Below are 55,783 nucleotides of genomic sequence, written 5' to 3'. Positions count from 1 at the left end.
TGTCTTCGGGGCTGCCGAGCCGTCCGAGCGGAATCTGGGTCTTGAGCGCCGTTTGCTGCTCCTCGGGCAGCACCTTCGTCATGTCGGTGTCGATGAAGCCCGGCGCCACGCAGTTGACCGTGATGCCGCGGCTGCCGATCTCGCGCGCGAGCGCACGCGTCATGCCCGCCACGCCGGCCTTGGCCGCCGCATAGTTCACCTGTCCGGGATTGCCCGCCGAGCCGACCACCGAGGTGATATTGATGATGCGACCGCCACGCGCCTTCATCATCGGTCGCAATACCGCGCGCGACAACCGGAAGACGGCTTTCAGGTTCGTGTCGATCACGGCGTCCCACTCGTCGTCCTTCATCCGCATGGCCAGTTGATCCTGCGTGATGCCTGCATTGTTGACGAGCACGTTCAGCGCACCGAATTCCTTGACCGTGGCATCGATGAGCGCATCGACCGCCGCCGCGTCGCGCACATCCAATACCGCACCGCGCCCGGCGACGCCCGCAGCCGCAAATGCTTCGTCGATGCCCTTCGCACCGGCTTCGCTCGTGGCGGTGCCGATTACCGTGGCGCCTTGCCGCGCGAGCTCCAGCGCAATGGCGCGCCCGATGCCGCGCGAGGCGCCCGTGACGAGGGCGGTCTGTTTGTCGAGTGCTTTTTCCATGTTCTATCCGAGTAATCCGCCCGCATCGGCGCTCGGCTCATGCCGCGCCCGGACGTTGGATCTGTATCGCAAAAATGGGTGAACGGTACGCGCCGCTCGCGCGCGGGGCAGCGCCGCCCCGTCCCTGCCGCCGCTTAACCGGCGACGAGCTTGAGCGTCTCTTCGAGCGAGGCCGGATCGACGATTGCGCCGCCGACGAGGTTGCCATCGATGCGCTTCGTCAGGCCGGCCAGCACTTTGCCGGGGCCGCATTCGATGACGTGCGTCGCGCCCCCCTTGGCGATCGCCTGCACGCATTCGACCCAGCGGACGGGTCCGGCCGCCTGGCGCACGAGCGCATCCTTGATCGCGGCGGGCTCCATGGCCGTGGCGACATCGACATTGTTCATGACGGGGATTTGCGGGACGCTCACTTCCACGCTGGCGAGGTACTCGCGCAGCCGATCGGAAGCGGGCTTGAGCAACGACGAGTGAAACGGCGCGGACACCGGCAATGGCAATGCGCGTTTTGCGCCCTTCGCTTTGGCCAGCTCACAGGCTTTTTCGATGGCGGCCTTGTGACCGGCGATCACGACCTGTGCCGGTGCATTGAAGTTCACGGCCTCCACGACACCTGCGCTTTGCGCGGCCGCTTCGGCACAGACCGCGCGAACCGTGTCGTCATCGAGACCGAGAATGGCGGCCATGCCGCCGACCCCGACGGGCACCGCCGTTTGCATTGCCTGCGCGCGAAAGCGCACGAGCGGAACGGCATCGCGAAAGGCGAGCGCGCCGGCCGCGACGAGCGCCGTGTACTCGCCGAGACTATGGCCCGCCACGATTGCCGGAACCGCCCCCCCCGCGTCGCGCCAGGCACGATAGATCGCATAGGCGGCGCTCAGCATGACGGGCTGGGTATTCGTCGTCAGATTCAATTCATCCGCCGGGCCGTCCGCGATCAGCTTGCCGAGGTCCTGCCCGAGCGCGTCGGACGCTTCCTGGAGCGTCTCACGCACGACCGCGCGATCGGCGAACGCGTTCAACATGCCGACAGCTTGAGAACCTTGTCCCGGAAAAACAAACGCAAATTTCATATCGTCCCCAGTTGCCGAGGTCATAAGGGATGCGCGCGAGGCATGGCAGAGCGCGCCAGAGGCTTGGTTCGAGCGCCGCAGCCGAATACCGCGGCCCCCCCCGCGTCAGTAGCGGATAACGGACGCGCCCCAGGTGAAGCCGCCGCCCACGCCTTCGATCAGAACCGTCTGACCGCGCTTGATGCGCCCGTCGCGCACGGCGAGGTCGAGCGCGAGTGGAATCGACGCGGCGGAGGTATTGCCGTGCTCGCCGACGGTCACGACCATGCGTTCCAGCGGCAGACGCAGCTTGCGGCACGTGCTGGTCATGATACGGATATTGGCCTGGTGCGGAATTAGCCAATCGACCTGGTCGGGCGACAGATGCGCCTTCTCGAGCGCCTCCACGGCAACTTTTTCGAGCACATGCACGGCGAGCTTGAATACGGCTTGACCATCCATATGGAGAAAGGCGTTACCCGCCACGGCGCCGCCGTTGACATGCCCAGGGACACAGAGGATGTCCGCGTGGCTGCCGTCGGCATGCAACGCGCTGGCGAGCACACCGGGCTCTTCCGATGCGGACAGAATCACGGCACCGGCGCCATCGCCGAACAGCACGCAGGTGGTGCGGTCGTCGAAGTCCAGAATGCGCGAAAACGTCTCGGCACCGACCACGAGCGCCGTGCGATGCTGACCGCTGCGGATGAGTGCGTCGACGGTGGCAAGCGCATACGCGAAACCGGAGCAGACGGCCTGGACGTCGAACGCGGCGCCGTTGTTCTTGATTTGCAGCTTGTTTTGCAACAAGCACGCCGTGCTCGGAAAAACGAAATCGGGCGTGGACGTGGCCACGACGATGAGATCGATCGACTGCGGATCGATATCGGCTGCTTCGATGGCGCGCAGCGATGCCGCGAGGGCGAGATCGCTAGTCGTTTGATCGGGCGCGGCGAAGTGGCGCGCGTGGATGCCCGTGCGCGCGACGATCCATTCGTCGCTGGTCTCCACACCATGCTCGGCGAGACGCTCCGCCAGGTCCTGATTCGTGACGCGGTTGGCCGGCAGATAACTGCCGGTGCCGAGCACGCGGGAATAGATTGTCGATTGGGCCATTATGCTTTCGAAGATACCGCAGCGTAGGGCTCGGCCGAGCGGCCTGGAGCGTTCGCGGAGCCGGCGCCGCCCGCATCGCGCGCGGCCTGCTCGAGCGGGTAGGCGTTTTCTTCCATCGCGCGCGCGAGGCGTTCGAGGACGCCATTTTTGACGGCATCATACCCCCGTTTGATAGCCCACTCAAACGCGTAGGCATCCGCCGAGCCGTGGCTCTTGATCACGAGACCGCGCAGACCGAGCAACGCCGCACCGTTGTACTGCCGATGATCGACACGCTTTTTGAAACGCAGCAGCACCGGCAGCGCGAGCAACGCCATCAATTTCGTGAGCAGCGAGCGGCCAAATTCTTCGCGAATGATTTCGGAGAGCATCTGGGCGAGCCCCTCCGACGTCTTCAGCGCGACATTGCCGACAAAACCGTCGCAGACGATCACGTCGGTCGTGCCCTTGTAGATATCGTTGCCTTCGACGTTGCCGTAGAAGTTGAGCGTGCTCGCCCGCAGCAGTTCGCCCGCGCGCTTGATCGTTTCGTTGCCCTTGATGACCTCTTCGCCGATATTGAGCAGCCCGATCGTCGGCCGCTCCTTGCCTTCGAGCGCCGAGACGAGCGCGTGTCCCATTTCGGCGAACTGCAGCAGGTGCTGCGGCTCGCAATCGACGTTCGCGCCGAGGTCCAGCATCATCGTGTAGCCATGCGGGTTGGGCAGCGCCGACGCGATCGCCGGCCGCTCGATGCCCGCGAGCGTCTTCAGCACGTAACGCGACACAGCCATCAGCGCGCCCGTGTTGCCGGCCGACACGCAGGCCTGCGCCGCCTCCTCTTTCACGAGGTTGAGCGCGACGCGCATCGACGAATCTTTCTTTTTGCGCAGCGCGACTTCGACGGGATCGTCCATGGCGACGACTTCCGATGCCGCGACGACGGACAGGGCGTCGAGATCCTGTGCCTTGAGCTTCTTCAGTTGAGCGCGGATCGGGGCTTCGAGGCCGACGAGCACGAGGTGGGCGTCGGCATGCGAGCGAACGAAGCTGACGGCAGCGGGAACGGTCACGGACGGGCCGTGATCGCCACCCATGCAATCGATCGTGAGCTTTATGGTCATTGACTGCGGCGAATTTCAGGCGCGGTGCATGAAACTGGAGTCGGCACGCAAAGCGCGCGCATTCCAGTCGACGCAAAAAAGCGGCAGTTGAATGCCGCCTTTTCGTTGAACCGGGAAAATGTCAGACAAGCGGTCCGACAAGCCGCCGGCCACGCGATGCGCGACCGAGCCGGACAAGCATCGCACCAATCGCGATTAGTCGTTTTTCGTCTTGACGACTTTCTTGCCGCGGTAGTAGCCATTCGGGCTGACGTGGTGACGCAGATGCACCTCGCCCGTGCTCGGTTCGACAGCGAGCGGCGCTGCATTCAGGAAATCGTGCGAGCGGTGCATGCCGCGCTTCGACGGCGACTTCTTGTTTTGCTGAACTGCCATGGTAACTCCTAAAAATTTTCGGGATTCTAACACAGCGCAACAGGCGCAATGCCACTGGCCATCAGGCCGGGCCCTCGCGTGCTGCCGCGCGTTCCACTCATGCGCCGCACGGTACGGTCAGTGCGTATTGCCGCCCGTACCGCCGTCGCGCTTCAATGCTTCGAGCGCCGCAAACGGATTCGGCTTGCCGTCTTCACCGTCTTTGCCACCCTCGCCTTCATCCGACGATTGCTCGCCCGCCTCGCCCGCCAATTCCCCGCCGGCTCCGGAGCTCAAGCTCTCGTGTACCTGCGGACATACGTCGTGCTTGGGAACGAGCGGCAACGACAGCAACAGTTCCTCTTCGATCAAATCGACGAGATCGAACTGGCGCGAGCCAACGATCACGTCGAGTTCATCGTCATCGAGCGGATAAGCCTCGGCCTCTTCCTCGGTCTCGACGAGCCGATAAGTGGCATCGACATCGAACGACTGCTCGTACGGCGCGAGGCAACGCTGACATTCGAGCCAGGCCGAACCGTGCACCGCCAGCCGCAAATACGGCTGCGGGGCCTCACTGCCGTCGTCCTGCAGTTCCGGTTGCGTCGAACCCTCGGCTTGCCAGGTGAACGACGCCTCCCGCTCGCGGGCATCGGCCGGCACCTCGTTCGACAACCGCGGCAATTGCGATATCCGCAAACCGCCAGCGGCCTGCCGCCCGCTTCGCGCGAATTCGAATACGTCGAGCGCGCGCGGATCCACGACGCCGCCTGCACCGCCTGATTTACCAGCCTGCTGAGTCATGAACACGCTCCTCGGCCGAAGGCGCGAACTGGCCGTGAAAAGCCAGCTAGAATAATGCTTTTGCCGTTTCCCGTCAAATACTTAACAGGTCACCCCGGATGTCGATTCGATCCGCCCAGCTGCCGCGCCTCATTCTCGCTTCGAGCTCGCCCTATCGCCGCGCGCTGCTCGAGCGGCTGCGCATCCCGTTCGAGGTGGCCGCGCCGTCACTCGACGAAACGCCTCATCCCGGAGAAGCACCGGCCGCCACGGCGCTGCGGCTCGCCGAGGCCAAGGCCCGCGCCGTCGCCGCGCGCGCAGCCGATGCCCCTGACTCGCCGGGGGCGGCCGGCATGCTCGTCATCGGCTCCGATCAGGTCGCCACGTTCGACGGACGCCAGATCGGCAAGCCCGGCGGCCACGAGGCTGCGCTTGCTCAATTGAAAGAGATGCGTGGGCGCACCGTCGAATTCCATAGTGCGCTCACGCTGTTCGACGCCGCGCGCGACATCGTCCAGATCGAGGACGTCGTCACGCGCGTACGCTTTCGCGACTTGCCGCAAGAGGAGCTCGAGGCCTACTTGCTTGCCGAGACGCCATACGATGTCGCCGGCAGCGCGAAAGCCGAAGGGCTCGGCATCGCACTCGTCGACGCCATCGACTCCGACGACCCGACTGCGCTCGTCGGCCTGCCGCTGATCGCACTCACCCGCATGCTGCGAACCGCCGGCTATCCGCTTTTCGGCACCGCGCGAGGTGTGCAATGAGCGGCACCCTCTATTTGATTCCGAACGCATTGGGCGACGGCGACGCCACCGCGCTCGCGACCGTCCTTCCGGCCAGTGTCATTGCGCGCACCGCGCAACTGCGCTACTTCATCGGCGAAAACGCGAAAACGACGCGCGCGTTTCTGAAGCGCGTCGGTACCGAGCGCCCGATACAGGAGATCGAGATTCGCGAGCTGAACGTCAACACGCCGGCCGCCGGCATCGAGCAATTGCTCGCCCCCGTGCTCGCGGGCGCCGACGCGGGCCTCGTCTCGGAGGCAGGGTGTCCCGCGGTCGCGGACCCGGGTGCGCTGCTGGTGCGCCGCGCGCACGAGCGCGGCATCAAGGTCGTACCGCTCGTCGGACCGAGTTCGATCCTGCTTGCGCTGATGGCATCGGGCCTCGACGGTCAGCGTTTCGCCTTTCACGGATACCTGCCGGTCGATGCCGGCGAACGAACGCGCAAGCTGCGCGAGCTCGAAGCGCACTCGCGCAAGGCCAGGGAAACGCAGATATTCATCGAGACGCCGTACCGCAATCGCGCACTGCTCGACGCGATACTGGCCGGCTGCGCGCCGTCCACGCTCGTCGCCGTTGCCGTCGACCTGACGCTCGAGACCGAAACGATCGTGAGCCGGCCCGTATCGGCCTGGAAAAAGGCCGGTGCCCCCGAACTGCACAAGCGGCCCGCCATCTTTCTGCTGCTCGCGACCTGAACCGGCCGCGAGCAAGGCGGCGCTATCAGCGCAGCGATACACCGGCACCCGCCAGCGCGTGCACGGCCGCGGCACCGAAGGCGGTGCCGAACTTGCGCGCGATCCGATCGGAAATGCTCTCCTTCACCGTGTAGTCGACGACGCGCGGCGCCTTGAAGACGTCGCGCGCGACGTAACCCGTATCGCCAAAGCCGTCCGCCAGGCCGAGCTCGACGCTCTTTTCGCCGGTCCAAAAGAGCCCCGAGAACAGATCGGGCGTCTCGTGCAGCCGCTTGCCACGGCCTTCGCGCACGGCATCGATGAACTGCCGGTGGATCGCGTCGAGCATCACTTGCGCGTGTTCGTTCATGGCGGGCGTTTCGGGCGAGAACGGATCGAAAAAGCCCTTGTTGGCGCCCGACGTATGCAGGCGCCGCTGGATGCCCAGCTTGTCCATCAACCCTGTAAAGCCGAAACCGTCCATCAACACGCCGATCGAGCCGACGATACTTGCACGGTCGACGTAGATCTTGTCCGCGGCCGCGGCGATGTAATAACCGCCCGATGCGCACATGTCCCCCACGACGACATACAGCGGGATCGACGGGTATTTCGACCGCAAACGGCGAATCTCGCGGTTGATCATGCCTGCTTGCACGGGCGAGCCGCCGGGACTGTTGATCTGGAGCACGACACCTGCCGTGTCCGTGTCTTCGAAGGCCCGGCGCAACGACGTGGCGACATCTTCGGCGTTGGCGTTCTTGTCCGAGGCGATTTCGCCGTCGATCCTGACGAGCGCAGTGTGGCGGCCAGCCACCGCGACCTTTTCGCCCGGCACGTCGAACAAGGCGAATGCGATGAGCGCCAGCACGAACAGAAACGCGAAGCGGAAAAAGATCCGCCAGCGCCGCGCGGCCCGCTGCTCGCGAACGGCGGCGAGCGCCACGCGCTCGAGGACGGCGCGCTCCCAGTTGGGCTCGCGCGAAGGCGGCGTCTGCGGCGCGGGTGCGGCGCCGGAGGGGCGATCGGCGTTCTCGCCGGATTCAGGAGTCAAATTGTCGGTCATGCTCGATGATGAATCGCCGCGGAGGAAAGGAAGTGAATGACGGTGGGAACCCATGCCCGGCCCCGCTTTGTACCCTACTCGGGAGCCGGACGAAGCGATTCGTCCGGAAGCCAGAATACCGCCCGGCCATCGGGCGTTTCGCGCTCTTCGACCGTCACGGGCCGCAAGCGGCCGCCGCGGCACGGCCCGCCGACGCAGCGCCCGCTATCCGGCGCATAGATGGCGCCATGGGTGGCGCACATCAAGTATAAGCCTGACGATTCGAAGAACTGGCCCTCGACCCAGTCGAGCTCCATCGGTACATGCGCGCACTGATTCAGGTATCCGTAGACGACCTCGCCGAAGCGCACGAAAAAAACCACCGCGTCCTGGCCATCGTAGCGCGCCGCAACCCGCACGCCCGCCCCGCCATCGACGAGCGCGCCCGAAGCGCACACGCGCACCGCCTCAGGGCCCTCGGCCCGACCGCCCTGCGGCCGAGCGTCGCTCATGCGTGCTCCCTGAGCCAAGCGGCCAGCGTCGCCACGCTGTCGGCCACGAACCGCGGCGCGAGCGCCTCGAGCGCATCGGCCCGATGCGCGCCGTAAGCCACGCCGATGCCTGCCGTTCCGGCGTTTTGCGCCATCTGCAGATCGTGCGTCGTATCGCCGATCATGACCGTGCGCGCGAGATCCTGCCCCAATTCGCGCGTCAACTCATGCAGCATGCCCGGGTGCGGCTTCGAGAACGTCTCGTCCGCGCAACGCGTGCCGTCGAACATCCGCAAGAGGCCCGCGCCGTCGAGCGCGCGATTCAGCCCGACCCGGCTCTTGCCGGTGGCCACCGCGAGCAGATAGCCCGCATCGCGCAACTCTTCCAGCAACTCGCGCACCCCATCGAAAAGGGCGATCTGCGCGTCTTTGAGCAGGAAGTGATAGCGGTAGCGCTCGGCCAGACGCGGATACCCGCTCGGGTCGAGCGTCGGCGCCGCAATTTGCAGCGCGTCGCGCAACCCGAGTCCGATCACGTAGCTCGCCGCCTCGTCGGCCGGCACGGGCAGCCCGAGATCGCGGCAGGCCGCCTGGATGCTGCGCGTGATATGCGCGGTGGAATCCATCAGCGTGCCGTCCCAATCGAAAACGATCAGGTCAAAGAGTTCTCGGGCCATCGGCTCGCGCCTCGTCGGTCGATTCGTTCAGTTGATCCAGAAAACGCCGGCATTGCGCGGGCAATGGCGCCTCGAACGTCAGCGGCTCGCCTGTGACCGGATGCAGGAGACTCAAGCGGTGTGCGTGCAAAAACATGCGTTTGAGCCCCGGACGGGCGTCCGCGCGCGCCAGCGCCTTGTTCAGCGCAAAATCGCCGTACTTCGCATCGCCGACGATCGGCAAGCCGAGATGCGCGAGATGCACGCGAATCTGGTGGGTGCGCCCCGTTTTCAGCTCCGCTTCGACGAGCGCATATCCGGGCCACCGCTCGACGAGATTGAACACGGTATGTGACGCAAGCCCATCCGGATCGACACGCACGCGACGCTCGCCGTCCGCCGTCAGGTATTTGGTGAGCGCGACCTTGACCGCGCGCCGCTGCCCCCAATCTGGCGCCCATTCGCCGTGCGCGCAGGCGTAATAGCGCTTGTCCATGCGGTTCTCGCGAATCTGTTCGTGCAAGCCGACGAGCGCGACACGCTTTTTCGCGAGCATCAGCACGCCCGAGGTTTCGCGATCGAGCCGGTGCACGAGTTCGAGAAACTTGCCGAGCGGCCGCGCCTCGCGCATTTGCTCGATGACGCCGAACGCGACGCCGCTGCCCCCGTGCACCGCCACCCCGGCCGGTTTGTCGATGACGAGAAGGTATTCGTCTTCGAACAGCACCGGAAACTCGGCGGCCGGCGCCGCCGGTACGAATGCGGCCGCCTCGCTCAGCGCGACGCGAATCGGGGGCACGCGGACGAGATCGCCCGTGACGAGACGATATTTCGCGTCGACACGCCCCTTGTTGACCCGCACTTCCCCGCTGCGCAGGATCCGGTAAATGTGACTTTTCGGCACCCCTTTGCAGACTTTCAGCAAAAAATTGTCGATCCGCTGGCCGGCAACGCCGTCATCCACCTGTATGATCGAGACTTGGTCGCTCGCGACCAATTTCTGGGATATTTTGCCTAACTCATTCATTCTGAATATAATTTGCCCCAGCAGCCTGCGGCTGCCGGCGTGTTGGCCGGCGAATCCGGCGAGCTGCGCGGGGGCGAAGCGAGAAGCTGCTATTTTACTTGCTTGGCGGTACCCCAGGGCGCGTTGCTTGCCCTTTCAAAAGTAGCAACGAGTTGCACGCACGGAATTGGCGAGTGGCAAGGACGGCGCCCGCAGGCGCGTTCGGTCGCAGCCGGTTCCGACGGTAACGGAAGGTTGGTAAAAAAGAATTCATCAGGCGAGCCTCGGTATCGGACGATGTCGTAGGTCACGAGGCTCCCGATTGCGAAAACTACGGCGAGCGCCCGCGAGCGTTCCGCGACGAGCGGAGCTTTTGGCGACGTCAATACTGGCGAGACATCCCGCGCGGCTGTCGAGCGTCATACGGGCTTCGTGCCGCGTCGCTGACGACGCGGCACCGCTCCGGCCGGCAGGCGTGCGCCGCACGTCACGAGCCGCGGCACGCGAGGCACTGCGACGCAAAGCGCGCCCTGTGCATCGCCGTTATTTGAAGCCGTGTTCGCATGCGCCCGGCGGTTCGCGGCCCATTGGACCCGCAGCGAACCCCATCCAGGCAATTCTCCCCGCCATCGTTCCTGCTCCAGCGTGCTTGTGACAACAAAACGAAGACGCGGCGCGCCTTCGCGAATGCGGTCGCGGCTCCATGCCTCGCCCGCCCTCGCCGGCCAAGCCGCTCTGGAGCCGTTCAATGAAACGCATGCTGTTCAATGCGACGCAGCAGGAAGAACTGCGCGTCGCCATCGTCGATGGGCAAAAGCTCATCGATATCGATATCGAGACCGCCGGGCGCGAACAGCGCAAAGGCAACATCTACAAAGGCATCGTCACCCGGATCGAGCCGTCGCTCGAAGCCTGCTTCGTCAACTACGGCGAAGACCGCCACGGCTTCCTGCCGTTCAAGGAGGTCGCCCGTCAGTACTTCCGCGACGGCGTGGAAATGCGCTCTGCACGCATCCAGGATGCGCTGCGCGAAGGTCAGGAGTTGATCGTCCAGGTCGAAAAGGAAGAGCGCGGCAACAAGGGCGCGGCCCTGACCACGTTCATTTCGCTGGCCGGCCGCTATCTGGTCCTCATGCCGAACAACCCTCGCGGCGGCGGCGTGTCGCGCCGAATCGAGGGCGACGATCGCCAGGAACTGCGCGAAACGATGGCGCAGCTGCAACTGCCCGACGGCATGAGCATCATCGCGCGCACGGCCGGCATCGGCCGTAGCGCCGAAGAGCTGCAATGGGATCTGAACTATCTGATGCAGCTGTGGCGCGCGATCGAAGCCGCCTCGCAAAGCGGCCAGACCGGCCAGCCCATGCTGATCTACCTCGAATCGAGCCTCGTCATCCGCGCGATTCGCGACTATTTCCAGCCCGATATCGGCGAAATACTGATCGATACGACCGAAATCCACGATCAGGCCCGCGCCTTCATGGATATCGTCATGCCGGACAACGTCGGCAAGGTGAAGCGCTACCACGACGACGTTCCGCTCTTCTCGCGTTTTCAGATAGAGCACCAGATCGAAACGGCGTACTCGCGCACGGTGCCGCTGCCCTCGGGCGGCGCGATCGTGATCGACCACACCGAGGCGCTCGTCGCCATCGACGTCAACTCGGCGCGTGCCACCAAGGGCGCGGACATCGAGGAGACGGCCACGCGCACGAACCTCGAAGCGGCCGACGAAGTGGCCCGCCAGTTGCGTCTGCGCGATCTGGGCGGCCTCATCGTCATCGATTTCATCGACATGGAATCGGCCAAGAGCCAACGCGAAGTCGAACAGCGGCTCAAGGATGCCCTCAAGCACGACCGCGCCCGTGTGCAAATGGGCAAGATTTCGCGCTTCGGCCTCATGGAGCTGTCGCGCCAGCGCCTGCGCCCGGCGCTGTCCGAGGGTAGCCACGTCACCTGTCCGCGTTGCAACGGCACCGGCCACATCCGCGATACCGAATCGTCGGCCCTTCAGGTGCTGCGCATCATCCAGGAAGAGGCGATGAAGGAAAACACCGCGGCGATTCATTGCCAGGTGCCCGTGGAGGTCACGGCGTTTCTGCTCAACGAGAAGCGTCAGGAAATCAACAAGATCGAGTCGCGCTTCAAGGTCAACGTCGTCCTCATTCCGAACAAGCATCTCGATACGCCGCATTACAAGCTCGAGCGCCTGCGCCATGACGACGCCCGCCTCGACGATCCGCGCGCTTCATGGAAAATGGCCGAAGAAGCCGCGCGCGAGCTCGAATCGGAGACCGGTTACAGCAAGCGCAGCGAAGACCTCAAGCCCAAACAGGAAGCGGCTGTCAAAGGCATTACGCCCGAGAAGCCGGCGCCGAGCGCGCCCACCCGTCCGGTACCTGTCGCGCAGCCCGTCATCGCACCCGCGCGCACAGGCGGCGGCGGATTCTTCGGCTGGCTCAAGGGACTGTTCGGCGCTGCGCCGGCTGCTCCGGCGCCCGCCACCCCGGAACCCGTGCAACAGCCGAAGCCCGCGCGCGAGCGCAGCGAGCGTAGCGGCGGCGAGCGTGGCCGGAACAACCGTCGTGGCGGCGCTGGAGGCCGAGACGGCGCAGCACGCGCCGAAGGGACAGGCGCACGCCAGCAAGCCCCGGGGCAACGCCGCGACGAGCAGTCGCCGCCGCGCGAACCGCGCGAGCCGCGCGAAGGTCGCGGCCAGCGCGAGCAACGCGAAGGCCGGGAAGGTCGGGAGGCCCGCGATGGCCGCGAGCGCGCGCAGGAGCGTACCGAACAAGGTGCCGAAACGACCGCACGCGCCGAACGGCAAGAACGCGGCGAGCGCCGGGAGAGGCCCGAACGCGGTGAACGGCCGGAACGCGGCGAGCGCCGCAAACCGCTGACCGAAATCGCACCCGAGACGGTCCTGCGCCCCGAGGCGCCTGTCGTCGAAGCCGGAGCTTCAGCCGCGGCTACGGCGGGAGGACCCGTCGCTGCCGCCGAGCAGGATGCCGGTGCCGCCCGTGAAGGAGAAGAGCGTCGTCGCCGTCGCCGCGGCCGCCGCGGCGGGCGTCGCGAGCGCGAAGAAGATGGCGTGAACGTCACGCATGCGGCCGATGTCGCCGAAGCCGAGGGCGCCGTGGCCGAAGTCGCACCGCAAGCGCCGGCTACCGCTCATGCCGAGCCGGCCGCCGCAACGCACGCGGGCGATGCCGTCGTCACCCCCGTGCCGATGCAAGCAGCACCCGTCGCAACGCCGCTGCCGGAGACCGAAGCCCCCGCGGCGCCTGTCGAGGCGCGCGAGCCGACGCCGGCCATTCCCGCCGAGGCGCCGATTGCCGCCGCCGAGCCAGCGCCGGAGGTCGTACCGCACGCCGAGCCGCTGCCGGCCGCAGCCGAAGCTGCGCTCGAGCGCATTCCCGTCGAAGCCACCCCTGCTGCCCTCGGCGCGGTCGAGCAACCCGCAGCTGCCGCAGCCGAACCGGTGTCGGCGGTGTCAGGCGGCGCGCTGTCCGATCCGAACGTCGCCGCGAAGCTCGCGCCGACGCACGCCGAACCGGCAATCGAAACGCCCGCGGCAGCCGCTCAGCCGACTGCCGTGGCCGAAGAACCGGCACAGCGACAGGCAGCGGCCGAAACGACATCCGCAGCCGCGCCCGCCAAGCGGGCAAACGGTCTATCGGTGGGCGACCTGCAGCCGATGCTCGAATCGGCCGGCCTCGTCTGGGTCAGCACCGACGCCGAAAAACTGCGCAGCGCGCAGGAGGCGGCCGCGCGGATTGCTCCGCCCGCTCGAGCGCCGCGCGAGCGCAAGCCCCTGCCGCCCGTCGACACCACGCCGATGCAGCAGATCGAAACGCGCAAGTCCGAGTAATCCGAATCCGGTTGTTGTCCGGCCGCGCCAGCCCGCCTCCTCGAGGCGGGCTTTTTTGTGCCGACGGCGACCCGAAGCCCGGATCTCTCGGCTCGCCGATACCCGCAACACCGACCGGGCAAAACCGGCCGAATGTTGCGGGTTCGGCTAGAATGGCCTTCTGACCTTTTCCAGATTCGACCATGTCCCGCCGTATCATTCCCGTCGCCGATATCAGCGCGGTCCCCGATATCGCCGGCGCCGCGTTCGCGCCCCGCGGGACACTGACCGATGCACGCAGCCGTCCCATGCGCGATTTGCGCATATCGATCACCGACCGGTGCAATTTCCGCTGCGTCTACTGCATGCCGCGCGCCGTGTTCGACAAGGATTACCCGTTCCTGCCCCATAGCGCGTTGCTGACGTTCGAGGAAATCGAGCGTCTGGCGCGTATTTTTGTCGCCCACGGCGTCGAAAAGGTCCGGCTGACCGGCGGCGAGCCGCTTTTGCGCAAGAACATCGAATGGCTCATCGAACGGCTCGCGCGTATGAGTACGGCCAGCGGCCGGCCGCTCGACGTGACACTGACGACGAACGGCTCGCTGCTCGCGCGCAAAGCCCGTTCGCTCAGGGACGCCGGGCTCACGCGCGTCACGGTCAGTCTCGACGCGCTCGACGATGCGCTCTTCAAACGCATGAACGACGCCGACTTCGCGCCGTCGGCCGTCCTCGACGGCATTGCCGCCGCCGAGGCGAGCGGCCTCGCGCCGCTGAAGGTCAACATGGTCGTCAAACGCGGCACCAATGACGGTGAAATCCTCCCGATGGCCCGGCATTTCAAGGGCTCCGGTGTGGTGCTGCGCTTCATCGAATACATGGACGTCGGTACGTCCAACGGCTGGAACATGACCGAAGTGCTGCCTTCGGCCGAAGTCGTAGCGCGAATCGGCGAAGTCTTTCCGCTCGTTCCTCTCGAGCCGAATAGCGCGGCCGAAACGGCTCAACGCTGGGGTTACGCGGACGGCACGGGCGAAATCGGCGTCATTTCGAGCGTCACGCGGGCCTTTTGCGGTAGCTGCACACGGGCGCGGCTCTCGACCGAAGGCAAGCTGTACCTCTGTCTTTTCGCCTCATCGGGGCACGACCTGCGTGCGCTCGTGCGCAACGGATCGTCCGACGCCGATATTGCGACAGCCATCGCGCGTATCTGGCAAGCGCGCGAGGATCGCTACTCGCAGTTGCGAGGCAGCGGCGTGCCGGCCGGCCGCGACAACGATGCACCGCGCGTCGAAATGTCCTATATCGGCGGTTGATACCGCCATGGCTCGCATGGAGCGCTCACCCTCCTCCCTCGTCACCGGCCTGATCCTCGCGGGCGGGCGCGGTACACGCATGGGCGGCCTCGACAAGGGGCTGCAGCCGCTGCGCGGCGAACCGCTGGCGCTGCATGTCGCTAGACGCCTCGCACCGCAGGTCGGCGCGATGCTCATCAGTGCAAACCGTAACCTCGATGCCTATGCGTCGCTTGGCACGGCGTTTCAAGCGAACATCGTCAGCGACGCCAGCGGCGACTTCCCTGGCCCGCTCGCCGGCATACTGGCCGGACTGCGCGCGGCGCGCACGCCACTCGTTCTCGCGGTGCCCTGCGACGCGCCGAACCTGCCGTCCGATCTCGCCGAGTGTCTCGGCAAGGCGCTCGATGCCGCGTCAGCGGACATCGCCACCGTCATCACACGGGACGGCACCGGCCGAACCACGCTGCACCCCGTCTTCGCGTTGCTGCGCACATCGCTTGCCGACGACCTCTCAGCCCGGCTCGCGGCCGGGGAGCGCAAGGTTCGCGCGTGGTACGCGCGCCACAGGCACGTCGAAGTCGCATTTGCCGACGAGCACGCGTTTTACAATGCCAACTCCTTGCAGGAGCTCGCCGACCTCGAGCGTGCCTGATATCGAAGGTGTGGACCGGGCCAGGCATGCAGGCCGCCGGTACGCGCACCGCGCCGCCGGCCGGGCTAGCCCAAAAAGAAGGACGTTCGCGGCCAATCGCAGATAATCGCCGCGTCCAATCATCGATGACCACCTCCGAAGACATTTCCCGCTGCGTCCCCGCACATGACGCCCAGGCACTGCCGGTCGCGCAGGCGCAAGCCATCGTGCGTCGCTGGGCGCAGCCGGTCGCCACGGCGGAGCGCGTTGGATTGCGCGCCTCGCTCGACCGCGTGCTGGCCGAAGATGTGATTTCCCCGATCGACGTGCCGTCGCACGACAACGCCGCCATGGACGGCTATGCGTTCGACGGCGCCGTCCTCGCCGATCCAGCCTCCGGTCCACCGGAGCTCGAACTCGAAGTCGCCGGGCAGGCGCTGGCCGGACATGCGTTCACTGGCCACGTGGCGCGCGGTCAATGCGTGCGCATCATGACAGGCGCGCCGATTCCAGCCGGATGCGATACGGTCATCGCTCAGGAGCAAACCGTGCGCACCGGCGAGCGCATTGCCTTCGACGCACAGAAGATCTCCCGAGGCGCCAACTGCCGCCGCGCCGGCGAAGACCTGGCGCGCGGACGCGCCGCGCTCAGTGCGGGGCGTATCGTCCGCGCCGCCGATGTAGGTCTGCTTGCTTCGCTCGGCGTGGCGGAAGTCGCGGTGCATCGCCGGCTGCGCGTCGCTTTCTTTTCGACGGGCGACGAACTTCGCTCGGTAGGCGAGCCGCTCGATGCGGGATGCGTCTACGACAGCAACCGCTACACGCTCGGCGCGATGCTCGCGCGCCTGAATGTCGAGGCACTCGATCTCGGCATCGTACGCGACGAGCCGGCGGCGCTCGAAGCCGCATTGCGAAGTGCCGCGTCCTGTGCGGACGTGGTTCTGAGCTCGGGCGGCGTCTCCGTTGGCGATGCCGATTTCACGCGCCGCCTGTTCGAAACGCTGGGCGACGTGGGGTTCTGGCAACTCGCGATGCGCCCCGGACGTCCGCTCGCATTCGGCCGGCTCTGGCCCACACACCGGGACGACGATCTGCGCCCCGCGCTTTTTTTTGGCCTGCCGGGCAACCCCGTTGCCGTCATGGTGACGTTCTATCAATTCGTGCGCGAAGCGCTGCTGGCGATGTCGGGAGCGAAAGTCGACGCACCTTTGCAGTTGCGGGCGACCAGTTCGACATCGATCAAAAAACGCCCGGGCCGCACCGAATATCAGCGCGGCGTTGCGACACGCGCAGCCGACGGCACGTGGCTCGTCGCACCGACCGGCTCACAAGGCTCAGGCGTTTTGAGCTCGATGAGCCGAGCCAATTGCCTCATCGTGCTTGCGCACGAGCAAAGCGACGTCGCGGCCGGCATGCCAGTCGAGATCGTGCCCTTCGACGGCCTGATCTAATCGTCCAATCGAAAATATCGTCTCCAACGGGGCCTGCTCCACATGAAAAAACAAATCCTTTCGATCGCACCCGGTCAGACCGCCAAAGCGCTCATCCTCGTCTATCTCACCTTCAGCGTACCGATCGTGCTGCTCGGCATGCTCGTCGCGTTCATCAAGTACGGTTCCGTCGAACTGAGCACGATTTTCAGCGCGCTGCTGCTCAACGCGATCCTCGGCTTCGTACTGCTGTGGATCGCCTGCCACGCTTATAACTGGGTGGCCTCGCGTTTCGGCGGCATCGAGATCGTTCTGGCGGACGTGCCGGAAGAAGCCTGACGGCCATTGTCACGACCGCCCTCACGCGTCCGATTCCGACCCGCCCAAGTCCGCCTCGCCGAGCAAGCCCTGCGCTTCGTCTCCGGGCAAGGCTTCGACCGTGCGCAGCTTGGTACTCATGACCCGCGTACGGCGCTCGGCCGCCTCGATCGAGCGCGTCACCGTCTCCAACTGCGATTTCGTCTTTGCGAGCACGTCGCCGAACTTGCCGAATTCGGTCTTCACTGCGCCGAGCACCTGCCAGACTTCGCTCGAACGTCTTTCGATCGCAAGCGTACGGAAACCCATCTGCAGGCTGTTGAGCAATGCACTCAGCGTCGTGGGACCCGCAACCGAGACCCGGTAATCCCGCTGCAACAAGTCGGTGAGCCCGGGGCGGCGCAACACCTCGGCGTATAGCCCTTCCGTGGGCAGAAACAGTAGCGCGAAATCGGTCGTATGCGGCGGCGCCAGATATTTTTCGGCAATCGTGCGCGCCTCGTTGCGCACACGCGTCTCGAGTGCGCGCGATGCCTCCTCCACGGCCACAGGATCGGCGCGCTCCTGCGCGTCGATGAGCCGCTCGTAGTCTTCCCGCGGAAACTTCGCGTCGACGGGCAGCCAGACAGGTGCCGCGGCGCCCTCGCCGTTACCGCGCTCCGATCGTCCCGGCAGCTTGATCGCGAATTCGACCCGCTCGCCGCTTCCGGGCACCGTCGCAACGTTCTTGGCGTATTGATCCGCCGTCAGCATCTGCTCGAGCAGCGCTTCGAGCTGGACCTCTCCCCAGGTGCCGCGTGTCTTGACGTTCGTCAGCACCTTCTTGAGATCGCCCACACCGGCCGCGAGCGTCTGCATCTCGCCCAACCCCCGGTGCACCTGCTCGAGCCGATCCGATACGAGCTTGAACGATTCGCCGAGGCGCTGCTCGAGCGTCGCATGCAGCTTTTCATCGACGGTACGGCGCATCTCCTCGAGCTTCGCCGCGTTATTCGCTTCGATGTCCTTCAGGCGCGCTTCGAGCGTTGCGCGTACTTCGGCAAAACGGCGGTCGTTGGCTTCCATGAGCTGCGCCAGTTGCTGCGCGAGCGTGTCGCCAAAACGTTTGAGCGTGGCGCTTTGCTCTTCGCGAGACTGGAGCGCCTGACGTTGCAAGCTCTCGCGCATCGATTCCAGTTGCTTCGCATTCGTATCGATGAGCAACGCGAGACGCTCCGAGAACCCGTTGATCTGCTGGTTCTGAACGGCGGCGACGCTCGTCAACTGTGTCGCAAGCGTCTGCTGGAACTGCGCGAAACCGCCGCCGAGTTCCACGCGGGACAGCCGCGCCGTTTCCGCGATTTCCGAGCGCAGCTCGCGTTCGAGCCGCTCATATGCCTGCGCCTGGTGCTGCCCGGCGGCGTCGACGCGCTCCCCAAGTTCGGCGAGCGGGTCGAGGCCGGTGGCCCGCGTGAGACCACGCAGGGCCAGCGCCAGCGAAAAAGCGAGGATAAGAACCGCGATCGCGAGCGCGACGGTAAGCAGTGTCGTCATGAGCGCGCCTTCCCGAGCACTTGCGGATTGATCGGATTGGGCGGCTGCGTCGCATTCGGCCCGACGCCGAGCCCCGCTATCAGATTGTCCGCCGCGAGATTGGCCATCGCCCGGCGCGTCGTCTCGCTCGCGCTGGCAATGTGCGGCGTCAGCACCACGTTCGGCACCGCAAGCAGGCCGGGATGCACGCCCGGTTCGCCTTCGAAGACATCGAGGCCTGCGGCCGCGATGCGCCGTTCGCGCAACGCGACGGCGAGCGCCGCATCGTCGACGATCCCGCCGCGGGCGATATTCGTCAGGGTGGCCGTACGTTTCATCAGCGCGAGCTCGGCCGCGCCGATGGTATGGCGATTCTCAGGTGTGTACGGCAAGACCAGGACGACGTGATCGGCTTCACGCAGCAAATCCGCCTTCGGCCGGTACTGGGCGGCAAGCTCGGCTTCGACGTCGGGCGCGACGCGCGAGCGATTGTGATAGATGACGTGCATGTCGAAGCCGCGCGCGCGTCGAGCGAGCGCCTGACCGATGCGTCCCATGCCGATGATCCCGAGCGTCGAACCATGTATATCGACGCCGAGAAAGCCGTCATGGCGCCAGCCCTGCCATTGCCCGTCGCGCAGCCAGTGCTCGCTCTCCGTGATTCTGCGCGCCGCCGCCATCATCAGTGCCCAGCCGAAATCGGCCGTCGATTCGTTGAGTACATCGGGCGTGTTGGTGGCGAGCACGTTTGCCGCGTTGAATGCGGCGATATCGAAATTGTTGTAGCCCACCGCCATATTGGCCACCACGCGCAGGCGAGGCGCGGCGGCGAGGACGGCCGCATCGATCATGTCGCCGGCCGTCAGCGCGCCGTCCTTGTCGGCGAGCCGGCGCACGAGTTCGTCAGGCGCAAGCGCGGGGCCGTCGTTCCAATCGACCTCGAAATGCGCTTTGAGCCGCTCGACGACTTCCGGAAAGATCGGGCGCGCGACAAGAATTTTTTGCATCGGGTGTCTCCGTCACTGAGGCCGCGCGTTCGTCACGGCCCCCAAAAAAACATCCACGTCGTCAACAGGAAAACCGGTACGAGGACGATCCCCGACCAGGCAAGATACGCGAAGAAGCTGGGCATGCGTACGCCGCGCGCCTCGGCCATCGACTTCACCATGAAATTCGGTGCGTTGCCAATGTAGCTCATCGCGCCCATGAACACCGCGCCGGCTGAAATGGCCGCGAGTGTCGTCGCGCCTGACGTCGTCAGCACCTGCGCGTCGCCACCCGCAAGATTGAAGAACACGAGATAGGTCGGCGCATTGTCGAGAAACGACGACAAGAGCCCCGTGGCCCAGAAGTACATGGCGTCGATCGGCTGGCCGCGCGCATCGGTGACGAGATCGATGACAGCCGCAAACGGCCCGTGCGGCCCCGCGCGCAACATCATGATGACGGGCGCGATGGTGACGAAGATGCCGGCGAACAGCTTGGCGACTTCCTCGATCGGCGCCCAGTTGAAGGCGTTGCCGACCCGTGCCGAGCGCGGCGTGAGCGCAAGCGACGCCAGCGTCAGCGCAACGAGCAGGACATCGCGCGCCGCGTTTTGCAGCTCGAGATGGGCACCCAGTACTTCGAGCGCCAGGCCGGGCCGCCAAAGCCCGCTCGCCAGCACGGCGGCGATGACGAGCGCAAGCAGCGCGAAGTTCGCTTTGCCCTCGATGACGAGACCCCGCGTATCGGGCGAGGGATCGAGAAACGGCGAGCGCTCCTCACCTTCGCGCCGATAGAAGTAGCTGTCGAGCACATAAAAGAGCGCGAGCAGCAGGCCGCAGACGACGAGCATCGGCGCCACCAGATGCTGCGTCGTCCAAAAGAAACCGACGCCGTTCAAAAAGCCGAGAAAAAGCGGCGGGTCTCCGAGGGGCGTAAGGGAGCCGCCCGCATTGGCGACGAGAAAGATGAAGAACACGACGACATGGACGACATGCTTTCGATTGTCGTTCGCACGCAAGACCGGCCGAATGAGGAGCATCGCCGCGCCCGTCGTGCCCATGATGCTGGCAAGCAAAGTTCCGAGCGCGAGCATGACGGTATTCGTCGTGGGCGAACCGTGCAGGTTGCCGCGCACGCAAATCCCGCCGGCGATCGTATAAAGCGCCGTCAGCAGCACGATGAACGGCAGATATTCCTCGAAGAGCGCATGCGCCAAGGTTGCCAGTGCCGCCCCGCCGCCATGCGCATAGCCGAAGGGCACGACGAACAGCGCGGCCCAGGCCGCCGCGATCTTGCCGAAATGGCGATGCCATAACGCCGGTGCCACGAGCGGAGCGATCGCGATCGACAGCAAGATGCCGGCAAACGGCAATGCCCAGACGGGTGAAAGCGCCGCGCCGTCGAGCGTTGCCGCATCAGCGGGCGCTGGCAATACAACGCTTGCGAGCGCCACGACCAGCATGATCGCAAAACGACCGTCGAACGGCATGCGCGGCATCGCCGCATGTCGTGGTTTCATTGACTTCCTCTTGTGATGCGGTGTGCGGTGTGCGGTGCGCAGGACGCCCGTGGCCTGCCGACGCGTCAACGCGTCGCGAGGCCTGCCGCATACCCGGTACCGGAGCGCTCAGGCACCCCGGACGACGATCGCGTGAACGCGATAGGGACCGTGCGCGCCCAGCACGATGGTTTGCTCGATATCGCCCGTGCGCGAAGGTCCCGAAATGAAATTGACCGCGCGCGGCAACTGCCCGCGCTCCGCACGCATGAGCGCGAATGCCTCCTCATGCCCGGCAACGATGCGCGAAGCGGACACGACGGCGATATGAGTCTCGGGCAGAAGGCCCGCCGAGACCTCCATGCCGGGCCCTGAAAGCAGCGCGAGCGAGCCCGTTTCAGCCGTCGCGCAAAAGCAGCCGGTGATACCGATCAGATCGGCGTCTTGCGGTTTGCGAAACTCGATCGACAGCCCCGCCTGCGCCCACGGCAGCGGCTCCAGATCCCGCCATGCAACGGCGCGCGCCGGCAAACCGCCCGCCGTCAGATAACGCGCGGCAGCCTCGGGGACCTCGGCGAGCGTCGCCACTTCGTCGACGGTGGTGCCCATGAGACGCGCTTCCGCGATGAACCGCGCGACAAGCCCGGCGGCATCCTCGGGCATCGGAGGACGCGGCCCGGCGGGATGCCGCGCGAGATAATCGGCCGCGGCCTCGAGCTCCTCCGCCTCCGGCTGCGCCGCACGACCGCTCGCGGCACGTATGCGCGAGAGGATGTTGCGGCGGGCAGCCGTTGTATCCATGACGATTCTCCTTGGCGACATCGAATGGCCGATTATACCGATGGACTTTTTCGAGATATACCGTCCCGACGGACGAACCGGACGAAGCGCCGCAAATGAGACGATTCTCGACGATGCCGGCGAACCGCCGCGCTACTCGCCACCGACGTCGATCGGTGTCGTGATGCCGAAGACCTGTCGCAAATAAGCGATGTAGGCCTTGTCGTCGCACATGTTCTTGCCCGGCGAATCGGAGAGCTTCGCGACGGGCTGGCCATTGCAGCGGACCATCTTGATGACGATCTGCAGTGGACTGTAGCCGAGATCGTTGGTGAGATTGGTGCCGACGCCGAACGCGAGCCTGCAGCGTCCGCGAAACCGTTCATAGAGTTGCAGCACCTTGGGAATATCGAGCGCGTCCGAGAAGACGAGCACCTTGGTCTGCGGATCGCAGCGATTCTCCTCGTAGTGGCGCAGGAGCTGCTCGCCCCATTCGAAAGGATCGCCCGAATCGTGGCGCGCGCCGTCGAACAGCTTGCAGAAATACATGTCGAAGTCGCGCAGGAACGCCTGCATGCCGTAGACGTCCGACAGCGCGATGCCGAGATCGCCCCGGTACTCTTTTGCCCAGACCTCGAAACCGTAGGTCTGCGAGTCGCGCAGGCGCGGCCCGAGCGCCTGGCAGGCCTGCAAGTACTCGTGGGCCATCGTGCCGAGCGGCGTGAGACCGTGCTTTTTCGCGTAATAGACGTTGCTCGTGCCGGCAAACTGCTCGCCGATCCCGCTCATCAGCGTGAGCAGCACTTCTTCGTGCCAGCGCCGCGAGAAGCGCCGCCGCGTGCCGTAATCGGCGATCTTGCAATCGGCGAACTCGGGGCGCGCGCCGAGCAGCGCGATTTTCTCGCGCAGGCGCTCGCGACCGATCGCGTAATCGGGCTGACGCTGCGTATTGCGGAAGTAGACCTCGTTCACGATGGCCAGCACCGGAATCTCGAAGAGAATCGTGTGCAACCAGGGGCCGCTGATGCCGATGTCGATCTCGCCGTTGCGTTTGGGGGAAGGCGAAACCGAGATGTACTTCTCGTTCAGGTGAAAGAGCGCGAGAAAGTCGACGAAATCGCTTTTGATGAAGCGCATCCGGCGCAGATAGTCGAGCTCGTCCTCGCTGAACGAAACCCGGCAGAGCTGGCGGATCTCCTCGCGGATCTCTTCGACGTACGGCGTGAGATCGACGTTCGGCGTACGGCAGCGGAACCGGTATTCCACGTTCGCCGCGGGGAAATGATGCAGCACCACCTGCATCATCGTGAACTTGTAAAGATCGGTGTCGAGCAGCGAGGTAATGATCATGGAACGCACGTGCCAGAGAACCAGTCGATGGGAAACCGTATTCTTGCACTACTTTGCCCGCGAATAGCAATGCCTCGGACATCGTGCGCAACTCGAAACACTGACGCATCCGCCGCTGTCTGGCCCGCGGCGGACGCGACCGGGCGCCGATCGACGGCCGCCGTGGCGCCCGGCTCTTGCTTGCCCGGGTCATGCGCACGAAGCCGCAGCAGCTCGTCGAGCCAGAGCGCCCGCGCGAAGCTGTCGGACACGAAGCCGAAGCCGCGCGCGCCATAAACTAATCACGAATCAATCTAAAGCGGAGTCGGGGGGTTTGGCCGATCGGGCCTTTACCTTACGCTACAATATCTCGTTTGCTCGCCTGGCATCCGCTTCCCCCGATATTCCGTATGCAGGAGTTTGAATGACTCACGTTGTGACCGAAAGCTGCATCAAGTGCAAATACACCGACTGCGTGGACGTCTGTCCGGTCGACTGCTTTCGCGAAGGTCCCAACTTCCTCGCGATCGATCCCGATGAATGCATCGACTGCGCCGTGTGCGTGGCCGAATGCCCGGTGAATGCGATCTACGCCGAGGAAGACGTCCCCGGCGATCAGCAGCAGTTCATCGAACTGAATTCCGAGCTTGCCAAAGGCTGGCCGAGCATTACGAAGACCAAAGGCGCACTGCCCGAAGCCGATCAGTGGAAAGACGTCACGGAAAAGCTGAGCCAGCTCGAACGATAACGCGTCGGAACGCTCGCCCGATGCGCCGGTTCGTGCGCGCGCCGGCGTGTTCGTCTCCGGCGCCGCAGGCCCCGCTCCTCGCGCGGCTTGCACGGCTTTGCCCCAGATGGCAGTCCCTGCTTGGAGCACCCCGGGGTATTGACAGTACCCGCATCACCCCATAGAATCTCGCTTCTCTGCTGTTGTTCCCCGATAGCTCAGTCGGTAGAGCGCCGGACTGTTAATCCGTAGGTCCCTGGTTCGAGCCCAGGTCGGGGAGCCAAAGAATGCACGCGAAGAGCCCGTTCTCAAGACGGGCTCTTTTGCATCGAGCTCGTTCGATTCAGCACCCAGTCTTTTCCCCGATAGCTCAGTCGGTAGAGCGCCGGACTGTTAATCCGTAGGTCCCTGGTTCGAGCCCAGGTCGGGGAGCCAAACACGCGCAGACAAGCGAAAGGCCCGCCCATCCGGCGGGCCTTTCGCTTTGGCGGTCCCATGCGCCTTCGCCACCTGTGGTACCGTTTTGAGATGATGCTCGCCCCCTCCCAGCGAGCTTTTTAGCGGCTCGCGCGCGCTTTTTCATCGATGCCCATGACTTTGTCCCGCTTTCGCGACTCAGCCCGCTACTGGCGCACGCCGCTCGTGCCCGGAGCCGAGATGCTGACTGCCGAGTACCGCGAGCACACGTTCGCGCCGCACTGGCACGAGGCGTACACCGTGGCGGTCATCGAGGCGGGCGCCGAAGGCTACGACTATCGCGGGGCCCATCATGTCGCCGATGCCGGCACGGTACCCGTCATCAATCCGGGCGAGGTTCACACCGGCTCGCGCGCGGTCGAGGCTGGCTGGCGCTACCGTGTGCTGTATGTGCCGATCGACTATGTCGAACGCCTCGCCGAACAGGTTGCGAACAAGCGGCAGGCGATGCCGTGGTTTCCGCTCGAGCCGATACGCGATACCGATCTGGCCGTGCGCATTGCGCGCGCGCATCGTCTGCTGGAGAACGGTGCGGATCCGCTTGCCGCCGAGATCGCCCTTCTCGACGCGTTCACGACGCTCGTCACGCGCCATGCGCAAGCGCGGCCCGATGCCGCACTCGCCGGCATCGATCATCCGCGCGTCGCCGCGATGCAGGCGCGGCTTGCTGCCGATCTAACGGAATCGCTGAGCCTCACCGAACTCGCGAGCGAAGTCGGGCTTTCCGCGTTCCACGCGGCGCGCCTGTTCGCGCGCGCGACAGGCCTGCCACCGCACGCATGGCGCAACCAGCTCCGGCTGCAACGCGCGCTCGCCCCGTTGCGGGCCGGCGTGCCCGTCACCGAAGTCGCCGCCGCAAGCGGGTTCACGGACCAAAGCCACTTCACCCGGCACTTCCGGCGCATGTTCGGCGTGCCGCCGGGCCGCTGGCAGACGAGCTGAACGCTCCCTCGCCGCGGTCCGGGGCCGCCTGCGTAAGCGCCCGGGGCAAGAACCCAGAGCAAGAACATACAAGCTCCTTTTCCTACGCACGGCTAAGCTCGTGGGAAAAGGAGGATTCGGCAGTGAACCCACGCACTTCGCTCAACGAATTTGCCGACGGCGCGCGCGACATGGTCCCGATGATGGTCGGGGCGGCGCCGTTCGGCGTCATCTTCGGCACGCTCGTGAGCTCCGGCCCGCTGCATCCGTGGCAGGGCCAGCTGATGTCGCTGACGGTATTCGCCGGCTCGGCCCAGTTCATCGCGCTCGGCCTGATCGCCGGTCATGCCGGGCTCGCCGTGGTATGGGCGACCACGTTCATCGTCAATCTGCGCCACCTGCTCTACAGCGCGACGCTCGCACCGTATGTCGCCAAGCTGCCGGCGCGCTGGCGATGGGCGCTTGCGGCAGTCCTGACCGACGAGGTCTTCGCCGTCGCCTACGCGCACTACCGTCACGCCCCGCCCGGGGCGATCGGCCCGCATTACTTCCTCGGCGCCGGGGTCGCCATGTACGTGAACTGGCAGATCTGGACCCTCGTCGGACTGCTGTTCGGGGCCGCGTTTCCGCGTCTTCAATCGATGGGCCTCGATTTCGCCATGGTCGCCACCTTCATTGCGATCGTCGTGCCGCAGCTCGTCGCCCTGCGCTTCATCGCGGCCGCACTGATGGCCGGCGTACTCGCCCTCGCCTGCGCCGCATGGCCCTACAAGCTCGGGTTGCTCGCGGCCGTGGCGGGGGGTGTCGCCGTCGGCGTCGTGCTTTCGCGTCCATGGGCCCGCCGGCCGGCGCATGCGGAGGCCACCCGATGAACGCGGTCGTCCTCATCCTCGGCATGGCCGTCATTACGTGCCTGATCCGGGCCACGCTCTTCGTACTCGGCGAGCGCGTTACGTTCCCGCCGCTCGTGCGCACCGCGCTCGGCTTCGTGCCCGTTACCGTCCTGACGGCCATCATCGTACCGATGGCCGTGGCGCCGCATGGCGGGCAGCCGGAGCTCACCTGGCGCAACCCGCAGCTCGTCGGCGCACTGGCCGCCTGCGTCGTATCGGCCACCACGCGCAGACCGCTCGTCACGATCGCGGCCGGGCTCATCGTGTTCTTCGCCTGGCAATGGCTCGTCGCGCACTGATCCGGTGCACGAAAACCGCCTCAAGTTCCGGCTCGCGCGGCCGATAAACAGACGAAACGCGTGCGCCGGACAGCAGCCGGACTGCACGCATCGTACTGGGGTACATCGACGCCGCGTGGAATTGGCGGATTGCGCACGCGCCCGCACCCGGCCGCGAGGCGAAGCGCACGGCATGCCGATGTCCCGCCCGCGCGTCGGCGCCGGCGCACACGCACGGACGAGCTATCAGGACATGCCATGGGTCAGATCACCCTTTCTCTTCGAGATGAGACCATCGCCTCGCTGCACAAGGACTTCGAAGCCTTCGTGCGCGTGTCGCTGAAGCTCGACCCGCAATTCGCGACGCCGTCGTTCGAGGATTTCCTGCGCGCGAAGCTGCTCGACAACATGGTGCCGCTCACCGAGCACGCCGTGCAGCGCATGCTTCAGGGCGGTCAATACGCATGGGCCAAGCGCACGCTCGACAAGGAATTCCCCGACGTCGTCGGCATCCTCGTGCGACAAGCCGAGGAGTTCGGCTTCGCATTCGCTTACCGCTCGCAATGGACGCCGGAGGAGCTGGCCAAAGCCTGCCGCGACTGGGCCGCGGCCATCGTCAAGGAAGCCGGCGGCGACGCGGGGCTCGTCGATCCGCTCTCGGCGCAAATCAAATCGTCGGCCAAGGACATCCTGGCGCTCGAAGAAAAAATGCAGACGCCCGCCTGGCGTCTGGCGGAATCGCTGCGCCAGCGCGTCTACGAGGCCAAGATCGCCTGCGAGACGAGCGTCGGCAGCACCGCGCGCGAGAAACTCGGAGAGCTACGCGGTCTGCTCAAGCTGGGGCTCGCGCACGGTTCGTTCCAAAAGCAGGAAGCTCAGCAGATCATGGAATTCCTGCGCCTGCTCAAGCCCGAAATCTTTGTCGAAGAGCCGTACGACATTTTTTCGCGCATGGCAGTCTGGCTGCGCAATTTCTTTATGCCACCCGCGCAGCAGCCGCGCGCCCAGGAGCGCCGCCAGCGCTAGCGGAGCGGGCCCGCGCGCCCGGCATTGCATGAATACCGTCCGGGCCGGCCGACGCGAATCGGACTTGTCCTATTCCCGCACCCCGCTACTTGGCTTATGATGCGTGCCCTGTCTTCCCTCGGTGCGCGCATTTGCCATGGCCAACCTCAATTTCACGCTCACCGGCGAATACGTCGAATTGCACAACCTGCTCAAGCTGACGGGGCTGGCCGATAGCGGCGGCTCGGCGAAGATGCTCGTCGCGTCGGGCGCCGTCAAGGTCGATGGCCGCCCCGAGCTGCGCAAGACGTGCAAGATTCGCGCAGGCCAGGTCGTCATGTTGGGCGATACACGGATCGCCGTGCTCGAAGCGCCGTGAACCGTTCGCGCCGCTTGTAAGCGGCGCGGGTACCGCCCCGCCGTTCGCCGCCATGCGTTGCACCTGCCGCGGACAGGGGCATCCATCGACACACACGCCGCAACGCAATAAGCTTTCCGTTCTTTCGACCCAATCCGTCGCCCGTCTATCGCAGCCGCTTTGGCTGGCGCTTTGCGCCTTCGATTTCTCATGTCGCACTCAGGTCTTTCGCACGCCGCCGGCGCGCCACCCACATTCTCCCGCCACGCAGCCGAAACAGCCCGGCTGGCGGCGCCGCTCGCAATCTCTCAGCTCTCGCAAATGGCGATGGGCGTGACCGACACCATCCTGCTGGGCTCGCTCGGGGCAGACGCACTCGCGGCCGGCGGCCTCGGCGCCGGCATCTTCTTTGTCGTCGTGACGCTGTTGCAAGGGGTGCTCACTTCGGTCAGCGTCACCGTTGCCAACGCGCGCGGCGCCCAGGCCGACGATCGCGTGCCGCATATTTATTGGACCGGCCTCGTACTGTCCGCCCTGCTCGCGGTGCCGGCGTTCGTTCTACTGTCGTTCAGCCAGCCTATCCTGCTGGCATTCGGCGAACCGGCCGCGCTCGCGCGCGACGTCGGTGCCTACACCGGCGTGCTGCGCTGGGCATCGCTCGGCAGTCTCATCGGCATCGGCATGATGCGCGCCTTCTTGCCGGCCATCGGCGCGGCCAAACGGCTGCTCTGGATATCGATTGCCAGTGTCGGTGTCAACGCGGTGCTCAACTACGGTCTCATTCACGGCGCCTACGGATTGCCGCGGCTCGGCTTGCTGGGCTCCGCGGCGGCTACGTCGATCACCGTCTGGGCCACCGCGCTGGCGCTCGTCATCTTGCTGCACGGCCGCCGGCGCTACCGCCACTTCGTCAGCGCCGCGCGCCCCAACATGCCGCTCATGGGCGAGCTCTTCGGCATCGGCTGGCCGGTGGCGATCACCTACGGTGTCGAGTCGATGCTCTTTCTGGGCACCGGTCTCATGATCGGCCTGCTCGGCGAGACGCAGCTCGCCGCGCATCAGATCGCGCTCAACGTGGCCTCTGTTTCGTTCATGGTGCCCCTCGCGATCGGCCAGGCCGCCAATGTTCGCGTCGGCTACTGGCTCGGCGCCGGGCAACCTGTCGCCGCGCGGCACGCGGGCTTCGTCGCGCTCGGTCTCGGCATCGCGTTCATGTCGCTCTCCGGACTCGTCTTGATCGTCGCGCCGCGCGCCATCGTCGGGCTCTACCTGCGACTCGACGATCCGGCCAACGCCCCGACGGCGGCCATCGCGGCGTCGCTGCTCGGCGTGGCGGCGGTCTTCCAGATCGTCGACGGCATGCAGACGATCGGTTCCGGGTGCTTGCGCGGCTTGAAAGACACGCGCATCCCCATGCTTGCCGCCGCGTTCGGCTATTGGGGCGTCGGCTTTCCAACCGGTTATGTGCTTGCATTCCATGCCGGCCTCGGCGCGCGCGGATTGTGGTGGGGACTCGCCGCCGGGCTCGCGAGCGTCGCGCTTCTCATGACACTGCGCTTTCACCGCATGACGCGCGCGGCGCCGCCCCGACAGCCAACGACGCAAGGCTGAATCCGCCAAACTCCAGGCTCCTACCCGCGTGGGCCTTCTTCTTGCATGAATTGCGGGCAGTGCGCATAGAATGAGTTTTCGTGCCAGAGCAGACGGTTTTACTGCGGCGCAATAACCATTCTTGGCGACGGAGGGTCTGTAACGTGTTCGAATCGAGGCGAAAACGGTCCGCGCCGCATCCCGCGGGGTTGCCCGTTCAGCCACGCCTCGACATCGCTCGCTGCGCCGCGGCGCGAGAGGCGGCACGGCGTGCCCTCACCTTCACGCTTGGTTTCGCCCTCGCGCTGCTGGCTGCATGTTCGACGCTGCCGCCCGCCACTTCGCTCCATCGCACCGAAAGCCACGCGCTCGCCGACCCGCAAAACACACCGCTGGGCAAAGCGCTCGCCCCGCTCGATGCGGCGCATCCCGGCCAAACGGGCTTTCGTCTGCTGACCGATGGCACCGATGCGCTCCAAATGCGCGTCGCACTCGCACGCGCCGCAACGAAAACGCTCGATCTGCAGTACTACATCGCCTCCGAGGATACGACCGGGCGGCTCCTGCTCGCCGCCGCGCTCTACGCGGCAGACCGCGGCGTACGCGTGCGCATGCTCGTCGACGATCTCAATTTCCATGACAGCCAGCGCCTCATGGCAGCCCTCTCGACGCATCCGTCGATCGAGGTACGCGTGTTCAATCCGTTCGGCAGCACCCGCAGCAGCGTCTTCGCTCGTACCGAAGACGTCTTCACGCGCATCGACCGCTTCACGCGACGTATGCATAACAAGGCGATGATCGCCGATGGTTCCGTGGCCATCGTCGGCGGGCGCAATCTCGGCGACGAGTATTTCAGCGCGAGTCCGACGCTGCAGTTTCGCGATCTCGACGTACTCGCCGCCGGCCCCATCGTGCAGCAGGTTTCGCGCAGTTTCGACATTTTCTGGTCGAGCGCACTCGCCTACCCCGTCGGCACGCTCGAGAAACACCGTTACGCACCCCAGGAGCTGCACGATGTTCGCGAGGCATTGCGCGCGCATTGGCGAGCGCAAGCGCAAGCGGTCGGCGCAAAACCGCTCAACGGCGAATCGCTGGACGTGCAGATCTCGAAGAAAGAACTCGGCCTCGTATGGGCTCCGGCACAGTTTGCCTTCGATTCGCCGCGTAAAGTCACCGATGACGATGGCAGCTACCGCAGTCCGCCCATGCACCGGCTCGCGGATCTGCTGAAAAATGCACAGCACGAAGTGCTGATTCTTTCCCCGTACTTCGTGCCGCACGATGCGGGCGTGAACATGCTCGGTTCGCTCACGCAGCGCGGCGTGCGGGTAGCGGTGGTGACCAATTCGATGGCCTCCACCGACGCGGTCGCGGTACAGGCGGGCTATAGTCCCTATCGCATTCCGTTGCTCGAGAACGGGGTCGAGCTCTACGAATTCCAACCGCTGCAGCAAAACGGCTCGCGCATTTTCCTGGGCTCGACTTCGCGCTCGAGCCTGCACGCGAAAGCCTATGTGATCGATCGGCGCACGCTCGTCATCGGCTCGCTGAACTTCGATCCGCGCTCCGCGCATCTGAACACCGAACTCGCGCTTTTCATCGATAGTCCGAAGCTGGCCCAAGCGACCGCTTCGCTGATCCTTCGGGCCATGTCGCCAGACGCGAGTTTCCGGGTGACGCTGGCCACGCCCGAAGAAAACGCGCATCTGCGCGCGCTCGGCGCTCCGGTGTCGGGCCTCGTCTGGACCGGGAACGAAACGTCGGGCAACACGACTTACCTGCGCAGTTGGTCGCTCGATCCCGAGGCCGGCCTCGTACGAAATGTCCTGACAGGGCTATTCTTGTTGCTGCCGATCGATTCGCAGCTCTGAGCAGCAGCCTGCCAGCCCGGATGCAACTCTTCCTTCAATTTTCGATTGTCCAACCGACGGAGCGCTTGATGACCGAGGACGTACGTATGGAACGCGACACATTCGGCGAAATCGCCGTACCGAGCGCCAGGCTTTGGGGCGCCCAGACGCAACGCTCGTTGCTCAATTTCCGGATCTCCACCGAAAAACAGCCGCCCGAGCTCATCGATGCGCTGGCCTTGATCAAACGCGCGGCAGCCGAAGTCAACCTCGAGCTCGGCGTGCTGCCCGAAGACAAGGCGCGCGCGATCATTCAAGCAGCCGACGAGATCATCGAAGGCCGGCACGCCGGAGAATTTCCGCTCGCCGTCTGGCAAACGGGCTCGGGCACGCAAACGAACATGAACCTGAACGAAGTCATCGCCAATCGCGCCAGCGAGATCCTTGGCGGCGAGCGCGGCGAGAACCGCAAGGTTCATCCGAACGACGATGTCAATCGGGGGCAGTCGTCCAACGATGTCTTCCCTACCGCCATGCACATCGCCGCGGCGCTCGGTATCGTCAAGCATCTGCTGCCGCGGCTCGCCGCGCTGCGCGCAACGCTGGACGCGAAAGCGAAGGCATTCGCGGATATCGTGAAGATCGGCCGGACGCATCTGCAAGATGCCACTCCGCTTACGCTGGGCCAGGAGTTCTCAGGGTATGTGGCGCAGCTCGAGCACGGCATCGCGCATCTGGAGGCCACCTTGCCGCACCTGTACGAGCTCGCGCAAGGCGGCACGGCCGTCGGCACCGGCCTGAATGCGCATCCGCAATTCGCCACGCGCGTCGCGGCCGCGATCGGACGGCTGACCGGGCTCCCGTTCGTCAGTGCCGCGAACAAGTTCGAAGTGATGGCCGCCGCCGATGCGCTCGTGTTCGCGCACGGCGCGTTGAAGACCATCGCGGCGAGCCTCATGAAGATCGCCAACGACATTCGCTGGCTCGCGAGCGGCCCCCGTTGCGGGCTCGGGGAACTGACGATTCCCGAGAACGAGCCGGGCAGCTCGATCATGCCGGGCAAAGTCAATCCGACGCAGTCGGAAGCCGTCACGATGCTGTGCTGTCAGGTATTCGGCAACGACGTCGCGATCAATTTCGGCGGCGCGAGCGGCAATTTCGAACTCAACGTGTTCCGGCCGATGATCGCGCACAACGTCATGCAATCGATCCGGCTGCTGGCGGACGGCGCGCAAAGCTTCAACGACCATTGTGCGGTCGGCATCGAAGCGAATCGCGCGCGCATCGATGCGCTTCTGAACGAATCGCTGATGCTCGTGACCGCTCTCAATCCGCACATCGGCTACGACAAGGCGGCACAAATCGCGAAAAAAGCGCACAAGGAAGGCACGACCCTCAAGGCCGCGGCATTGGCGCTCGGCTACGTGAGCGAAGCGCAATTCGATGCATGGGTGCGGCCCGCCGACATGGTCGGGCGTAGCGGCGACTGAGGCTTCGCCGCGCACGGCAACGCGTGGCGCGAGCGCTGAGGGTGTCGGCGCCGCGCCGCTCAAATCCTGCCTTGCGCCATTTCTTCGGGCTTCAGTTCGACGATCGCGTCGAGCGCCGCCTTCACGTCCATCGCATACTTCGCCACGCGTTTTTGCTCTTCCGTTGACGGTAGAAACGGCGGAACAGGAATCGGCGTGCCGTTTTCATCGACGGCCACGAACACGACGAGGCAATCGGTCGTGAGCCGTAGTTGACCGCTTTTCGGGTCGCCCGCATGCACCGTCACATGGATGTGCATGCTGGTGCGGCCCGTGGCGACGACGCGGGCGCGCAGCTCGACGAGATTGCCGACGAGAATCGGGCGCCGAAAGCGGATATTGCCCACGCTCACGGTGACGCAATAACGGCCTGACCAGACCGCCGCGCAGGCATAGGCCGTCTCGTCGATCCATTTCATCAGCGCGCCGCCATGGACCTTGCCGCCAAAGTTGACCGAGGTCGGCTCGGCGAGGAAGCGAAAGGTCGTCTCGGACCGATCGAGCGGGGCGGTGACGTTTGACATCGGGGCTCCGGTGCTGCGGCGAAAGCGCATATTGAAAGGAGCCGATTATACGGGGGCAAAATTCGCGTCGAGGGCACCCGATTGCGGTTACTTGCGAACGGTGACGCCGGTATCGATCGTGCCGTACATCGTGACGCTGCCGCTGCCGCTGCTGCCGCCACCTCCCTGCGCGCATGCCGCGCACAGGCATGCGGCCAACACCGCCGCTATCCATGCTTTCATCGCAAACCACCTCGCTCGCTTCACCGCATGAACTGCGATTCTAGCCGCTTGGGCAACAGCCCTCAGGGTTCGCGGTGCGTTCGAGTAAGCCACACTCCGGATTCCACATTTCAGCCCGGCCCGAAACATCGAATACCGTCGGCGAGTAAAGTGAAACCTTCAGCGCAATACGCCGGAGCAATCCATGACCTCCACGTTCACCGACGATCCCCGCGAAAGCGGCCATTTCCCGGGCTTGAGCCGCATCGCGACGCTGCTCGCCGATCCCGGCCGCGCTGCGATGCTATGGGCGCTCATGGACGGCAGCGCACGTCCAGCCGGCGAATTGACGCTCATCGCAGGGCTTTCGCCGTCGGCCGCGAGCGGGCACCTTGCGCGGCTTGCCGAAGGCGGGCTGCTGGCGCTCGAAGTCCGCGGCCGACACCGCTACTACCGAATCGCGACACCCGAAGTGGCCGCCGCGCTGGAAGCGCTGGCCAATGTTGCCCAGGTCAGCGCGCCGCAACGCACTAGCGTGCGTGCCGCACGGACAGTGCCCCTCGATCTGCGCTACGCCCGCACCTGCTACGACCATATGGCTGGCGAACTGGCGGTGCGCGTGTTCGACGGCCTGCTCGCGAAGGGATGGCTGATCGAGCGTGACGGCGTCGTGGATACGACCGATGCGGGCGACGATGGCTTGCGTCGTTGGGGCATCGATCTGGCGGGGCAACGCACGCGTCGCAGGCGGTTTGCCTGCACCTGTCTCGACTGGAGCGAGCGCCGTGCGCATCTGGGCGGCGCGCTTGGCGCGGCGTTGCTCACGCATTGGTGCGAACGCGGCTGCGTGGAGCGCGCGGAAAAGCCGCGCGTCTTGCGGGTGACTCCGGCAGGCAGGCGCCATTTCGAGGCGATGCTCGCGGCATGAGAAGGCGTGGCGGCGGCCGCAGCAGCGTTCGTCGACATTTTTCGTTACACGGGGCGTGCGCGGATTTACAAAACACCGACCCTTGATACAGGCGATCGCGCTACATTGATCTCACGGATGCCGACACCTTGCACCCGCTTACGAGATCATCATGACAACGCGGACCACCTCCCCTCTCGTCACATTTCATCGGGCGACAGCCTGTGCGCTAGCCGTCGCCGCGGCGCTCGCGGCGCTGCCGCACCCCTCATTCGCGCAGAGCGCCCCGTCGCCTGACGCACCGGTTGCCGGACAAAGCGCCGATCCGCCCGGCCGCGTCGCGCGGCTCAACTACATGGCGGGTACGGTCACGACCGAGCCGGCCGGCGCGACGGACTGGTCCTACGCCTCGGTCAACCGCCCGCTCACGACGGGCGATCAGCTCTGGAACGATGCAAACGCACGCTCCGAACTGCACATCGGGTCGACGGCGGTACGCCTGGGCGCGTCGACCAATCTCGATATTCTGAATCTCGATGACAGCAACGCGCAGTTGAAAGTGACGCAGGGCACGCTTTCGACGCACGTGCGCGACCTCGTACCGGGCTCAGCCTATGAGGTCGATACGCCCAACGTGGCGCTCGCCGTCACACAGCCCGGCGATTACCGCGTCGATGTCGCCCCTGACGGCAGCACGACGACGGTCACCGTCCGGCGCGGCGCCGTCACGGCATACGGCGATAACGGCCAAATGCCGCTCACGGCCGGACAGCAGTTGACGTTCTCCGGCACCAATCTGCAGGTCGCGGCCGAGGATCAACCGCCGCCGCCCGATGCCTTCGACCAATGGGCCGAAGCACGCGACGCCGCGGCGGAACGCTCGATTTCGGCGCGCTACGTCTCGCGCGAGGTTCCCGGCTACGAAGATCTGGATGCCAATGGCACGTGGCGGGACGATCCGCAATACGGCGAAGTCTGGGTGCCGCGCGCGGTTCCGGCCGGATGGGCGCCCTACCACGATGGTCATTGGGCGTGGGTCGCGCCTTGGGGATGGACGTGGGTCGACGATGCGCCGTGGGGATTTGCCCCGTATCACTATGGGCGCTGGGCCTACGCCGGTTCGTCCTGGTGCTGGGTCCCGGGCCCCGTCGTGAGCGCCCCGCCCGTCTATGCACCGGCGCTCGTCGCGTTTGTCGGCGGGGGCGGCAGTGGCTTCAGTTGGAGCGTCGGACTGTCCATCGGCGGCGCACGCTCCCCGGGCGTAGCGTGGTTCCCGCTCGGCCCCGGCGAAGTCTGGCGCCCGAGCTACGGCGGATGGAGTCCGCGGTATTACGAGCGGGTCAATCAGACGGTCATCGTCAACAATCAGCACATCAACAACGTCAATAACATCAACATCACGAACATCCACAACACCTACGTGAACTACCGTGCACCGGGCGCTGTCACGGCGGTGCCGGCGGCCGCGTTCGTACAGGGCCGCGCTGTCGCTCACGTCGCGCAGCGCATCGACCCGCAGCAGCTGCGCAACGCTCAATTCCATCCCGGCGCGCCCGGCATCGCGCCGGTACGTGAGAGCTACGCGCCGGGGTTGCGCCATGCGACCTACCATCCTCCCGGCGCGGCCGGCGAGCGCCCCGTCGTCGCGACGCGTGCCCCCGCAATACCTGCTGTCTACCGCGATCCGCTCGCGCAGCGGCTCGCCCAAAACGGCGGGCAGGTGCCCGGGGCCGGGCGCCCCGTGGCCCACCTCACGCCGCCGACCGGCGTCGCCTCGCAATTGGCACACCCGACGGCCAACCCGGGGCCCGCGCGTAACGTGCGCATCGTCGAGCGTCAGTCGCCTGTCATCGAGCCACACCGAGCGGCAAACGAAGCGCGCCCGGGCCCAGGTGCGCCAGCCGTCGCGGCGCAAGGCGGTGTCCGGCCCGCCCCGCAACAAGAGCCCCATGCTCCGATGGCGGCTTTGCAACCTCGAGCGCAACCGAGCAACGGCGTGCCGCGTCCGCCGAGCCAGCGCGGTCCGGTCGAAGGTGCGCAAAGCGCCGCTGCGCCGGTACGCAAGGAACCGACGTGGACGCAACCGCACGCGCCCATCGCTCAGCAGCACGGGCCCTCGGCGCAACCCGGCGCGGCCAGGGGCGAGCCTGGCTCACCGCAGCAGCCGGTAGGCGCGCAGCGCACACCGGAACACGGTCCGCAAACGCCGATGGCCATGTCGCGACCTGGGGCGGGTGCCGAGCCGCAAGCATCGCCGCATGTGCCCCAGCCACGCATGGAGCCCCGCTCGCAAGGGCCGCAGGCCGCGCCGCAACCCCGCACCGAAGCGCCTGCGCCGCAGCGTGCGGAGCCCAGAGCGCAGCCACAGCCGCAACCTCGCTTCGAAGAGGCCCGGCCGCAACCGCAGCCGCACATCGAACAACCGAGGCCGCAACCGCAGGCTCGTTTCGAACAACCGAGGCCACAACCGCAACCGCAGCCGCGCATGGAGCAACCGAGGCCACAACCGCAACCGCAAGCCCATTTCGAACAGCCGAGGCCGCAGCCCCAGCCCCAGCCCCACATCGAACAACCGAGGCCGCAACCGCAACCGCAGCCGCACGAGCCTCAGCACCCGCAAGTGCAAGGCCACGAGAACCGCCATCAGGGCTGATTCGAATACCGAGCAGACGAAATGAAGAAGCCCACTGCGGCCACGCAGTGGGCTTCTTTCACTTCGGGCGTATCTCCATGACTCGAGCCGAGCGGCTTTCCCATCGATAGAGAACGTCAAACGGCCATGGGCGCGGTCAACGGCTCGTGATGTCGATAACCGACGAGCGAAAAATCGGATGGCTCGACTTTTTCGAGCCACTCGGGCTCGTAACGCCCGGTTTCGGCGAACGACGGTACGCGCTCGGCGATCGAAAGCGTCGGACTCTCGTACGGCGTGCGCTCGAGTTGCCGCTCGAGCATCGCGAGCTGATTTTCGTAGATGTGAGCGTCGCCGATGAAGTACGTGAACCAGCGCGGGGTATAGCCGGTCAGCCTGGCGACCAGTGTCAGCAACGCGGCACCTTCGGCGAGATTGAACGGCGTGCCGAGCCCTACGTCGTTGCTGCGGATGTAAAGGCAAAGCGAAATCTCGCGGCGCACGACGTTCGGGACGAACTGATAGAGCAAGTGGCATGCAGGCAGTGCGATTTCCTCGAGCACCGCCGGATTCCAGCCGTGAAACAGAATGCGGCGATCGGTCGGATTGCGCATGATCGTATCCAGACACTGACGCAACTGATCGATGGCCTTGTACAGCAGCACCTTCGGGACCCCGTCTTCCTCGAAGCGGGTCACGATCCGGTAGCCGCGCGCGCAGGCATCTTCGATGCGGGCCGACGCGTCCTCGGCAAGGACCTTATAGGCCGGCCACTGGCGCCACTGGACACCATATACGCCGCCCAGGTCGTCGGGTCCTTCCCGATAGGGATTGGCGAGCCACTGAGGATTTTCGTTCGCGTTGGCGTCCCAGACCTTGCAGCCGAGCTCGCGAAAATCGGCTGCGCTGCGGGAGGCCCGCAGAAAACCGATCATTTCGCCAATGGCCGATTTGAATGCGAGCTTTTTCGTAGTGACCGCGGGGAATCCCTGTTGCAAGTCGAAACGCAGCATTGCGCCGGGCATGCTGATGGTGCGGATCCCCGTGCGATTTTCCTGCCAGGTGCCCGTTTCGAGAATCGTACGGACCAGGTCGAGATACTGTTTCATCGAAAGATTCGGCAGGCGGCAGCCTGCGCCGGTTCGCGGTAATACGCGATTCTACCAAGGCGCGCGGATTGGGCCGGTGCTCCGCGCGCCCGGCTACCCGGTCAACTCGTCAATCGCTGCGAACCTTGGTGCACTTCGATGTGACGCATGCCGTGCGAGCTCAGCAAGCGATAAAGCGTCACGCGCGATATTCCAAGCTCTTGCGCCGCATCGCCGAGACGCCCGCGATGACGCAGCAGCGCCAGCTCGATCGCCTGCCGCTCGGCCGCCTCGCGCGCCTGCGCGAGTGAGACCGGTACCACGTCGACGTAATCGGCGAGCTCGAGATCGCTGGCCGTAATCAGCCGCCCTTCCGACATGACGATCGCGCGGCGCACGCGGTTGATGAGTTCGCGTACATTGCCGGGCCATCGATAGTTATGCAGCGCGGCGATCGCATCTGGCGAGAACCCGCGCAGACGCCGGCTCGCATCTTTCTTGAAGCGCTCGAACATATGCTGCGCAAGCAACTCGATATCCTTGCCGCGCGCGCACAACGGCGGCTCGTCGATTTGCAGCACACACAGCCGATGATAAAGGTCGGCGCGAAAACGGCCTTCCAGCATCGCGCGATGCATATCGACGTGCGTGGCCGAGATCACGCGTACATCGACGGGCGTGGCTTCATGGCCCCCCAGACGCTCGACATGGCCTTCTTGCAAAAAGCGCAGCAGGCTCGCCTGGCTTTCCAGCGGCAGGTCGCCAATCTCGTCCAGAAAAAGCGTGCCGCCGTGCGCCGCTTCGATACGCCCGATCTTGCGTTGGTTTGCGCCCGTGAACGCTCCGCGCTCATAGCCGAACAGTTCCGATTGCAACAGGTGCGGTGGAATCGCGCCGCAATTGATGGCCACGAACGGCTCCGTGCGCCGCGTCGATCGTTCGTGGATGGCAACGGCCGTCAGCTCCTTGCCGGTTCCGGATTCGCCCGAGATGAAGACCGGCGCGTCCGTCATGGCGACCTTGTGGATGGCGCGGAAAAGCTGGCGCATCGCTTCGCACGACCCGATCATCTGACCTTCGCCCACGCGCGTGGCGCCTTCCTCTTCCGCCTGGGCGAGCACGACCATGCCGTACGCATGGCCTACCGAATCGGCGACGCGCCGCGCATCGGACGGCATCGTCACATAGTCGAAGCAATAGTCGCGCACGAGACGGCGCAACGCCGTGTCCTGTAGCTGACCGGGCGCGGCCGCGGCTACCCAGCCGATGCGCGGCGCGGTCAGGCAGGCTTCGAGTGCACCGATTTCCTGCTCGTCGAATTGGCTCGACAAGTCGAGCAAACCGCCCGCCGGTTCGCCACTGCGCATCGCGCGGCGGGCCTCGCGTGCGTTCGCGACTACATCAACATGCCAGCCGCGTTGATGGAATTGCGCACTCCATTGGGCATTCGCATCCCGTGTAACGTAAATCAATTGCCGTGTAGCGGGTTCCATTGACCAACCCTCGTTTCAATGACGAATAGTGCCGGCGGCGCAGGACGAAAATATGGCGTCTTCGCGCTAACGACTTACCGACGACTCGGAAGTCTGCCGCTCTGTCCTCTCCGTGAAACTACGGACCCCGAAACAAATTATTAATAGCATTGGCCGTTGCATCAGCCTTATTCGCGGAATGAGACTGCTTGCTAAGCTTACTATAGGGGCCGCAGCTTCGGACCGGGACGCATGTAACAAATTGGAAACACCGTTATCACGCACGTCGGCATGCGCCTTTCCGAAACGTCCCTTCTTTCTTTTAACCGCGTCGCGTGGCTGTTTTGCGACAGGGCGCTTCTTACCCGATTACAATTATCAATACGGCATTTTTTCCGTTCGTTTCATTGCTGAAACAATCCAGCTTCATCTCGGCCGGCGCGTTGCACGAGACGCAATGGAATGCCAATTCCCACAAGGATCTCGCCCTCATGGCACGGCTTTCGCTCTCGTTCGCTTCGAGAACGGAGGCATCGTCATGCATGTGCATCGCTTCGCACCTCCACGCGAAATGGCGTGCCCCCCGGTGCCCCGGCTCGCTGATTCGAGAGCCGCACGATTCCCCGTCGGCGCGTCGACTCATTATGTGACGCTGTGGGACGAGTTCGCACGTCCGGCACCTATTCCAACACCGGCGCCGGCGCCAGCCGCGGGAATGTCGCGTGGGCAGGCGGTGGCGGCAGCACCGCGGCGTCCGTATGGTTTGTGCTCCGTCCCCCGGCGGGCACTTTTTTAAACGGGCAAGCGATCCGGCGCGCAACGCATCCGCCGGATCGCGAGACCGCCGGATGACCGCAACGGCAAGCGTAGACCGCGTGTCCCGATCGATGCCCCCGCGCTATGTCGGCCTTCGCACATTGCATCGCGGTGGCGGATGGTCCGCACATCCGAAGCGCGTCGATATGTGCGCAAGACAACGCGCGTTTCCGTTCCGATCCTCATAGGCTTGCAGACATACGGCAAGGGTGAACGAGCGCTGGGATCAGTCGGCGTTTGGATAACCCGCCGCAACAAGGACCACGAACAGGGCAGTCAGCCGGCGCTCGCAAACGGAGGACAAGCACGTCTGAGCGGCGTCGCAAACCGGGGGAAGAATCATGTCAACGATCTCGACAAGAGACGCGCGGCATCGTCAGCACAAAACGCATGCCGCTGCACATCGGCTCGCAACGCACACGCTCCGGGTCGATCGGTGCGCGCAGGCGCGCTCGCTACGCGCGTCGCGATATCCCCTCCATTCCATGTCGAACCACGCGGGGACATCGTGCGCGAAACCACTCATCTGAGCCCTGCTGCGCCACTGATGGCCAGCACGTCCGCCGTGTCGAGCGTGCACGCGAGGGGCGTCGACATGAACGAGAAGAACACGCGAACGCTCATCTACGTGGCGCAAACGCCGGACGACTCACTCGTCGCGCATCTCGCCGGCGTCGGCTGGAATGTGCTCATTGCGCGCTCGGCCAGCGAGGCTGGGCGGTACGCACGCCCGGATCTTCCCTACGCGGGCCTCATCGACGTCACGCGTCTCGCGTCGCGCGATCTCGCCGCGCTCGAGCCGAGTTTGCGTCAGCAGCACATTGGCTGGATCGCGCTCGCGAATGCACAGCGGCTCGACGAGCCAGAGGTGCGTCGCCTGATCCGGAATTACTGCTTCGATTACGTGAAGCTGCCCGTCCCGCATGCCAGCATCGACTACCTGATCGGCCACGCGTTCGGCATGGTGACGCTTTGCGACCTCGATATGGTTGCCGGCCTCGCATCGGCTGGCGACGACGAGATGGTCGGCACCTGCGAGGCGATGCAGCAGTTGTTTCGGACGATCCGCAAAGTAGCGAACACCGATGCCGCAGTGTTCATCTCCGGCGAATCGGGCACCGGCAAAGAGCTGACGGCACTCGCGCTGCACGAGCGCTCGCCGCGCCGAAAAGCGCCGTTCATCGCGATCAATTGCGGTGCGATTCCTCACCACCTGCTTCAGTCGGAACTCTTCGGCTATGAGCGCGGGGCTTTTACGGGAGCGAACCAGCGCAAGATCGGACGCGTGGAAGCCGCGCACGGGGGCACGCTGTTTCTCGATGAAATCGGCGACTTGCCGCTCGAAAGCCAGGCGAGCCTGCTGCGCTTCTTGCAGGAAGGCCGGATCGAGCGGCTGGGCGGGCGCGATTCGATCGCCGTCGACGTGCGGGTCATCTCCGCAACGCACGTCGATCTCGAGCAAGCCATGCAAGACGGCCGGTTCCGGGCCGACTTGTTCCATCGCCTCTGCGTCCTGCGCATCGACGAGCCGCCGCTGCGCGCGCGGGGCAAGGACATCGAAATCCTCGCGCATCACATGCTGCACAAGTTCAAAACCGACAGCGCACGCAGAATTCGCGGCTTCGCGCCATCGGCCGTCGAGGCGATGCACAACTACAATTGGCCCGGCAATGTACGCGAGATGATCAATCGCGTGCGGCGCGCCATCGTCATGGCCGAGGGCAAGCTCATTTCCGCGCAGGATCTTGGCCTCGCGCAGTTCACGGCGCAAGAAACGACGACGCTCGCCCAAGCCCGCGACGACGCCGAAAAACGCGCGATCGAAGCAGCGCTGCTACGGCATCGGAATCGGCTCAACGAAGCCGCGATCGATCTGGGTATTTCGCGCGTGACGCTCTATCGGTTGATGGGCGCACATGGGCTGCGCGAGATACCGGCGCGCGAAAAGGACGAGGCGGCGAATCCGTCGGCCACGGGCGACACTTCCGGCGATTGAAGGCGATCGAAGGCGATCGAAACCAGGCAAAGAGCGGCAGCATGATGCCGCACACGGCGCGCAGCACACGACGCTGCGCGAGCGGTGAGCGAGCGTCGCGTAAAATCGCCACACCTTGGCTTTCGGTTTTTAGCTTTTCGATGACGACGCTGACCATTCTGGTCGCTCGCGCCCGCAACGGCGTGATCGGCCGCAACAACCAACTCCCCTGGCACCTGCCCGAAGATCTCGCATTCTTCAAGCGCACGACCATGGGCGCGCCCATCATCATGGGCCGAAAAACGCACGAATCGATCGGCCGGCCGCTGCCCGGTCGTCGCAATATCGTCGTAACGCGCGACGCAACGCGTCGATTCGAAGGCTGTGAAACGGCGACGGGCATGCAGGAGGCATTGGCGCTCGCCGCCGCCGGTGGCGCCCCCGAGGCGTTCCTGATCGGCGGCACCGAGCTTTACAAAGCGGGAATCGCGCTCGCCGACAAACTCATCGTGACCGAGATCGCAGCCGAGTTCGAAGGCGACGCGACGTTTCCGGCACCCGATCCCGCGCAATGGCAGATCGTGTCGCGCGACACCCACCGCAAGGAGGGTGACGACGGCTTCGACTACGCGCGCGTCGTTTACCGGCGCATCGGCTGAGCCGCCTTCACTGCCCCGCTACCGTCATCTGTTCGATGAGCACCGAGCCCGTCTGCTTGGTGCCGCGGACGATCGTATCGGCGCCGATCGCCACGATATTGCGGAACATCTCCTGTAGCGTGCTGGCGACGGTGATTTCCTCGACCGCGTACTGAATCTTGCCGTTTTCGACCCAGAAGCCGGACGCACCGCGCGAATAGTCGCCTGTCACGTAGTTGACGCCCTGGCCCATCAATTCGGTGAGCAGGAGGCCGGTGCCGAGCTGCTTCAGCATGGCCTCGAAGTCGTGCTCGGGCCGGGTGGCCGAGCTCGCGAGCGACAGGTTGTGCGAGCCGCCGGCATTGCCCGTCGTTTGCATTCCGAGCTTGCGCGCGGAATACGTCGACAGGAAGTAGCCCTCCACCACGCCGTCTTTCACGACGGCGCGCCGCTTCGTACGGACGCCTTCCTCATCGAAGGGGGCACTGCCCATCGCGCGCGGCAAATGCGGCTCCTCGACGATCTGCACATGCGGCGCGAAGACCGGTTTGCCCAGACTGTCGACGAGAAACGATGTCTTGCGATAGAGCGCGCCGCCGCTCGTCGCCTGCACGAACGCGCCGAGCAGGCCGGCGGCCAGCGGCGCTTCGAACAGGACCGGCACCTTGCGCGTATCGATGCGCCGCGCGTTCAAGCGCGCGAGCGCCCGCTGGGCCGCGTACCGGCCGACCGCTTCGGCAGGCGCAAGCTCCTCGGCGCTACGCTTCGAGCTGTACCAATCGTCGCGCTGCATGTGGCGGCCGCTGCCCGCGATCGGCGCGCAGGCGACATAGTGGCGCGAATAGGGATAGCCGGCGAGAAAACCGCGCGTCGTCGCCAATACGAATTGCGAATGCTGCGCCGACACGCTCGCGCCCTCGGAATTGCGAATCTGCGGATCCGTGGCGAACGCGGCGTCTTCGGCGCGGCGGGCAATTTCGACGGCATCCTCGGCGCTCAATTCCCACGGATGATAGAGATCGAGATCCGGCGGCGAAGTCTCGAGAAGCTCCGCTTCGGCGAGACCGGCGCAGTGATCTTCCGCCGTGAACCGCGCGATGTTGTAAGCGGCTGCGACCGTGTCGCGCAGTGCCTGCTTCGAGAAATCGGACGTGCTGGCATTGCCGCGCTTGGCGCCGATGAAAACGGTCACGCCCACCATCTTGTCGCGGTTGTGCTCGATCGTTTCGACCTCCCCGCGCCGCACCGATACCGACAAGCCGTCGCCTTCCGAGATTTCGGTCGCGGCATCCGTCGCGCCAAGCGATTTCGCGTGCCGCAGGATGTCCGACGCAATCTCTTTCAATTCGTCTTGCGTATGCGGGAAAAAGCGTTCTCTGGTTTCGGTGTCCGCTGCCATCGTCATTGCCGTCCGGTATGGATTCCATCGTTGCGGCGCCCGCACTGCCGGCGTGCGCCCGGGATTACGCCTCGTCGTACCCCGCGATCATATCAAGGTCCGCGTCCGAGGACGTTGCCGCGATGCGTTCAGGGATCGCCCGCCGGGGTCACGGCTGGCGCGTCGAGCTACAATGGCGCGCATGACACGCAAAACCCGTATTCAGCCGATCGAGACGCCCGATGCCGGCCTCGACGAAGAGACCGGCTACGATCGCCCCAGCAAATCGCAGTTGAAGCGCGAGATGCTCGCGCTGCAAACGCTCGGCGCCGCGCTGGTCGAGTTGCCGAAAGACGCGCTCAAGCGCATGCCGATGCCTGAGGACCTCGCGGATGCCGTGCTCGCGGCACGCCGCATCACCGATCACGAAGGCAAACGGCGCCAGTTGCAATATGTCGGCCGGGTCATGCGCTCGCTCAACGACGACGAAACGGCGGCGCTGCGCTCGGCGCTCGATGCCTATCGCGGCGTGAACAAGGCCGAGACGGCGAAGCTTCACTGGATCGAGCGGGCGAGGGAGAAACTGCTCGCGGACGACTCGGCCCTGACCGAGTTTCTCCGCACGCATCCGGGCGCGGATGCGCAAGCCGGCCGCACGCTGATCCGCAACGCCCGCAAGGAAGCGCGCGAGGGCAAGCCGCCGCGCTATTTCCGTGAGTTGTTCCAGTGGATCAAATCGGCGAGTGAAGCAGGCGGAGCCAGTGACGACGCGGGCCCGGCGAACACCACGGAAGACGACGATGACGACAATCACGCGTAATCACGCCGACGAAATCGTGATCGGCCTGGTCTCGGTGAGCGATCGCGCGACGAGCGGCGTGTACGAGGACAAGGGCATCCCGGCGCTCGAGGCATGGCTCGAAAGAGCGATCGCTTCGCCATGGCAAGCGGTGAAACGGCTGATCGCGGACGATGCGCCGGCCATCTCCGCCACGCTGATCGAGCTCGTCGACGAACTCGGCTGCGACCTCGTCTTGACGACCGGCGGCACGGGCCCCGCCCGACGGGACGTCACACCCGAGGCGACGCTTGCGGTCGGCACGCGGGAGATGCCGGGCTTCGGCGAGCAGATGCGTCAGATCAGCCTCAATTTCGTGCCGACGGCGATTCTCTCGCGGCAAGTCGCCGTGATACGCGAGACGCCGTCGCATGCGGCGCTGATCGTCAATTTGCCGGGACAGCCGAAGTCGATTCAGGAGACGCTCGAGGGCTTGCGCGACAGTACGGGCACGGTCGCGGTGCCCGGCATTTTCGCGGCGGTGCCGTACTGCATCGATCTGATCGGCGGCCCCTATGTCGAAACGAACGCCGATGTGGTCGCGGCGTTCCGGCCGAAGAGCGCGCAGCGGCCCGCGCGCGCATGATGTCCGACGCCCGGGCCCATCAGGCGGCTAAGGCGGCTAAGGCGGCTAAGGCGGCTAAGGCGGCTCAGGCGGCTCAGGCGCCTTCGACGGGAGCGCTCGGCGAAACGACGAGGAAATGCTGACGGTAGTACTTGAGTTCGTCGATGGACTCGTGGATGTCCGCGAGCGCCGTATGCATCGCGCGCTTCTGAAAGCCTTTGTAGACAGTCGGCTGCCACCGCCGGCACAGTTCCTTGAGCGTGCTCACGTCGAGATTGCGATAGTGGAAAAACCGCTCGAGCTCGGGCATCCAGCGCGCCATGAAACGGCGGTCCTGGCAGATGGAGTTGCCGCACATGGGGGATTTGCCGGGCGGCACATAAGCGGCGAGAAAGGCGCGGATCTGCTCGGTGGCAGCGTCCTCGGTGACCGTCGACGCGCGCACCCGCTCGATCAGACCCGAGCGCCCGTGCGTGTTCTTGTTCCAATCGTCCATTTTGTCGAGCGTCTCGTCGCTTTGGTGAATCGCGAGAACGGGCCCCTCGACGACCTTCTCGAGCGTCGAATTGGTGACGACCACCGCGATTTCGATGATGCGGTCGGTATCGGGCTCGAGCCCCGTCATCTCCATATCGAGCCAGATGAGGTTCATCTCGCTGCGGACGAGCGCCGGCTCGCCGACGGGTTCGACAATTTCAGTCATGAAAGCAGTCCTGGTTACGGAATAATTCGGGGCGTACGCCCGTGTGCGGGTCAGCCCACTCGCCCTTTCGGCGAAACCCTATAATTCTCGCATAGATACAACGGACTTCCCCGATGCCCTCTTTCTACTTCACCGTCGTTTTCGCCGTCACCGTGCTCGCCATGGTCGCGACGAAACTCTGGCTCGCCTCGCGCCAGATCCGTTTCGTCGCGGCGCATCGGAGTGCGGTGCCCAAGCAGTTTGCGGGCACGATCACGCTGGCCGGCCATCAGCGCGCAGCCGACTATACCGTCGTGCGCACGCGGCTCGGGATGATCGAGGTCGTCGTGGGTGCCGCGCTTACCATCGCGCTCACGCTGCTCGGCGGCGTCCAGGCGCTCAACGTGGGCGTATCGGGCCTGCTCGGCCACGGTTATCTCGCCCAGATCGCGCTGGTGGCGCTCGTGATCGGCATCACGAGCGTCATCGATATACCGTTCGACTACTATCGGCAGTTCGTCGTCGAGGAGCGCTTCGGCTTCAACCGTATGACGCGAGGCATTTTCTTCGCCGATCTGGCCAAGGGAACGGCGCTCGGTGCCGCATTCGGCTTGCCGCTTCTTTTCGTCGTGCTCTGGCTCATGGAGCAGGCGGGCGCCCTCTGGTGGCTGTGGGCCTGGATCGTGCTCGTCGCCTTCCAGTTGGCCGTACTCGTGCTCTATCCGACGCTCATCGCTCCGCTGTTCAACAAGTTCGAACCGCTGACGGACGAGGCGCTCAAGAATCGCATCGAGGCGCTGATGCGCCGCTGCGGGTTCGCGGCCAAGGGGCTCTTCGTGATGGATGGCAGCCGTCGCTCCGCGCACGGCAACGCATATTTCACCGGCTTCGGCGCCGCCAAGCGCATCGTGTTCTTCGATACGCTGCTCGCACGTCTGAGCGGCAGCGAAATCGAAGCCGTGCTCGCGCATGAACTCGGCCATTTCAAACGCCGGCACGTCGTCAAACGCATGGTCGTGACGTTTGCAATCAGCCTCGCTTTGCTTGCGCTGCTGGGCTGGCTTTCGCAGCGCACGTGGTTCTATGAAGGGCTCGGCGTCACGCCGTGGCTCGCGGCCAGCAACAATGGCCTCGCGCTCGTGCTCTTTTTCCTGGCGCTGCCCGTGTTCCTCTTCTTCGTCACCCCGCTCGGCAGCCTGAGCTCGCGCAAGCACGAGTTCGAGGCCGATGCGTTCGCGGCCAGCCAGACCGATGCGCGAGAGCTCGTCAATGCGCTCGTCAAGCTGTACGAGGACAACGCTTCCACCCTGACGCCGGATCCGGTCTACACCGCGTTTTACTACTCGCACCCACCGGCATCGCAGCGCATCGACCGCCTGCTGCGGCACGTATGACGGCCCCGCTCGCCAAGCCGGCGCGACATCCGGAAGTCGGCCAGCGCGCCGAGGGGCTCGTCATCGCGGCTCATGGACGCCACTATCTCGTCGCGCCCGGCGGAGATACGCGCGCCATGGTGCAATGCTTTCCGCGCGGCAAAAAAAGCGAGGTCGCTGTCGGCGATCGCGTCGTCTACGAGCAGAGCTCGGCCGATCAAGGCGTGATCGTCGAAATCGGCGAGCGTCGCAACCTGCTCTATCGTTCCGACCAGTACAAGTCGAAGCTCTTCGCCGCCAACCTGGACCAGTTGCTGATCGTCCTCGCGACCGAGCCGCACTTCAGCGAGGATTTGCTGGGACGTGCGCTCGTCGCGGCCGAAGCGAACGAACTCGCGCCGCTGATCGTGCTCAACAAGACGGACGTCGAGCGCGCGCTCGCACCGGCGCGGGCCCGGCTTGCGCCATACCGTTCGCTCGGCTACGACATTGTCGAGCTGTCGATCAAAGCGCGGCCGGACGAAGCGCGCGAGAGGCTCAGCGCGAGACTCGCGGGGCATGCGACGCTACTGCTCGGACAATCGGGCATGGGCAAATCGACACTGGTGAATCTGCTCGTGCCGGATGCCGAGGCGGCCACACGCGAAATCTCGACGGCGTTGAATAGCGGCCGCCATACGACGACGTTCACGCGTCTTTATCCGCTACCCGGCGGAGGGGCGTTGATCGACTCGCCGGGCTTTCAAGAATTCGGCCTGCACCATCTGACCGAGGGCCGGCTCGAGCGGGCATTTCCGGAATTTCGGCCATTGCTGCCGCATTGCCGCTTCTACAACTGCCGTCACCTGCATGAACCCGGCTGCGCGATTCTCGAAGCCGTGGCCGCGGGCCGGATCGCGCGTGAGCGCCACGCGCTGTATGCGCAGCTCGTGCACGAAGCCGGCCAGATCGTTCGGTAGCGACATACCGCCCCGCCAAGGTCTGTCCATGCTCAAGCTGACGCTCGCTCCGAACGCCGTAACGGGTCAACATTGGGTGAACCTGCTGAGCATCGCCGGTATCCCTTGCGAATTGCACAACCGCTATCTGAACGGGGCGCTCGGGGAAATCCCGGCGGACCAATGCGCACCCGAGCTCTGGCTCGTCGATGAGCGCGACGAAGCATTGGCAAGAAAAATTATCGAAGCGGCGATCAGCGGCCCGCCTGCCGGCAGCTTGCCGTGGCGATGCGCGAAGTGCGGCGAGACGCTGGAAGCGCAGTTCACGCAATGCTGGCAATGCGGCGCGTCACGCAGCCTTGACGAGCAGTGAAGTCCAAGCCGTCGATGCGCGGCGCGGCCCCGCCGCGGCCCGCCGGCGCTGGCGATCGATAGCGCCGATCAGCCCAGCCAGACGGCGATCGTCAGCATGAGCAGCAGGATCATCCAGAGGATGACGGCTCGCCAGACGAGCCCGACGGCCGATTGCAGCGTCCGCGGCGTGCAATCGTCGCCAACGAGAATGGGACCGCCGTCGGGCGCGACGAGCGCATCGAGGCTCGACGGTTCCGCAAGCGGCCCCGCGAGGCGCGCGCCGAGCGCGCCGCTGCCGGCTGCGAGCAACACGCCATCGTTGGCGTCCGGCCACTGGCGCGTGTGATTGCGCCATGCATAGATCGCGTCCTCGAAATTGCCGACGATGGCGAAGCCAAGTGCAGTGAGGCGCGCCGGCACCCAATCCATCACGAAGAACACGCGCTGCGCGAATGTCCCGAAAGCCACGGTCCGCTCTCCAGCCGGTACGGACCAGGCGCGGGCAAGATATTCGGAAACACGGTACAACACCGCACCTGCCGGTCCGATGGGGATGAGAAACCAGAAGAAGACCCCGAACACATGGCGATGCGAGGCCACCACCGCGTGTATCAGCGTGTGCCGGACGATCTCGCCGACGGGCATGTCGACCGTCTCGATACCCGTCCATTCACTGAGGATTTCCCGCGCGCGCGGCACATCGTCATTATTGAGCGCTAGATGGATATCGGTGAAGTAATGACTGAACTGCCGAAAACCCAGCGTGAAATAAACGATGACGACGTTCCAGAGAAACGCCAGCGCGAAACTGATTCGATAAAGGAGGTAATAGACGGCGCCGACGGCGAGCGTCCATGGAAGGACGACGACCAGCCATGCCAGTATGCCGTGCTTTTTCTTGCCCGCGTCGAAGCCCTGAGCGGCCCATTCAGCATGATATTGAAGCAGTGCGAACACCGGATTGTTCGGCGACAGCGCACGTAGCTGTTCGATGACGAGAGCCAGTAATACGGAGAAAAAGGTCATGCGACGCGCCGTACCAATTCAAGTTATTTGCATTTGTCGCGTAACGATAGCACAGGGCCGCCTGTAGGGCGTGCGCGCGACACGAAAGTCGTCGGATTGCCAGGTACGCTCGTCCTCACGCCAGTAAAAAGCGATAGAAGTTGCGCAGCATGCCTGCGGTGGCGCCCCAGACGAAATAGTGACCGCTGGTTCCCGGCCGAGGATACGGCATCGAAAAGAAGCGGCGCTCGCCGCCCTCCCATCGCAGCAATCGAACTTCGTGATGCGCAGGATCCATGAGAAATGCAAGCGGGACCTCGAAAATCTCCGCGACCTCGAGCGTATCGGCTTCGACGCTAAACGGCGGATGCACGAGTCCGACCACCGGTGTCACGCGAAAACCCGTGCCGGTCAGATAATCGGGTAGTGCGCCGAGGATTTCGACGCGCTCCGCCGCCAACGACACTTCTTCCTCGGCTTCGCGCAACGCCGTAGCGATCGCATTCTCGTCTTCCGGTTCGCGTCTGCCGCCGGGAAAGCTGACCTGGCCCGCATGGTCGCTCAAGTGATCGGCCCGCTGCGTCAGCAACACGGTAAGACCTTCGTCGCGCGCGACGAGCGGCATGAGGACGGCGGCTGCGCGGGGATCCCCCGGCTCGCGCCAATTGACATCGGTCGGCTCGGGTGCCCAGACGAGGCGCTGGGTAAAGCGCGCACGCAGTCCGTCGGGTGTCAGTCGCTCGGGCGGAACGACGGGCAATTCGGCACCCGTGGACTCGATTGGCAGCGCCTCGGGTTCAAAGACAGGACGGATCAAAGGGGCCTCTCACAGGCGATCGACGCAATACCGATATTTTGGACCGACAAACAAAAAAGCACCCGGACGGGTGCTTTTTCTTACAGCTCTTACGCTCAGGAAGCAGCGCGGTCCTTGAAGACCAGCTTTTCCTTGATTCGAGCCGACTTGCCCGAACGCTCGCGCAGGTAGTACAGCTTCGCACGGCGCACGTCGCCGCGACGCTTGACGACGATGCTCGCCAACAGCGGAGAGTACGTCTGGAACGTACGCTCGACGCCTTCGCCCGACGAGATCTTGCGAACGATGAACGACGAGTTCAAGCCGCGGTTGCGCTTCGCGATCACCACGCCTTCATAAGCCTGAACGCGCTTGCGGTTGCCTTCCACGACGTTCACGTTGACGATCACCGTGTCGCCAGGGGCGAATTCGGGGACGGTCTTGCCGGCGAGCACGCGCTCGATCTCTTCCTGCTCGAGTTTTGCAATCAGATTCATCACTGACTCCTTAAGCCATCTTGTCGGCGTTCTGCCGGCCCGAGCATCCGAGATGCACCGCGCGCGGCCCCGATAGAGGATGGGTTCACATCCTGGTGCCGATCATATCGCCCGGCACCGCCTGCCCCCGCCATCGTCGCCTCGAACCTTCTCAGGTTTTCGGAGATGTCTTGGCAAGGGTTGCGAGCCATGCCTCGTCGGCACGGCTCAACATCTTGTTGCGCCTCGCGCGCTCGATCAAATCGGGCCGCTTGGCCGCGGTATTTCTCAGCGCCTCGCGGCGGCGCCACTGCTCGATTTCAGCGTGATGTCCGCCGAGTAGCACGTCCGGCACACGCATCCCGTCGTACTCTTCGGGCCGCGTGTAGTGCGGACAATCGAGCAGTCCGTCCACGAAGCTGTCTTGCACCGCCGATTGTGCATCGTTGAGCACCCCCGGCAGATGACGCACGACGGCGTCCATCAAGGCCATCGCCGGCAACTCCCCACCCGAGAGCACGAAGTCGCCCAAACTGATTTCCTCGTCGACGCAGCGCTCGATGAGCCGCTGATCGATCGCTTCATACCGACCGCAAAGCAACACGAGCCCGGGCTCGCCGGCGAATCGCATGACACGCTCGTGGTCGAGGCGTTTTCCCTGAGGGGACATCATGACCACACGCGTGCCGGCAATGCCTTGCGCCGCCTGCGCCGCTCTCGCGGCGCCGATTGCGGCCTCGAGCGGCTTGGCCAGCATGACCATCCCCGGGCCGCCGCCGTACGGCCGATCATCCACCGTACGATAGTTGTCGGTCGTGAAATCGCGCGGATTCCATGTGCGCAGACCGAAACGCCCTTGTTTCACGGCACGGCTGGTAATGCCCCACTCCGTCACCGCACGGAACATTTCCGGAAAGAGCGTGACGACATCGAACTGCATCGCGCTCCCTTGTCTCGATCGAGCTCGGTAATCGCTCAGTAATCGCTCAGTAATCGGTTTGCCAGTCGACAACGATGCGTTTTGCCGTCCGGTCCACCGTTTTCACATACACACCGACAAACGGGATGAGCCGCTCGCCGTTCACCGGCTGGCCGTCCTTGCCAACCGACGGATATTCGACCCGCAGGACCGAATGCGCACCGTTGTCGATCAAGTCGGCAACACGGCCAAGCGCTTCGCCGGCCTCGTTGACGACGTCGAGGCCGACCAGATCGACCCAATAGAACTCGTCGTCGTTATCGAGCACCGGAAAATCGGCTCGGCGCACGAACACGCTAAAGCCACGCAATGCCAACGCGTCGTCCCGGTCGGCCAAGCCCGCGAGATGCGCGACGACACTATCGCCATGCACCTTGGCCTGAATGGTTTGGCCAGCCTTGCGTTCCCGCCCCTTGGCGAGCCACCAGGACTTCGCGTGAATCAACGCTTCGCCGCCTTGCGCGCCACCGGCGTGCGGAGCGATTTTGACCCAACCTTTCAGCCCGTAGGCATCGACGATAGCACCGACTTCGACCGCGTCATCAGGCCAATTCCCTGTCTCGGCGACCGCCCGCGGCTGCTCGCCAGCCTCTACCGCGCGTTCGGGCGGCTTTCGCACGAATGCACCGAACGGCGACGCCGCGTTGCTTGCACCTGGCTTCGAACGCGGCTTGGGGCTCGAGGGCCCGCTCGAATCATGAGCCGGCATGGAGATTCCTCGGTCTCACGAACGGTCCGATGTCACGTCTGCAAACCGCGAAAACCGCGATCAAGCAGCCGGCTGCGCCTTTTGCGCTTGCTTGACGAGACGTTCGACTGTCGGCGACAGTTGCGCGCCCACGCCTTGCCAATACGTCAGACGGTCCTGCGCGATACGCAGCGATTCGCCCTTCGTGGCGACGGGGTTGTAAAAGCCCACGCGCTCGATGAAACGTCCATCGCGACGGCTGCGCGAGTCAGTTGCAACGATGTTGTAAAACGGGCGCTTCTTCGAGCCGCCGCGAGCCAAGCGGATGATGACCATGCTGTAATCCTTGAAATCCGGGGGTTCGGAACCACTGAAACGCTCGATTATAGCGGGAAATCGAAACCATAACAAACACTTACGCAGGCGCTTGCCATCGGCCGCCTCAACGGCGCCCCGGCCCGTCACGGAGCGTAAAATGCGCTTCGCAGCAGGCTGCCGCCGCGCATGCGCGCGATATCGGCACGCTGAACATTCGACCGCATTCAATAGCCCAACCTCTTGCCACGCTATGTCAGGATCTCATTCCCGCAGCATGCAGCGCTTTCGCTCCAAGACGCTTACGGCGACGCTGGCCTTCGTGCTCGGCGCTCTCGGCGCGCATCGCTTTTATCTCTACGGCGCGCGTGACCCGTTCGGCTGGGCTCATCTGTTCGGAACGCTGCTCGGCATACCTGGCATCTTGCTGCTCGTTGCGACGATGCGCGCTTCGACTCTCGGATGGGCGCTCGCAGTGCCCGGCGCAGTGTCGCTGCTGGCCGCGTTCCTCTCGGCAATCGTCTATGGCCTGCGGCCCGACCACAAATGGGATGCCCAATTCAATGCAGGATCGGACCAGCGCAATCGCTCAGGCTGGGCCGTCGTGTTCGTCGTTATCTTTTCCCTTTTCATCGGCGCGTTGCTTTTGATGGCAGGCCTCGCTGTGACATTCGAAACCTATTTCGAATCGCACGGCGATACGGCCAAGTCGCTCGAACAGTAGCCGGGGCGGCCGCGGTTAAAAAAGGCTCAGTTGAGCGTTCGGCGCCACGGGCGGTTCCGGCGTTTTGAACTGGGACATATCGAGAATGCCGTGCCGCCGCTCGTTGAGTCCCAGCCGCTTGACCGCTTTGTCGAACCGCTGCTTGAGCAATTGCGCCCAGGCACCCTCGCCTTTCATGCGGTGCGCGAATGAAGCGTCGTAATCCTTGCCGCCACGCATGTCGTGAATGCGCGCCATGACGCGATCGGCGCGCTGCGGAAAATGGGCTGCGAGCCATTCCTTGAAAAGCGGCGCCACTTCCCAGGGCAGGCGCAAGACGATATAGCTCGCGCTCGTTGCGCCCGCCTGCGCGCACGCCTCCAGCACGCGCTCCAGGTCCGGTTCGGTCACGAACGGGATGACTGGCGCAACGCTAACGCCGACGGGGACGCCGGCGTCACTGAGCGTGCGGATCGTACGCAGCCTGCGCGCCGGTGTGGCCGCACGCGGCTCGAGCGTACGGGCGATCTCCGGGTCGAGCGTCGTGACCGTTATTGCGGCCATCACTTGCCCGCGCGCGGCCATCGGTGCGAGCAGATCGATGTCACGCTCGATCAATGAGGACTTCGTTATCGCCGCGAACGGATGCCCGTATTCGTGGAGCGTTTCGATCACGCGCCGAGTGAGAAGCAGTTCGCGCTCGACAGGCTGGTATGCATCGGTGTTCACGCCAAGCGCGATAGGCTCGGGGATGTAATTCTTTTTCCGCAGTTCGCGCTGCAGCAGTTCGGGCGCATTGATTTTTGCGTAGATCCGGCTTTCGAAGTCGAGGCCCGGCGACAGACCTAGATAGCTGTGAGTCGGACGGGCGAAGCAATAGATGCAGCCGTGCTCGCAGCCGCGATAAGGATTGAGCGAAACGCGAAACGGAATATCCGGGGAAGCGTTGTGCGTGAGAATGCTTTTCGCGCGTTCCTCGAAAACCTGGGTTTTGAGAGGCGACGTGCCGCCGTCTTCGCTGTCGGGCGCCCAACCATCCTCGAACGCTTCCCGTTCGTCGCGCTCATATCGTCCCTGAATATTCGTGACAGCTCCCCGGCCCTTACGGGGCGCCGTGGGGGCAACGGGGTACTCATCATCACGCATGTCCATGATGACATGTTTTACTGTATATCCATACAGTACGTCAAGCGTTTGCGATGTCCGGCGCCAGCGATCGCGATCGGTTCGCCCAAAGCAAAAACCCCCGGCTGCGCGATGGCGGGCCGGGGGTTTTCATGCACGTTGCGTAGGTCAGAGTGGGCACTGAGGTGCGCACTCTGCCTGGCAGAGGGAGCCTGACGATTACCTACTTTCACACGGGCAATCCGCACTATCATCGGCGTGGAGTCGTTTCACGGTCCTGTTCGGGATGGGAAGGGGTGGGGCCGACTCGCTATGGTCATCAGGCATGACT

General features: G+C 64.9%; 54 protein-coding genes, 2 tRNA genes and 1 rRNA gene (1 of these 57 cut by a window edge). 28 read left to right on the top strand and 29 right to left on the bottom strand.

Going from position 1 to position 55,783, the window contains the following annotated elements; translation table 11 throughout:
* From fabG to ACO1XS_RS24305, 6 genes are all read right to left on the bottom strand, one after another.
* Positions 1-658, bottom strand: the 5' portion of a protein-coding gene (gene fabG / locus ACO1XS_RS24330; protein ID WP_331574000.1) for a 3-oxoacyl-ACP reductase FabG. The gene continues 92 nt to the left of window position 1, outside the view; the window shows 658 of its 750 coding nt (coding positions 1-658); it begins with the start codon at positions 656-658; its stop codon lies off the left edge, out of view.
* A 134-nt stretch (positions 659-792) separates the two neighbouring features.
* Positions 793-1,731, bottom strand: coding sequence for an ACP S-malonyltransferase (gene fabD / locus ACO1XS_RS24325; RefSeq protein ID WP_331574002.1), 939 nt, complete (start codon positions 1,729-1,731; stop codon positions 793-795).
* Positions 1,732-1,836: 105 nt separating this feature from the next.
* Positions 1,837-2,826 (bottom strand): beta-ketoacyl-ACP synthase III, encoded by a 990-nt coding sequence (locus ACO1XS_RS24320; protein WP_331574004.1) that lies wholly within the window; start codon positions 2,824-2,826, stop codon positions 1,837-1,839.
* Entirely contained in the window at positions 2,826-3,929 is a 1,104-nt protein-coding gene (gene plsX, locus ACO1XS_RS24315; RefSeq protein WP_173258374.1) for a phosphate acyltransferase PlsX, read from the bottom strand. Before plsX ends, ACO1XS_RS24320 begins: the two co-directional genes overlap by 1 nt.
* 195 nt (positions 3,930-4,124) lie before the next feature.
* Positions 4,125-4,304, bottom strand: a complete 180-nt coding sequence (gene rpmF / locus ACO1XS_RS24310; RefSeq protein WP_007741736.1) for a 50S ribosomal protein L32 — start codon at positions 4,302-4,304, stop codon at positions 4,125-4,127.
* Positions 4,305-4,421: 117 nt separating this feature from the next.
* Complete coding sequence (locus ACO1XS_RS24305) at positions 4,422-5,087, bottom strand: DUF177 domain-containing protein (RefSeq protein WP_486391902.1); 666 nt, start codon at positions 5,085-5,087, stop codon at positions 4,422-4,424.
* Between the two features lie 98 nt (positions 5,088-5,185).
* Here ACO1XS_RS24305 and ACO1XS_RS24300 point away from each other — a divergent pair, with 98 nt between their 5' ends.
* Complete coding sequence (locus tag ACO1XS_RS24300) at positions 5,186-5,833, top strand: Maf-like protein (protein ID WP_331574008.1); 648 nt, start codon at positions 5,186-5,188, stop codon at positions 5,831-5,833.
* Positions 5,830-6,549 (top strand): SAM-dependent methyltransferase, encoded by a 720-nt coding sequence (locus tag ACO1XS_RS24295; RefSeq protein ID WP_486391901.1) that lies wholly within the window; start codon positions 5,830-5,832, stop codon positions 6,547-6,549. The genes ACO1XS_RS24300 and ACO1XS_RS24295 overlap by 4 nt, the downstream gene beginning before the upstream one ends.
* Before the next feature lie 25 nt (positions 6,550-6,574).
* Here ACO1XS_RS24295 and ACO1XS_RS24290 read toward each other — a convergent pair whose 3' ends face one another.
* The 4 genes from ACO1XS_RS24290 to ACO1XS_RS24275 all read right to left on the bottom strand — a co-directional run bounded on the left by ACO1XS_RS24290 (position 6,575) and on the right by ACO1XS_RS24275 (position 9,747).
* Complete coding sequence (locus ACO1XS_RS24290) at positions 6,575-7,594, bottom strand: S49 family peptidase (RefSeq protein WP_486391900.1); 1,020 nt, start codon at positions 7,592-7,594, stop codon at positions 6,575-6,577.
* Positions 7,595-7,668: 74 nt separating this feature from the next.
* A complete protein-coding gene (locus ACO1XS_RS24285; RefSeq protein ID WP_331574014.1) occupies positions 7,669-8,085 on the bottom strand; it encodes a Rieske (2Fe-2S) protein in 417 nt (138 codons plus the stop codon).
* Positions 8,082-8,741: an HAD-IIIA family hydrolase gene (locus ACO1XS_RS24280; protein ID WP_486391899.1), complete on the bottom strand. Its 660-nt coding sequence runs from the start codon at positions 8,739-8,741 to the stop codon at positions 8,082-8,084. Before ACO1XS_RS24280 ends, ACO1XS_RS24285 begins: the two co-directional genes overlap by 4 nt.
* The gene (locus ACO1XS_RS24275) at positions 8,722-9,747 is read right to left on the bottom strand and encodes an RluA family pseudouridine synthase (RefSeq protein WP_486391898.1); all 1,026 of its coding nucleotides are present in this window, start codon (positions 9,745-9,747) and stop codon (positions 8,722-8,724) included. Before ACO1XS_RS24275 ends, ACO1XS_RS24280 begins: the two co-directional genes overlap by 20 nt.
* Before the next feature lie 727 nt (positions 9,748-10,474).
* On the opposite strand from ACO1XS_RS24275, the gene ACO1XS_RS24270 reads away from it, so the two are divergent.
* From ACO1XS_RS24270 to ACO1XS_RS24250, 5 genes are all read left to right on the top strand, one after another.
* Entirely contained in the window at positions 10,475-13,597 is a 3,123-nt protein-coding gene (locus ACO1XS_RS24270) for an Rne/Rng family ribonuclease (RefSeq protein WP_486391897.1), read from the top strand.
* 182 nt (positions 13,598-13,779) lie between these two features.
* Entirely contained in the window at positions 13,780-14,889 is a 1,110-nt protein-coding gene (gene moaA, locus ACO1XS_RS24265) for a GTP 3',8-cyclase MoaA (RefSeq protein WP_331574022.1), read from the top strand.
* Positions 14,890-14,896: 7 nt separating this feature from the next.
* A complete protein-coding gene (gene mobA, locus ACO1XS_RS24260; protein ID WP_414720342.1) occupies positions 14,897-15,523 on the top strand; it encodes a molybdenum cofactor guanylyltransferase MobA in 627 nt (208 codons plus the stop codon).
* 125 nt (positions 15,524-15,648) lie between these two features.
* Positions 15,649-16,953 (top strand): molybdopterin molybdotransferase MoeA, encoded by a 1,305-nt coding sequence (gene moeA / locus ACO1XS_RS24255; RefSeq protein WP_486391896.1) that lies wholly within the window; start codon positions 15,649-15,651, stop codon positions 16,951-16,953.
* A gap of 42 nt (positions 16,954-16,995) precedes the next feature.
* Positions 16,996-17,271 (top strand): hypothetical protein, encoded by a 276-nt coding sequence (locus ACO1XS_RS24250; protein ID WP_173258395.1) that lies wholly within the window; start codon positions 16,996-16,998, stop codon positions 17,269-17,271.
* Positions 17,272-17,292: 21 nt separating this feature from the next.
* Here ACO1XS_RS24250 and ACO1XS_RS24245 read toward each other — a convergent pair whose 3' ends face one another.
* The 5 genes from ACO1XS_RS24245 to pncB form a co-directional block, all read right to left on the bottom strand.
* Complete coding sequence (locus tag ACO1XS_RS24245) at positions 17,293-18,783, bottom strand: DNA recombination protein RmuC (protein WP_486391895.1); 1,491 nt, start codon at positions 18,781-18,783, stop codon at positions 17,293-17,295.
* Positions 18,780-19,769, bottom strand: a complete 990-nt coding sequence (locus ACO1XS_RS24240) for a 2-hydroxyacid dehydrogenase (protein ID WP_331574028.1) — start codon at positions 19,767-19,769, stop codon at positions 18,780-18,782. Before ACO1XS_RS24240 ends, ACO1XS_RS24245 begins: the two co-directional genes overlap by 4 nt.
* A 32-nt stretch (positions 19,770-19,801) precedes the next feature.
* Positions 19,802-21,238 carry a sodium:proton antiporter gene (locus ACO1XS_RS24235; RefSeq protein ID WP_414720343.1) on the bottom strand — a complete coding sequence of 479 codons (1,437 nt, stop codon included), beginning with the start codon at positions 21,236-21,238 and terminating at the stop codon, positions 19,802-19,804.
* 138 nt (positions 21,239-21,376) lie between these two features.
* Positions 21,377-22,048 carry a LutC/YkgG family protein gene (locus tag ACO1XS_RS24230; RefSeq protein WP_486391894.1) on the bottom strand — a complete coding sequence of 224 codons (672 nt, stop codon included), beginning with the start codon at positions 22,046-22,048 and terminating at the stop codon, positions 21,377-21,379.
* A 132-nt stretch (positions 22,049-22,180) separates the two neighbouring features.
* Positions 22,181-23,377, bottom strand: a complete 1,197-nt coding sequence (gene pncB / locus ACO1XS_RS24225) for a nicotinate phosphoribosyltransferase (RefSeq protein WP_486391893.1) — start codon at positions 23,375-23,377, stop codon at positions 22,181-22,183.
* Between the two features lie 403 nt (positions 23,378-23,780).
* On the opposite strand from pncB, the gene fdxA reads away from it, so the two are divergent.
* From fdxA to fumC, 11 genes are all read left to right on the top strand, one after another.
* A complete protein-coding gene (fdxA, locus tag ACO1XS_RS24220) occupies positions 23,781-24,104 on the top strand; it encodes a ferredoxin FdxA (RefSeq protein ID WP_331574034.1) in 324 nt (107 codons plus the stop codon).
* 186 nt (positions 24,105-24,290) lie between these two features.
* Positions 24,291-24,366, top strand: a tRNA-Asn gene (locus ACO1XS_RS24215).
* Positions 24,367-24,442: 76 nt separating this feature from the next.
* A tRNA-Asn gene (locus ACO1XS_RS24210) sits at positions 24,443-24,518 on the top strand.
* Between the two features lie 156 nt (positions 24,519-24,674).
* Complete coding sequence (locus tag ACO1XS_RS24205; RefSeq protein WP_331574036.1) at positions 24,675-25,502, top strand: helix-turn-helix transcriptional regulator; 828 nt, start codon at positions 24,675-24,677, stop codon at positions 25,500-25,502.
* Between the two features lie 170 nt (positions 25,503-25,672).
* Positions 25,673-26,353, top strand: coding sequence for an AzlC family ABC transporter permease (locus tag ACO1XS_RS24200; protein ID WP_331574098.1), 681 nt, complete (start codon positions 25,673-25,675; stop codon positions 26,351-26,353).
* Positions 26,350-26,673, top strand: a complete 324-nt coding sequence (locus ACO1XS_RS24195) for an AzlD domain-containing protein (RefSeq protein WP_331574038.1) — start codon at positions 26,350-26,352, stop codon at positions 26,671-26,673. The genes ACO1XS_RS24200 and ACO1XS_RS24195 overlap by 4 nt, the downstream gene beginning before the upstream one ends.
* A gap of 237 nt (positions 26,674-26,910) precedes the next feature.
* Positions 26,911-27,678, top strand: a complete 768-nt coding sequence (locus tag ACO1XS_RS24190) for a DUF4088 domain-containing protein (RefSeq protein ID WP_440561810.1) — start codon at positions 26,911-26,913, stop codon at positions 27,676-27,678.
* Positions 27,679-27,814: 136 nt separating this feature from the next.
* Entirely contained in the window at positions 27,815-28,036 is a 222-nt protein-coding gene (locus tag ACO1XS_RS24185) for an RNA-binding S4 domain-containing protein (RefSeq protein ID WP_331574042.1), read from the top strand.
* Between the two features lie 189 nt (positions 28,037-28,225).
* Positions 28,226-29,626, top strand: coding sequence for an MATE family efflux transporter (locus ACO1XS_RS24180; protein ID WP_440561808.1), 1,401 nt, complete (start codon positions 28,226-28,228; stop codon positions 29,624-29,626).
* 188 nt (positions 29,627-29,814) lie between these two features.
* Positions 29,815-31,476, top strand: a complete 1,662-nt coding sequence (locus ACO1XS_RS24175) for a phospholipase D-like domain-containing protein (protein ID WP_486391906.1) — start codon at positions 29,815-29,817, stop codon at positions 31,474-31,476.
* Between the two features lie 68 nt (positions 31,477-31,544).
* Positions 31,545-32,945, top strand: a complete 1,401-nt coding sequence (gene fumC, locus ACO1XS_RS24170; RefSeq protein ID WP_440561806.1) for a class II fumarate hydratase — start codon at positions 31,545-31,547, stop codon at positions 32,943-32,945.
* A gap of 59 nt (positions 32,946-33,004) precedes the next feature.
* Here fumC and ACO1XS_RS24165 read toward each other — a convergent pair whose 3' ends face one another.
* Positions 33,005-33,508 (bottom strand): acyl-CoA thioesterase, encoded by a 504-nt coding sequence (locus ACO1XS_RS24165; RefSeq protein WP_486391892.1) that lies wholly within the window; start codon positions 33,506-33,508, stop codon positions 33,005-33,007.
* Between the two features lie 87 nt (positions 33,509-33,595).
* Positions 33,596-33,730, bottom strand: a complete 135-nt coding sequence (locus tag ACO1XS_RS24160; RefSeq protein ID WP_331574050.1) for a hypothetical protein — start codon at positions 33,728-33,730, stop codon at positions 33,596-33,598.
* Positions 33,731-33,914: 184 nt separating this feature from the next.
* Here ACO1XS_RS24160 and ACO1XS_RS24155 point away from each other — a divergent pair, with 184 nt between their 5' ends.
* Both ACO1XS_RS24155 and ACO1XS_RS24150 read left to right on the top strand, forming a co-directional pair.
* Positions 33,915-34,637, top strand: coding sequence for an ArsR/SmtB family transcription factor (locus tag ACO1XS_RS24155; RefSeq protein WP_481581863.1), 723 nt, complete (start codon positions 33,915-33,917; stop codon positions 34,635-34,637).
* 151 nt (positions 34,638-34,788) lie between these two features.
* Positions 34,789-37,269, top strand: coding sequence for a DUF6600 domain-containing protein (locus ACO1XS_RS24150; RefSeq protein ID WP_486391891.1), 2,481 nt, complete (start codon positions 34,789-34,791; stop codon positions 37,267-37,269).
* Positions 37,270-37,385: 116 nt separating this feature from the next.
* Here ACO1XS_RS24150 and ACO1XS_RS24145 read toward each other — a convergent pair whose 3' ends face one another.
* Together ACO1XS_RS24145 and ACO1XS_RS24140 are read right to left on the bottom strand one after the other, a co-directional pair.
* Entirely contained in the window at positions 37,386-38,357 is a 972-nt protein-coding gene (locus tag ACO1XS_RS24145) for a thymidylate synthase (RefSeq protein ID WP_331574056.1), read from the bottom strand.
* 101 nt (positions 38,358-38,458) lie between these two features.
* Complete coding sequence (locus tag ACO1XS_RS24140; protein ID WP_486391890.1) at positions 38,459-39,829, bottom strand: sigma-54 dependent transcriptional regulator; 1,371 nt, start codon at positions 39,827-39,829, stop codon at positions 38,459-38,461.
* Between the two features lie 1,342 nt (positions 39,830-41,171).
* Between ACO1XS_RS24140 and ACO1XS_RS24135 the strand changes: the two genes are divergently transcribed.
* Both ACO1XS_RS24135 and ACO1XS_RS24130 read left to right on the top strand, forming a co-directional pair.
* The gene (locus tag ACO1XS_RS24135) at positions 41,172-42,620 is read left to right on the top strand and encodes a sigma-54 dependent transcriptional regulator (RefSeq protein WP_414720345.1); all 1,449 of its coding nucleotides are present in this window, start codon (positions 41,172-41,174) and stop codon (positions 42,618-42,620) included.
* Positions 42,621-42,760: 140 nt separating this feature from the next.
* Positions 42,761-43,258 carry a dihydrofolate reductase gene (locus tag ACO1XS_RS24130; protein WP_331574062.1) on the top strand — a complete coding sequence of 166 codons (498 nt, stop codon included), beginning with the start codon at positions 42,761-42,763 and terminating at the stop codon, positions 43,256-43,258.
* Between the two features lie 7 nt (positions 43,259-43,265).
* Here the strand turns inward: ACO1XS_RS24130 and pmbA are convergent, their stop codons facing one another.
* The gene (pmbA, locus tag ACO1XS_RS24125) at positions 43,266-44,636 is read right to left on the bottom strand and encodes a metalloprotease PmbA (protein ID WP_331574064.1); all 1,371 of its coding nucleotides are present in this window, start codon (positions 44,634-44,636) and stop codon (positions 43,266-43,268) included.
* 181 nt (positions 44,637-44,817) lie between these two features.
* Between pmbA and yjgA the strand changes: the two genes are divergently transcribed.
* Together yjgA and mog are read left to right on the top strand one after the other, a co-directional pair.
* The gene (yjgA, locus tag ACO1XS_RS24120) at positions 44,818-45,435 is read left to right on the top strand and encodes a ribosome biogenesis factor YjgA (protein ID WP_331574066.1); all 618 of its coding nucleotides are present in this window, start codon (positions 44,818-44,820) and stop codon (positions 45,433-45,435) included.
* The gene (gene mog, locus ACO1XS_RS24115) at positions 45,416-46,039 is read left to right on the top strand and encodes a molybdopterin adenylyltransferase (RefSeq protein WP_486391889.1); all 624 of its coding nucleotides are present in this window, start codon (positions 45,416-45,418) and stop codon (positions 46,037-46,039) included. The genes yjgA and mog overlap by 20 nt, the downstream gene beginning before the upstream one ends.
* A gap of 73 nt (positions 46,040-46,112) precedes the next feature.
* Here mog and orn read toward each other — a convergent pair whose 3' ends face one another.
* Entirely contained in the window at positions 46,113-46,721 is a 609-nt protein-coding gene (gene orn, locus ACO1XS_RS24110; RefSeq protein ID WP_331574070.1) for an oligoribonuclease, read from the bottom strand.
* 113 nt (positions 46,722-46,834) lie between these two features.
* On the opposite strand from orn, the gene ACO1XS_RS24105 reads away from it, so the two are divergent.
* From ACO1XS_RS24105 to ACO1XS_RS24095, 3 genes are read left to right on the top strand one after another with little or no spacing between them, the layout of a single operon-like run.
* Positions 46,835-48,094, top strand: a complete 1,260-nt coding sequence (locus ACO1XS_RS24105) for a M48 family metallopeptidase (RefSeq protein ID WP_331574072.1) — start codon at positions 46,835-46,837, stop codon at positions 48,092-48,094.
* On the top strand, positions 48,091-49,032 hold the full coding sequence (gene rsgA / locus ACO1XS_RS24100; RefSeq protein ID WP_331574074.1) for a ribosome small subunit-dependent GTPase A: 942 nt from the start codon (positions 48,091-48,093) through the stop codon (positions 49,030-49,032). Before ACO1XS_RS24105 ends, rsgA begins: the two co-directional genes overlap by 4 nt.
* Before the next feature lie 28 nt (positions 49,033-49,060).
* Complete coding sequence (locus tag ACO1XS_RS24095; RefSeq protein WP_331574076.1) at positions 49,061-49,384, top strand: putative signal transducing protein; 324 nt, start codon at positions 49,061-49,063, stop codon at positions 49,382-49,384.
* Positions 49,385-49,452: 68 nt separating this feature from the next.
* Here the strand turns inward: ACO1XS_RS24095 and ACO1XS_RS24090 are convergent, their stop codons facing one another.
* The 6 genes from ACO1XS_RS24090 to rpsP form a co-directional block, all read right to left on the bottom strand.
* On the bottom strand, positions 49,453-50,391 hold the full coding sequence (locus ACO1XS_RS24090; RefSeq protein WP_331574078.1) for a CobD/CbiB family protein: 939 nt from the start codon (positions 50,389-50,391) through the stop codon (positions 49,453-49,455).
* A gap of 115 nt (positions 50,392-50,506) precedes the next feature.
* The gene (locus ACO1XS_RS24085; RefSeq protein ID WP_331574080.1) at positions 50,507-51,187 is read right to left on the bottom strand and encodes a CoA pyrophosphatase; all 681 of its coding nucleotides are present in this window, start codon (positions 51,185-51,187) and stop codon (positions 50,507-50,509) included.
* Positions 51,188-51,282: 95 nt separating this feature from the next.
* The gene (rplS, locus tag ACO1XS_RS24080) at positions 51,283-51,663 is read right to left on the bottom strand and encodes a 50S ribosomal protein L19 (RefSeq protein ID WP_173258450.1); all 381 of its coding nucleotides are present in this window, start codon (positions 51,661-51,663) and stop codon (positions 51,283-51,285) included.
* A gap of 151 nt (positions 51,664-51,814) precedes the next feature.
* Positions 51,815-52,582, bottom strand: coding sequence for a tRNA (guanosine(37)-N1)-methyltransferase TrmD (gene trmD, locus ACO1XS_RS24075; protein WP_331574082.1), 768 nt, complete (start codon positions 52,580-52,582; stop codon positions 51,815-51,817).
* A gap of 46 nt (positions 52,583-52,628) precedes the next feature.
* The gene (rimM, locus tag ACO1XS_RS24070) at positions 52,629-53,330 is read right to left on the bottom strand and encodes a ribosome maturation factor RimM (RefSeq protein WP_331574084.1); all 702 of its coding nucleotides are present in this window, start codon (positions 53,328-53,330) and stop codon (positions 52,629-52,631) included.
* A 60-nt stretch (positions 53,331-53,390) separates the two neighbouring features.
* Positions 53,391-53,645: a 30S ribosomal protein S16 gene (gene rpsP, locus ACO1XS_RS24065; RefSeq protein ID WP_173258456.1), complete on the bottom strand. Its 255-nt coding sequence runs from the start codon at positions 53,643-53,645 to the stop codon at positions 53,391-53,393.
* Positions 53,646-53,901: 256 nt separating this feature from the next.
* On the opposite strand from rpsP, the gene ACO1XS_RS24060 reads away from it, so the two are divergent.
* Complete coding sequence (locus ACO1XS_RS24060) at positions 53,902-54,348, top strand: NINE protein (protein ID WP_331574086.1); 447 nt, start codon at positions 53,902-53,904, stop codon at positions 54,346-54,348.
* Positions 54,349-54,363: 15 nt separating this feature from the next.
* On the opposite strand, the gene ACO1XS_RS24055 is transcribed toward ACO1XS_RS24060, so the two are convergent.
* On the bottom strand, positions 54,364-55,479 hold the full coding sequence (locus tag ACO1XS_RS24055) for a PA0069 family radical SAM protein (protein WP_486391888.1): 1,116 nt from the start codon (positions 55,477-55,479) through the stop codon (positions 54,364-54,366).
* Between the two features lie 183 nt (positions 55,480-55,662).
* Positions 55,663-55,776, bottom strand: a 5S ribosomal RNA gene (gene rrf, locus ACO1XS_RS24050).
* Positions 55,777-55,783 lie beyond the last annotated feature (7 nt).

The sequence above is a fragment of the Trinickia sp. genome (assembly GCF_057351765.1).
This window is presented reverse-complemented; position numbering and strand designations above follow the sequence as displayed.

What these genes read in the sequence shown, in the direction of transcription:
- fabD (WP_331574002.1), bottom strand. Translation starts at nt 1,731, where the DNA reads ATGAAATTTGCGTTTGTTTTTCCGGGACAAGGTTCTCAAGCTGTCGGC.
- ACO1XS_RS24320 (WP_331574004.1), bottom strand. Translation starts at nt 2,826, where the DNA reads ATGGCCCAATCGACAATCTATTCCCGCGTGCTCGGCACCGGCAGTTAT.
- plsX (WP_173258374.1), bottom strand. Translation starts at nt 3,929, where the DNA reads ATGACCATAAAGCTCACGATCGATTGCATGGGTGGCGATCACGGCCCG.
- rpmF (WP_007741736.1), bottom strand. Translation starts at nt 4,304, where the DNA reads ATGGCAGTTCAGCAAAACAAGAAGTCGCCGTCGAAGCGCGGCATGCAC.
- ACO1XS_RS24305 (WP_486391902.1), bottom strand. Translation starts at nt 5,087, where the DNA reads ATGACTCAGCAGGCTGGTAAATCAGGCGGTGCAGGCGGCGTCGTGGAT.
- ACO1XS_RS24300 (WP_331574008.1), top strand. Translation starts at nt 5,186, where the DNA reads ATGTCGATTCGATCCGCCCAGCTGCCGCGCCTCATTCTCGCTTCGAGC.
- ACO1XS_RS24295 (WP_486391901.1), top strand. Translation starts at nt 5,830, where the DNA reads ATGAGCGGCACCCTCTATTTGATTCCGAACGCATTGGGCGACGGCGAC.
- ACO1XS_RS24290 (WP_486391900.1), bottom strand. Translation starts at nt 7,594, where the DNA reads ATGACCGACAATTTGACTCCTGAATCCGGCGAGAACGCCGATCGCCCC.
- ACO1XS_RS24285 (WP_331574014.1), bottom strand. Translation starts at nt 8,085, where the DNA reads ATGAGCGACGCTCGGCCGCAGGGCGGTCGGGCCGAGGGCCCTGAGGCG.
- ACO1XS_RS24280 (WP_486391899.1), bottom strand. Translation starts at nt 8,741, where the DNA reads ATGGCCCGAGAACTCTTTGACCTGATCGTTTTCGATTGGGACGGCACG.
- ACO1XS_RS24275 (WP_486391898.1), bottom strand. Translation starts at nt 9,747, where the DNA reads ATGAATGAGTTAGGCAAAATATCCCAGAAATTGGTCGCGAGCGACCAA.
- ACO1XS_RS24270 (WP_486391897.1), top strand. Translation starts at nt 10,475, where the DNA reads ATGAAACGCATGCTGTTCAATGCGACGCAGCAGGAAGAACTGCGCGTC.
- moaA (WP_331574022.1), top strand. Translation starts at nt 13,780, where the DNA reads ATGTCCCGCCGTATCATTCCCGTCGCCGATATCAGCGCGGTCCCCGAT.
- mobA (WP_414720342.1), top strand. Translation starts at nt 14,897, where the DNA reads ATGGCTCGCATGGAGCGCTCACCCTCCTCCCTCGTCACCGGCCTGATC.
- moeA (WP_486391896.1), top strand. Translation starts at nt 15,649, where the DNA reads ATGACCACCTCCGAAGACATTTCCCGCTGCGTCCCCGCACATGACGCC.
- ACO1XS_RS24250 (WP_173258395.1), top strand. Translation starts at nt 16,996, where the DNA reads ATGAAAAAACAAATCCTTTCGATCGCACCCGGTCAGACCGCCAAAGCG.
- ACO1XS_RS24245 (WP_486391895.1), bottom strand. Translation starts at nt 18,783, where the DNA reads ATGACGACACTGCTTACCGTCGCGCTCGCGATCGCGGTTCTTATCCTC.
- ACO1XS_RS24240 (WP_331574028.1), bottom strand. Translation starts at nt 19,769, where the DNA reads ATGCAAAAAATTCTTGTCGCGCGCCCGATCTTTCCGGAAGTCGTCGAG.
- ACO1XS_RS24235 (WP_414720343.1), bottom strand. Translation starts at nt 21,238, where the DNA reads ATGCCGTTCGACGGTCGTTTTGCGATCATGCTGGTCGTGGCGCTCGCA.
- ACO1XS_RS24230 (WP_486391894.1), bottom strand. Translation starts at nt 22,048, where the DNA reads ATGGATACAACGGCTGCCCGCCGCAACATCCTCTCGCGCATACGTGCC.
- pncB (WP_486391893.1), bottom strand. Translation starts at nt 23,377, where the DNA reads ATGATCATTACCTCGCTGCTCGACACCGATCTTTACAAGTTCACGATG.
- fdxA (WP_331574034.1), top strand. Translation starts at nt 23,781, where the DNA reads ATGACTCACGTTGTGACCGAAAGCTGCATCAAGTGCAAATACACCGAC.
- ACO1XS_RS24205 (WP_331574036.1), top strand. Translation starts at nt 24,675, where the DNA reads ATGACTTTGTCCCGCTTTCGCGACTCAGCCCGCTACTGGCGCACGCCG.
- ACO1XS_RS24200 (WP_331574098.1), top strand. Translation starts at nt 25,673, where the DNA reads ATGGTCCCGATGATGGTCGGGGCGGCGCCGTTCGGCGTCATCTTCGGC.
- ACO1XS_RS24195 (WP_331574038.1), top strand. Translation starts at nt 26,350, where the DNA reads ATGAACGCGGTCGTCCTCATCCTCGGCATGGCCGTCATTACGTGCCTG.
- ACO1XS_RS24190 (WP_440561810.1), top strand. Translation starts at nt 26,911, where the DNA reads ATGGGTCAGATCACCCTTTCTCTTCGAGATGAGACCATCGCCTCGCTG.
- ACO1XS_RS24185 (WP_331574042.1), top strand. Translation starts at nt 27,815, where the DNA reads ATGGCCAACCTCAATTTCACGCTCACCGGCGAATACGTCGAATTGCAC.
- ACO1XS_RS24180 (WP_440561808.1), top strand. Translation starts at nt 28,226, where the DNA reads ATGTCGCACTCAGGTCTTTCGCACGCCGCCGGCGCGCCACCCACATTC.
- fumC (WP_440561806.1), top strand. Translation starts at nt 31,545, where the DNA reads ATGACCGAGGACGTACGTATGGAACGCGACACATTCGGCGAAATCGCC.
- ACO1XS_RS24165 (WP_486391892.1), bottom strand. Translation starts at nt 33,508, where the DNA reads ATGTCAAACGTCACCGCCCCGCTCGATCGGTCCGAGACGACCTTTCGC.
- ACO1XS_RS24160 (WP_331574050.1), bottom strand. Translation starts at nt 33,730, where the DNA reads ATGAAAGCATGGATAGCGGCGGTGTTGGCCGCATGCCTGTGCGCGGCA.
- ACO1XS_RS24155 (WP_481581863.1), top strand. Translation starts at nt 33,915, where the DNA reads ATGACCTCCACGTTCACCGACGATCCCCGCGAAAGCGGCCATTTCCCG.
- ACO1XS_RS24150 (WP_486391891.1), top strand. Translation starts at nt 34,789, where the DNA reads ATGACAACGCGGACCACCTCCCCTCTCGTCACATTTCATCGGGCGACA.
- ACO1XS_RS24145 (WP_331574056.1), bottom strand. Translation starts at nt 38,357, where the DNA reads ATGAAACAGTATCTCGACCTGGTCCGTACGATTCTCGAAACGGGCACC.
- ACO1XS_RS24140 (WP_486391890.1), bottom strand. Translation starts at nt 39,829, where the DNA reads ATGGAACCCGCTACACGGCAATTGATTTACGTTACACGGGATGCGAAT.
- ACO1XS_RS24135 (WP_414720345.1), top strand. Translation starts at nt 41,172, where the DNA reads ATGGCCAGCACGTCCGCCGTGTCGAGCGTGCACGCGAGGGGCGTCGAC.
- ACO1XS_RS24130 (WP_331574062.1), top strand. Translation starts at nt 42,761, where the DNA reads ATGACGACGCTGACCATTCTGGTCGCTCGCGCCCGCAACGGCGTGATC.
- pmbA (WP_331574064.1), bottom strand. Translation starts at nt 44,636, where the DNA reads ATGGCAGCGGACACCGAAACCAGAGAACGCTTTTTCCCGCATACGCAA.
- yjgA (WP_331574066.1), top strand. Translation starts at nt 44,818, where the DNA reads ATGACACGCAAAACCCGTATTCAGCCGATCGAGACGCCCGATGCCGGC.
- mog (WP_486391889.1), top strand. Translation starts at nt 45,416, where the DNA reads ATGACGACAATCACGCGTAATCACGCCGACGAAATCGTGATCGGCCTG.
- orn (WP_331574070.1), bottom strand. Translation starts at nt 46,721, where the DNA reads ATGACTGAAATTGTCGAACCCGTCGGCGAGCCGGCGCTCGTCCGCAGC.
- ACO1XS_RS24105 (WP_331574072.1), top strand. Translation starts at nt 46,835, where the DNA reads ATGCCCTCTTTCTACTTCACCGTCGTTTTCGCCGTCACCGTGCTCGCC.
- rsgA (WP_331574074.1), top strand. Translation starts at nt 48,091, where the DNA reads ATGACGGCCCCGCTCGCCAAGCCGGCGCGACATCCGGAAGTCGGCCAG.
- ACO1XS_RS24095 (WP_331574076.1), top strand. Translation starts at nt 49,061, where the DNA reads ATGCTCAAGCTGACGCTCGCTCCGAACGCCGTAACGGGTCAACATTGG.
- ACO1XS_RS24090 (WP_331574078.1), bottom strand. Translation starts at nt 50,391, where the DNA reads ATGACCTTTTTCTCCGTATTACTGGCTCTCGTCATCGAACAGCTACGT.
- rplS (WP_173258450.1), bottom strand. Translation starts at nt 51,663, where the DNA reads ATGAATCTGATTGCAAAACTCGAGCAGGAAGAGATCGAGCGCGTGCTC.
- trmD (WP_331574082.1), bottom strand. Translation starts at nt 52,582, where the DNA reads ATGCAGTTCGATGTCGTCACGCTCTTTCCGGAAATGTTCCGTGCGGTG.
- rimM (WP_331574084.1), bottom strand. Translation starts at nt 53,330, where the DNA reads ATGCCGGCTCATGATTCGAGCGGGCCCTCGAGCCCCAAGCCGCGTTCG.
- rpsP (WP_173258456.1), bottom strand. Translation starts at nt 53,645, where the DNA reads ATGGTCATCATCCGCTTGGCTCGCGGCGGCTCGAAGAAGCGCCCGTTT.
- ACO1XS_RS24060 (WP_331574086.1), top strand. Translation starts at nt 53,902, where the DNA reads ATGCAGCGCTTTCGCTCCAAGACGCTTACGGCGACGCTGGCCTTCGTG.
- ACO1XS_RS24055 (WP_486391888.1), bottom strand. Translation starts at nt 55,479, where the DNA reads ATGGACATGCGTGATGATGAGTACCCCGTTGCCCCCACGGCGCCCCGT.